This is a genomic window from Acinetobacter sp. 1294596 (assembly GCF_000582925.1).
Taxonomy (GTDB): domain Bacteria; phylum Pseudomonadota; class Gammaproteobacteria; order Pseudomonadales; family Moraxellaceae; genus Acinetobacter; species Acinetobacter radioresistens.
In genome coordinates, this window is sequence record NZ_JFCC01000010.1 from 1 (window position 1) to 57671 (window position 57671).

Annotated in this window: 49 protein-coding genes and 2 pseudogenes (1 of these 51 running past the window's edge); 28 read left to right on the plus strand and 23 right to left on the minus strand. The window is 41.8% G+C overall.

Going from position 1 to position 57671, the window contains the following annotated elements:
• The first annotated feature begins 277 nt into the window (after positions 1–277).
• Together J502_RS05880 and lon are read left to right on the plus strand one after the other, a co-directional pair.
• A complete protein-coding gene (locus tag J502_RS05880; protein WP_005406736.1) occupies positions 278–859 on the plus strand; it encodes a 5-formyltetrahydrofolate cyclo-ligase in 582 nt (193 codons plus the stop codon).
• 152 nt (positions 860–1011) lie between these two features.
• The gene (lon, locus tag J502_RS05885) at positions 1012–3438 is read left to right on the plus strand and encodes an endopeptidase La (protein WP_005406783.1); all 2427 of its coding nucleotides are present in this window, start codon (positions 1012–1014) and stop codon (positions 3436–3438) included.
• 259 nt (positions 3439–3697) lie between these two features.
• Here the strand turns inward: lon and J502_RS05890 are convergent, their stop codons facing one another.
• Entirely contained in the window at positions 3698–4648 is a 951-nt protein-coding gene (locus J502_RS05890) for a M28 family peptidase (protein ID WP_034428966.1), read from the minus strand.
• A gap of 154 nt (positions 4649–4802) precedes the next feature.
• Between J502_RS05890 and rlmH the strand changes: the two genes are divergently transcribed.
• From rlmH to J502_RS05905, 3 genes are all read left to right on the plus strand, one after another.
• Complete coding sequence (gene rlmH / locus J502_RS05895) at positions 4803–5282, plus strand: 23S rRNA (pseudouridine(1915)-N(3))-methyltransferase RlmH (RefSeq protein WP_005406619.1); 480 nt, start codon at positions 4803–4805, stop codon at positions 5280–5282.
• Positions 5283–5399: 117 nt separating this feature from the next.
• Positions 5400–6176, plus strand: coding sequence for a dioxygenase family protein (locus J502_RS05900; protein WP_034428964.1), 777 nt, complete (start codon positions 5400–5402; stop codon positions 6174–6176).
• Positions 6177–6334: 158 nt separating this feature from the next.
• Positions 6335–7438, plus strand: a complete 1104-nt coding sequence (locus tag J502_RS05905) for an META and DUF4377 domain-containing protein (protein WP_005406727.1) — start codon at positions 6335–6337, stop codon at positions 7436–7438.
• Positions 7439–7505: 67 nt separating this feature from the next.
• On the opposite strand, the gene gdhA is transcribed toward J502_RS05905, so the two are convergent.
• Positions 7506–8849, minus strand: a complete 1344-nt coding sequence (gene gdhA / locus J502_RS05910) for an NADP-specific glutamate dehydrogenase (protein ID WP_005019118.1) — start codon at positions 8847–8849, stop codon at positions 7506–7508.
• Positions 8850–9185: 336 nt separating this feature from the next.
• Between gdhA and J502_RS05915 the strand changes: the two genes are divergently transcribed.
• Together J502_RS05915 and nth are read left to right on the plus strand one after the other, a co-directional pair.
• Positions 9186–9986: an RnfABCDGE type electron transport complex subunit B gene (locus tag J502_RS05915; RefSeq protein ID WP_005406811.1), complete on the plus strand. Its 801-nt coding sequence runs from the start codon at positions 9186–9188 to the stop codon at positions 9984–9986.
• Complete coding sequence (gene nth, locus J502_RS05920; RefSeq protein WP_005406549.1) at positions 9983–10699, plus strand: endonuclease III; 717 nt, start codon at positions 9983–9985, stop codon at positions 10697–10699. The genes J502_RS05915 and nth overlap by 4 nt, the downstream gene beginning before the upstream one ends.
• 7 nt (positions 10700–10706) lie before the next feature.
• Here the strand turns inward: nth and J502_RS05925 are convergent, their stop codons facing one another.
• The 4 genes from J502_RS05925 to J502_RS05940 form a co-directional block, all read right to left on the minus strand.
• A complete protein-coding gene (locus tag J502_RS05925) occupies positions 10707–10892 on the minus strand; it encodes a hypothetical protein (RefSeq protein WP_005406828.1) in 186 nt (61 codons plus the stop codon).
• Between the two features lie 91 nt (positions 10893–10983).
• Positions 10984–11643, minus strand: a complete 660-nt coding sequence (gene adk, locus J502_RS05930; protein ID WP_005019114.1) for an adenylate kinase — start codon at positions 11641–11643, stop codon at positions 10984–10986.
• Between the two features lie 106 nt (positions 11644–11749).
• Positions 11750–13063 carry a DUF445 domain-containing protein gene (locus tag J502_RS05935; RefSeq protein ID WP_005019113.1) on the minus strand — a complete coding sequence of 438 codons (1314 nt, stop codon included), beginning with the start codon at positions 13061–13063 and terminating at the stop codon, positions 11750–11752.
• Positions 13064–13123: 60 nt separating this feature from the next.
• Entirely contained in the window at positions 13124–13636 is a 513-nt protein-coding gene (locus J502_RS05940; RefSeq protein WP_005406788.1) for a hypothetical protein, read from the minus strand.
• A gap of 238 nt (positions 13637–13874) precedes the next feature.
• Here J502_RS05940 and mrdA point away from each other — a divergent pair, with 238 nt between their 5' ends.
• Positions 13875–15887 carry a penicillin-binding protein 2 gene (mrdA, locus tag J502_RS05945; protein WP_005406794.1) on the plus strand — a complete coding sequence of 671 codons (2013 nt, stop codon included), beginning with the start codon at positions 13875–13877 and terminating at the stop codon, positions 15885–15887.
• Positions 15888–15889: 2 nt separating this feature from the next.
• Positions 15890–16441 (plus strand): 16S rRNA (guanine(966)-N(2))-methyltransferase RsmD, encoded by a 552-nt coding sequence (gene rsmD / locus J502_RS05950; protein WP_005406658.1) that lies wholly within the window; start codon positions 15890–15892, stop codon positions 16439–16441.
• Positions 16442–16460: 19 nt separating this feature from the next.
• Here the strand turns inward: rsmD and J502_RS05955 are convergent, their stop codons facing one another.
• Positions 16461–16697, minus strand: a complete 237-nt coding sequence (locus tag J502_RS05955) for a hypothetical protein (protein ID WP_005406711.1) — start codon at positions 16695–16697, stop codon at positions 16461–16463.
• A 320-nt stretch (positions 16698–17017) separates the two neighbouring features.
• On the opposite strand from J502_RS05955, the gene J502_RS05960 reads away from it, so the two are divergent.
• Positions 17018–17779: a 3-oxoacyl-ACP reductase gene (locus J502_RS05960; RefSeq protein WP_005019100.1), complete on the plus strand. Its 762-nt coding sequence runs from the start codon at positions 17018–17020 to the stop codon at positions 17777–17779.
• A 143-nt stretch (positions 17780–17922) separates the two neighbouring features.
• Positions 17923–18246, plus strand: a complete 324-nt coding sequence (locus J502_RS05965) for a hypothetical protein (protein ID WP_026055455.1) — start codon at positions 17923–17925, stop codon at positions 18244–18246.
• 242 nt (positions 18247–18488) lie between these two features.
• Here the strand turns inward: J502_RS05965 and J502_RS05970 are convergent, their stop codons facing one another.
• Positions 18489–19070, minus strand: a complete 582-nt coding sequence (locus J502_RS05970) for a 1-acyl-sn-glycerol-3-phosphate acyltransferase (protein ID WP_005404383.1) — start codon at positions 19068–19070, stop codon at positions 18489–18491.
• Positions 19071–19353: 283 nt separating this feature from the next.
• Here J502_RS05970 and J502_RS16930 point away from each other — a divergent pair, with 283 nt between their 5' ends.
• Together J502_RS16930 and J502_RS05975 are read left to right on the plus strand one after the other, a co-directional pair.
• Complete coding sequence (locus J502_RS16930; RefSeq protein ID WP_005406525.1) at positions 19354–19497, plus strand: hypothetical protein; 144 nt, start codon at positions 19354–19356, stop codon at positions 19495–19497.
• Between the two features lie 221 nt (positions 19498–19718).
• A complete protein-coding gene (locus tag J502_RS05975) occupies positions 19719–20216 on the plus strand; it encodes a copper resistance protein NlpE (protein ID WP_005406896.1) in 498 nt (165 codons plus the stop codon).
• A 77-nt stretch (positions 20217–20293) separates the two neighbouring features.
• Here the strand turns inward: J502_RS05975 and J502_RS05980 are convergent, their stop codons facing one another.
• A complete protein-coding gene (locus J502_RS05980; RefSeq protein WP_005027281.1) occupies positions 20294–21898 on the minus strand; it encodes an isocitrate lyase in 1605 nt (534 codons plus the stop codon).
• A 575-nt stretch (positions 21899–22473) separates the two neighbouring features.
• Between J502_RS05980 and J502_RS05985 the strand changes: the two genes are divergently transcribed.
• Both J502_RS05985 and paeA read left to right on the plus strand, forming a co-directional pair.
• Positions 22474–23466: a LysR family transcriptional regulator gene (locus tag J502_RS05985; RefSeq protein WP_005019090.1), complete on the plus strand. Its 993-nt coding sequence runs from the start codon at positions 22474–22476 to the stop codon at positions 23464–23466.
• 124 nt (positions 23467–23590) lie between these two features.
• Positions 23591–24913, plus strand: a complete 1323-nt coding sequence (gene paeA / locus J502_RS05990; protein ID WP_005019087.1) for a polyamine export protein PaeA — start codon at positions 23591–23593, stop codon at positions 24911–24913.
• Positions 24914–25255: 342 nt separating this feature from the next.
• On the opposite strand, the gene J502_RS05995 is transcribed toward paeA, so the two are convergent.
• On the minus strand, positions 25256–25762 hold the full coding sequence (locus J502_RS05995; protein WP_005019085.1) for a hypothetical protein: 507 nt from the start codon (positions 25760–25762) through the stop codon (positions 25256–25258).
• A gap of 167 nt (positions 25763–25929) precedes the next feature.
• Positions 25930–26925 carry an NAD(P)H-quinone oxidoreductase gene (locus J502_RS06000; protein WP_005406718.1) on the minus strand — a complete coding sequence of 332 codons (996 nt, stop codon included), beginning with the start codon at positions 26923–26925 and terminating at the stop codon, positions 25930–25932.
• A 305-nt stretch (positions 26926–27230) separates the two neighbouring features.
• On the opposite strand from J502_RS06000, the gene J502_RS06005 reads away from it, so the two are divergent.
• Positions 27231–29633, plus strand: coding sequence for a glycerophosphodiester phosphodiesterase family protein (locus J502_RS06005; protein WP_034683398.1), 2403 nt, complete (start codon positions 27231–27233; stop codon positions 29631–29633).
• Positions 29634–29823: 190 nt separating this feature from the next.
• Here J502_RS06005 and cysN read toward each other — a convergent pair whose 3' ends face one another.
• The 4 genes and pseudogenes from cysN to lysS all read right to left on the minus strand — a co-directional run bounded on the left by cysN (position 29824) and on the right by lysS (position 35776).
• A complete protein-coding gene (gene cysN / locus J502_RS06010; RefSeq protein ID WP_034683399.1) occupies positions 29824–31437 on the minus strand; it encodes a sulfate adenylyltransferase subunit CysN in 1614 nt (537 codons plus the stop codon).
• A 20-nt stretch (positions 31438–31457) separates the two neighbouring features.
• Complete coding sequence (cysD, locus tag J502_RS06015) at positions 31458–32381, minus strand: sulfate adenylyltransferase subunit CysD (protein ID WP_005406626.1); 924 nt, start codon at positions 32379–32381, stop codon at positions 31458–31460.
• Between the two features lie 258 nt (positions 32382–32639).
• Complete coding sequence (locus J502_RS06020) at positions 32640–34094, minus strand: capsule assembly Wzi family protein (RefSeq protein ID WP_005406603.1); 1455 nt, start codon at positions 34092–34094, stop codon at positions 32640–32642.
• A gap of 153 nt (positions 34095–34247) precedes the next feature.
• Positions 34248–35776 (minus strand): annotated as a pseudogene (gene lysS, locus J502_RS06025) (lysine--tRNA ligase).
• 245 nt (positions 35777–36021) lie between these two features.
• Between lysS and J502_RS06030 the strand changes: the two are divergent.
• Positions 36022–36531 (plus strand): YqiA/YcfP family alpha/beta fold hydrolase, encoded by a 510-nt coding sequence (locus J502_RS06030; RefSeq protein ID WP_005404380.1) that lies wholly within the window; start codon positions 36022–36024, stop codon positions 36529–36531.
• A 26-nt stretch (positions 36532–36557) separates the two neighbouring features.
• Here the strand turns inward: J502_RS06030 and J502_RS06035 are convergent, their stop codons facing one another.
• Entirely contained in the window at positions 36558–37100 is a 543-nt protein-coding gene (locus tag J502_RS06035) for an adenine phosphoribosyltransferase (RefSeq protein WP_005027299.1), read from the minus strand.
• Between the two features lie 584 nt (positions 37101–37684).
• Between J502_RS06035 and rubA the strand changes: the two genes are divergently transcribed.
• From rubA to oxyR, 4 genes are all read left to right on the plus strand, one after another.
• Positions 37685–37849: a rubredoxin RubA gene (rubA, locus tag J502_RS06040; RefSeq protein WP_005019074.1), complete on the plus strand. Its 165-nt coding sequence runs from the start codon at positions 37685–37687 to the stop codon at positions 37847–37849.
• Positions 37850–37919: 70 nt separating this feature from the next.
• Positions 37920–39098: an NAD(P)/FAD-dependent oxidoreductase gene (locus tag J502_RS06045; protein ID WP_005027302.1), complete on the plus strand. Its 1179-nt coding sequence runs from the start codon at positions 37920–37922 to the stop codon at positions 39096–39098.
• Positions 39099–39158: 60 nt separating this feature from the next.
• On the plus strand, positions 39159–40103 hold the full coding sequence (estB, locus tag J502_RS06050; protein WP_005406870.1) for an esterase EstB: 945 nt from the start codon (positions 39159–39161) through the stop codon (positions 40101–40103).
• Positions 40104–40109: 6 nt separating this feature from the next.
• Positions 40110–41018, plus strand: a complete 909-nt coding sequence (gene oxyR / locus J502_RS06055; RefSeq protein ID WP_005019070.1) for a LysR family transcriptional regulator OxyR — start codon at positions 40110–40112, stop codon at positions 41016–41018.
• A 56-nt stretch (positions 41019–41074) separates the two neighbouring features.
• Here the strand turns inward: oxyR and ppk1 are convergent, their stop codons facing one another.
• Positions 41075–43153, minus strand: a complete 2079-nt coding sequence (ppk1, locus tag J502_RS06060) for a polyphosphate kinase 1 (protein ID WP_005019069.1) — start codon at positions 43151–43153, stop codon at positions 41075–41077.
• Between the two features lie 109 nt (positions 43154–43262).
• The gene (gene mtgA / locus J502_RS06065; protein WP_005019068.1) at positions 43263–43937 is read right to left on the minus strand and encodes a monofunctional biosynthetic peptidoglycan transglycosylase; all 675 of its coding nucleotides are present in this window, start codon (positions 43935–43937) and stop codon (positions 43263–43265) included.
• 78 nt (positions 43938–44015) lie between these two features.
• Here mtgA and J502_RS06070 point away from each other — a divergent pair, with 78 nt between their 5' ends.
• Positions 44016–44822: a rhomboid family intramembrane serine protease gene (locus J502_RS06070; RefSeq protein WP_005027306.1), complete on the plus strand. Its 807-nt coding sequence runs from the start codon at positions 44016–44018 to the stop codon at positions 44820–44822.
• 27 nt (positions 44823–44849) lie between these two features.
• Here the strand turns inward: J502_RS06070 and J502_RS06075 are convergent, their stop codons facing one another.
• Positions 44850–47330 carry an ABC transporter permease gene (locus J502_RS06075; RefSeq protein WP_034683401.1) on the minus strand — a complete coding sequence of 827 codons (2481 nt, stop codon included), beginning with the start codon at positions 47328–47330 and terminating at the stop codon, positions 44850–44852.
• The gene (locus tag J502_RS06080) at positions 47311–48057 is read right to left on the minus strand and encodes an ABC transporter ATP-binding protein (protein WP_005406883.1); all 747 of its coding nucleotides are present in this window, start codon (positions 48055–48057) and stop codon (positions 47311–47313) included. Before J502_RS06080 ends, J502_RS06075 begins: the two co-directional genes overlap by 20 nt.
• Positions 48058–48141: 84 nt before the next feature.
• Here J502_RS06080 and J502_RS06085 point away from each other — a divergent pair.
• Positions 48142–48699, plus strand: a pseudogene (locus J502_RS06085) (arylesterase).
• A gap of 54 nt (positions 48700–48753) precedes the next feature.
• Here J502_RS06085 and J502_RS06090 read toward each other — a convergent pair.
• Positions 48754–49368 (minus strand): carbonic anhydrase, encoded by a 615-nt coding sequence (locus J502_RS06090; RefSeq protein WP_005019060.1) that lies wholly within the window; start codon positions 49366–49368, stop codon positions 48754–48756.
• Positions 49369–49689: 321 nt separating this feature from the next.
• Here J502_RS06090 and J502_RS06095 point away from each other — a divergent pair, with 321 nt between their 5' ends.
• Together J502_RS06095 and J502_RS06100 are read left to right on the plus strand one after the other, a co-directional pair.
• Positions 49690–50721 (plus strand): alpha/beta fold hydrolase, encoded by a 1032-nt coding sequence (locus J502_RS06095; RefSeq protein ID WP_005406723.1) that lies wholly within the window; start codon positions 49690–49692, stop codon positions 50719–50721.
• Between the two features lie 17 nt (positions 50722–50738).
• Positions 50739–51740 carry a hypothetical protein gene (locus tag J502_RS06100; protein WP_005406793.1) on the plus strand — a complete coding sequence of 334 codons (1002 nt, stop codon included), beginning with the start codon at positions 50739–50741 and terminating at the stop codon, positions 51738–51740.
• 39 nt (positions 51741–51779) lie between these two features.
• Here J502_RS06100 and J502_RS06105 read toward each other — a convergent pair whose 3' ends face one another.
• Together J502_RS06105 and nfuA are read right to left on the minus strand one after the other, a co-directional pair.
• Positions 51780–53987, minus strand: a complete 2208-nt coding sequence (locus J502_RS06105) for a TonB-dependent siderophore receptor (protein WP_034683403.1) — start codon at positions 53985–53987, stop codon at positions 51780–51782.
• A gap of 179 nt (positions 53988–54166) precedes the next feature.
• Entirely contained in the window at positions 54167–54805 is a 639-nt protein-coding gene (nfuA, locus tag J502_RS06110; protein WP_005019052.1) for a Fe-S biogenesis protein NfuA, read from the minus strand.
• A 158-nt stretch (positions 54806–54963) separates the two neighbouring features.
• Here nfuA and J502_RS06115 point away from each other — a divergent pair, with 158 nt between their 5' ends.
• The 3 genes from J502_RS06115 to J502_RS06125 form a co-directional block, all read left to right on the plus strand.
• Positions 54964–55584, plus strand: a complete 621-nt coding sequence (locus tag J502_RS06115; RefSeq protein WP_005406704.1) for a rhomboid family intramembrane serine protease — start codon at positions 54964–54966, stop codon at positions 55582–55584.
• Between the two features lie 166 nt (positions 55585–55750).
• Positions 55751–57412: an arylsulfatase gene (locus J502_RS06120; protein ID WP_005406762.1), complete on the plus strand. Its 1662-nt coding sequence runs from the start codon at positions 55751–55753 to the stop codon at positions 57410–57412.
• Positions 57409–57671 carry the beginning of an SUMF1/EgtB/PvdO family nonheme iron enzyme gene (locus J502_RS06125; protein ID WP_034679794.1) on the plus strand. Its footprint extends 721 nt past the window's final position, so the window shows 263 of its 984 coding nt (coding positions 1–263); it begins with the start codon at positions 57409–57411; its stop codon lies off the right edge, out of view. Before J502_RS06120 ends, J502_RS06125 begins: the two co-directional genes overlap by 4 nt.

Here is a 57671-nt window from a genome sequence, read left to right on the forward strand (position 1 = left end):
TATAATGAATCAAATTTAATAATAATATTAAATAATCTATTATTACAGTCTATCATTTTTTAATCACTGCCGTAATAGCAGAATTTTTCCGTTGCTCTGTTATAGCTGTGAGCTGATACTAAAATAAGATTGTGATAATATAAAGTCTGGTTAAGGGTACAGAGCCAAATTATCTTATTGGAACAATATAACATGTTAATAATAAGATAGCTGTCTGATCAGTTTATAGATCATCAGTCTTTAAATCGATTTAACTTGGAAAGTAATTGAAATTGTTATGTCCACTTCTCTTCACTCTTTACGGCGATCTCTGCGTTCTCAACGCCGCCAAGTCAGTATTTTTGAGCATCGGCAATCTGAACAAAAAGTGCTGACACATCTTATAAAAATGCCAAGGTTTCAACATGCTGATAAAATCGGTATTTACCTGAATGCTTTTGGTGAAATCCATACACGTAAAATTATTGAGTACTGTTTTAAAAAAGGTAAGAAAGTTTACTTACCTATGATCTGCAACATGAGTCAAAAACTGGTTTGGGTTTCTATAAGTCGTGATCAGTATCGCAATCAGTGCTTTGCCTATCATCCATTAGGCATGAAGGAGCCCATGGCAGGCCGTGGCTGTAATGTTACTGTATTAGATTTAATTTTAATGCCGTTGCTTGCTTGTGACTCTAGCGGGACACGCATTGGTATGGGCGGAGGCTATTATGATCGTACCTTGGCTCAGGCCGCACAGTATCCGTACCGGTTAGGAGTAGCACATGATTTCCAGTTTATTCCCTCAAGATTAAAGCGAGAAAAATGGGATCAACCTTTAAATGCATTAGTTACACCTACGAAAATACATTATTTTTAATCTTAACTATACGTTTAACTTGTTTAAAACTATGAACTTTTCATATCTCATCTAAAAATAAAACAATTTATCTGCATGGGCCCTTGTATTTTTTAAATTACCCATCACTATAAAAGTCATGGCAACACCGTTGTCACTCATTAGGAGTGCCCATGTCCGAATATCTTATGAATGAACAAACCTTAGAGCCTCAGGTTCCAAGTGTATTACCACTATTAGCGCTACGTGATGTGGTGGTGTATCCACACATGCAAATTGCGTTATTTGTGGGTCGTGAAAAATCGATCAATGCAGTTGATGTGGCTCGTAACAGTGACAATTTAGTATTTGTAGTTGCACAAAGAGATTCGCTTACAGAAGAAATTGATCACGACAACCTTTATCAATACGGTACTGTCGCGAAGATTGTGCAAGTTGTGAATCATGAAAATGATGAAAACTGTATTAAAGTCCTGATTGAAGGCCTGCATCGCTCTAAACTTACCCGTATTATTGACTCAGAAGAATATCTGAGCGCTGAGCATACTCTTAGTCCAATGACTGTAGAGTTTAGCGAGGAAGAGCAAGATGCCCGCCTGCAAGATTTGCGTACCTTGTTTGCCCAGTATGCTGAAGCAAAATTGCGTAATGCGCGTGAGCTGATTGCGGCGGCCAATAAAATTGAAGATCTGCTGCAACTGTTATTCTTTGTTGCGACTCGAGTTCCACTTAATATTGAAGTGAAACAGAAGTTCCTTGAACATGATGAGTTCGAAATTCATCTGCAAGAACTGATGACTTATCTGCTTCAGCAATCTGAAGAACAACAGCTAGAACAGACCTTGCATGATTCAGTTAAACGCCAGATGGAAAAGAATCAGCGTGAATATTTCCTGAATGAAAAAATGAAGGTTATTCAGCGCGAACTCTCTGACATGAATGGTGGCGCTGAAGATGATGTGGCCGAGATTGAAAAACGTTTCGCAGAAGCTGATCTGCCAGAACATGTACGCAAAAAAGCTGAAGCTGAATTCCGTAAGCTAAAAGCGATGCAACCGGCTTCAAGTGAAGCGGCTGTGGTACGTAACTATCTGGAAGTTATTTTAGATACACCGTGGAACAAGGCTAGCAAAGTTAGTATTAACCTGAATAAAGCTCAGGAAATCCTGGATGCTGACCACTATGGCCTAGATGAAGTAAAACAGCGTATCGTTGAGTATCTTGCAGTACAGTCGCGTGTGAAAAAGCTGCGTGGACCAATCCTCTGTCTGGTTGGCCCCCCAGGTGTAGGTAAAACCTCTCTTGGTGAATCTATTGCTAAAGCTACAGGTCGTGAATTTGTGCGTATGGCTTTAGGTGGCGTGCGTGATGAAGCTGAAATACGTGGACACCGTCGTACTTATATTGGTGCGATGCCAGGTAAAATTGTGCAGTCCCTGACAAAAGTCGGCGTTAAGAATCCGCTGTTTTTGCTTGATGAAATTGACAAGATGGCACAGGATTATCGAGGTGACCCTGCTTCTGCATTACTTGAAGTGCTTGACCCGTCGCAGAACCACAAGTTCAATGACCATTACCTTGATTTGGATCTTGACCTGTCTGAAGTCATGTTTATCTGTACTGCAAACAGTATGGATATTCCGGGTCCATTACTTGACCGTATGGAAGTCATCCGTTTACCGGGCTATACCGAAGACGAAAAAGTAAATATTGCTGATCGTTATTTGGTACCTAAAGCGATTAAAGATAACGGGTTACGTGCTAAAGAGTTAACAGTACATGAAGAAGCGATTCGTGACATCGTACGTCGTTATACTCGTGAAGCAGGTGTACGTAGTCTTGAGCGTGAAGTTTCCAAAATTGCGCGAAAAGTCGTGAAAGAAGCCGTGAGCAAGAAAGCCAAAAATCTGCATATTGATGTTACTGCAGAAAACTTGCCAGATTATCTGGGTGTACACAAGTTTGACTTTGGCATGGCGGAAGAAGAAGCCCAAGTTGGCCGTGTAAATGGTCTGGCATGGACTTCGGTCGGTGGTGAATTACTGACTATTGAAGTTGCAGCAGTTAAAGGTAAAGGTAAATTCATTACTACCGGTTCTTTGGGTGATGTTATGAAAGAATCGATTACTGCGGCTATGACAGTAGTGCGTACCCGTGCAGATGAACTTGGAATTGAGGCATCGCGTTTTGAAGAAACAGATGTACACGTTCACTTGCCTGAAGGTGCAACACCAAAAGATGGCCCATCTGCCGGTCTTGCTTTAACTACTGCACTTGTTTCAGCATTTACTGGTATTGCAATTCGAGCAGATATTGCAATGACAGGTGAAACCAGTCTGGGTGGTCGTGCAATGCGTATTGGTGGGTTGAAAGAAAAATTGCTTGCTGCCCACCGTGGAGGTATCAAGCTGGTTTTCATTCCACAAGAAAATATACGTGATCTTGCAGAAATTCCAGAAAATGTGAAGGAAGGGCTAGAAATTAAGGCAGTGAAAAGTATCGATGAGATCTTGCCACTTGCTTTAACCTCTATGCCAAAACCTCTTCCAAAGCAACCTCTGGTAAAACCAGTTGAAGAGTCAAATACAGCCCGCCACTAAGGGTAAATAAGAAAAAGAGAGCTTCGGCTCTCTTTTTTGTGTTAAAAAATGTATATATAGTATGTGTGGTCTTTATTTTGGCTTGAAAAAGCTGAGCAGTTTCCCCATCTTATTCAGTATAGACATACGGTTCTGTGGGCTTTACTTTTTCTCACAACGTACACTAGATGGCCATCTGTATCTCCAGACGGATGGCCTATTTCGCAGTCCTTTTAGCCCCTTTTAAGGACTGCGTTTTTTTGTCTTAAATACTTTAATTTTAGAAGTTAGATTCCAGAATGGTAGAGGCTAAGCCGTTAATTACCTGAGCCATCTTTACAGTATCAAGCTTATCAATACGGTCCTCTTGTGTATGGTAAAACTTGTTGCGGTATTTTCCGGTATCTGTAATCAGAATTGCCGGAATATCAAATTGCCAATAGTTAAAATGGTCAGAAAAGTCAGCCCCTGCCAGAAATGAAGGTGTTACCATACGTTGGCAATCCAGCTGGTTTAACTGCTGCATTGATTCGCAGTAAGCATTCCCGATATCGCTTGACTGTATATTACTTAAGGTTGCAATAAAATTGGCATGACTTGGATATATCCATTTCATGCCTGCCGGATACTGCTGTACATTTTTAATATCATAGTAGCCTATCATATCAAGTATGAAAGCTGCCTTAATCTGCTCTTTTTGCTGCTGTACCGATTTGGCATGAATATAACTTCCCATTTGTGCAGTTTTAAAAAATGGCTGCTCTTTTAAGGTATAAAAGACAAATTCGATATTATGCTTTAAGGAAGAGCGCTCTGCTGCCAGAATGCGTGCTATTTCAAGTACACCGGCGACTCCGGAGGCGTTGGCATCTGCTCCAGAAGTTTTTTCAAAAGCATCATAATGCGCACCGATAATCATTTTATCTGAGCGGCCAACATTGATATAGCACAAGACATTTCGATAATTTTTTCCGTATACTTCATAAGTCTGATAGTTACAAGGTATACCGAACAGACGCATCTGCTCTTTTAATCCTGCTGAGATCCGATTAAGTTCCTCTACATTTTTATAATTTCGTGCAACTCCCGGCCGAATAATCTGGTTCATGTAAACTGTTAGATTAGAAGGATCTGCCTGCTTAAAAGATGTGCTTAGATCAGCTGCTGCTACACATGAAAAAAAACCGCTTATAATTAAAATTAAGTATCTGTATATCAACCGATTCCACATTCGCTTATTTTTCCATTTGTTATCATGACAGGCTTGTTGTTCGTATGGGCAACCTGTCCTTCTGGTTATTTTCCAGCTTCATTATGTCTTTTTGTATCAGTACAGATAGCATTTCAACGTTATAATAATGTTACTTTGATACCAAACAGCAGTTATGAAAATCCGTATTTTAACCATAGGTCAAAAAATGCCAGCTTGGGTTTTGACTGGCTTTGAAGATTACTTCAAACGTATTCAACCGTTTGTACAAACTCAGGTCATTGAGTTACCCATGGCTAAACGCGGCAAGAATGACTCAGACGCAGATATATTAAAATATTGCCAGATTGAGGGTGAAAGTATTCTCGCTACGCTTAAACCCAGCGAAATTCTGATTGCACTAGAAGTGGGTGGAAAAGAACTCAGCACGGAGAAGCTGGCTGAGACAATGAAAGGCTGGATGCTTGAAGGACACGATGTAGCTCTGGCAATCGGTGGACCGGATGGGCTTTCAGATCAAGTCCGTAAAACAGCAGCTTGGCACTGGTCACTCTCCAAGCTGACCTTACCTCACCCTTTAGTCCGAGTGATGTTGATCGAACAGCTTTATCGGGCAATGAGTATTAATCATAATCATCCTTATCATCGCGCTTGAATGCTCTTAATCCCATAATTGCATTTTTGAAACATACCGTTGAAATAAAGCTTCTTTAATAAGCGGCTTTTTTTCTGCATCATGAAGTTTAATTTAAATTGCTCAGGTCAGGCGCTCATGAATTTACAGACTCTCCCCGGTTTATTTATTTCGCATGGTTCTCCCATGCTCGCTCTTGATCCGGAACAGGTGGGACCTGCCTTAGAACGTTTGAGCATTAACCTGCCTAAACCGGAAGCTATTATTGTAATGTCGGCTCACTGGGAAAGTCAGGCCCTGGAAGTGAGTATAGCAACGCGTCCCGAAACCTGGCATGATTTTCGTGGCTTTCCAGCCGAACTTTATGAAATTCACTATCGTGCTCCGGGTAACCCGGAACTGGCCGAAGAAATTTTGCATCTATTTGCTGAAGCACAGATACAGGCACATGCAAACAATATCCGCCCGCGTGACCATGGTGTCTGGATGCCTTTATTGCACATGTATCCCGAAGCAGAAATTCCGGTAATCGAGATTTCGCTGCCTATGGGCATGAGTGCTGATGAGATTTATCAAATTGGGCAAGTGCTGGCGCCTCTACGTGAACGACAAATTTTATTGATTGGTTCAGGTAGCATTACTCATAATCTGGCCGAGTTAAACTGGCACGGTAATACGTCTGAAGTACCTGAATGGGCTTCGACTTTTCGCAACCATGTGGTGAGTAAACTCAGCCATAGCAGTTATGATGAAGTACTTGAATGGCAACATCTGCCTTATATTGCACGGAATCATCCCACTCTTGAGCATTTAGCTCCCCTTTTCTTTGCTATGGGAACTGGCTCAAGATTCAGTCTGGTTCATAGCAGTTTTTCTATGGGGGCTTTAGGAATGGATATTTACAGGTTTGATTAGTACAAATATTCACTATGCTTAGGAAAACTTCATTTAAAAACCTTATTTAAAGTTACAAAACAATACGTTTTAAAACTAAAAATCTAACCAGTCCGGTTTTTATGAGCTGAACGATGCCTTAAGCTATGCTTTAATTTAGTTGTAACAAAAGATTTAAAATGAAATTGAAATATTTGTTTCTTGCCCTGCTTCCTTTTTCTTTAATGGCTTGCCAATCTATTCAGCCGTATCAAAAGCAGCCACATGTCTCACAACAAGCCGATACTGAGCAGCAGCTCTCTGCCTATAGCTGGACTTACCAGAATTCTCAAGCTTCTAAACCTCTAGTCATCAATTTTATAGATAATCATCAATTATCTATACAGACTGGCTGTAACGGACAAGGCGGCAGCTGGAAAATTGAAGAAGGTAAATTGGTAACTTCTCATCTGATTTCAACCATGATGGCCTGCCAGTCAGACTTAATGAAACAGGAACAGCTCTCTAGCAGTATCTTCAATGAAGCACGTTCAAATTTTGATATTAGCTTAGCGAATGGTCAGGCCATTTTAACCATTACAGATACAAAGGGACAAAAGCACGTGTTTAAAGGTAGTAAAATGCTTGAACATAGTGCTTTAACTTCTTATAACTGGACCTATCAACCGGAAGGTTCCAAAGAACCTATCCTGTTGAATTTTTCCAATAACCGGATTGGAATTGATAGCGGATGTAACCGTCAGGGTACAAGCTGGAAAATTGAAAATGGTCAGCTATTGACTGGTGACTTAGTTTCAACGCAGATGGCATGTGATCCGGTATTAATGAAACAGGAGCAGTTCTCCAGTTCCCTATTTCAAAAACGCAGTATTCCTTTTGAACTCAATCTGGCGAACCCTGCACAGCCAACCCTGATCTTGAAAGATACCCAAGGTCAAAGTTATACATTCAAGGGTAACATGACCCCTGAAGCCCAATATCAGTCGCAAGGTGAAACTATTTTTCTAGAAATAGCACCTGAAACCAAGTCATGTACAGGAGTTGCACCACAAACCTGCCTGCAGGTCCGTGAAATCAAATATGATGATAAAGGTATAAAAACGCAGGTCGATAAAGATTGGACACTATTTTACGATCATATTGAAGGTTTTAAGCATGACCCTAACCAGCGAGTCATTGTACGGGTAAAGCGCTATGAACGCAAAAATATTGCTGCAGATCAATCAAAATATGCGTATGTGCATGATATGACTGTAGAACAGGAAACTATTAAAAAGCCTTAAGTTTATATCTAAATAATAAAAAACCGATGCCAATGCATCGGTTTTTTATAAGTAATTTTAGAAAAACTTAGTATACGCCCTGTGCCAGCATGGCATCAGCAACTTTTACGAAACCAGCAATGTTAGCACCATCTACATAATTGACAGTACCATCTTCCTGAGTACCATATTTTACACAGTTGCGGTGAATCTCTTTCATGATCGCATGCAGACGCTCATCTACCTCTTCAAAGCTCCAGCCTAAACGCAGTGCATTCTGAGACATCTCTAAACCTGAGGTAGCCACGCCACCTGCATTTGATGCCTTGCCTGGTGCATAAAGAATTTTTGCTTTAACAAACTCTTCTACTGCTTCAAGGGTAGAAGGCATGTTGGCACCTTCGGCCACACACATCACTCCATTGGCTAACAGTTGACGTGCATCATCACCATCGAGTTCATTTTGTGTAGCACATGGTAGTGCGATGTCGCATTTAATTCCCCAAGGACGTTTACCTTCAAGATATTCAAATCCATGCTTGGAAGCGAATTCTGACATACGGCCACGCTTCACGTTTTTAAGTTCCATGACCTCTGCAAGTAATTCATCAGTAAAGCCATCTTTTACGTAGACAGTACCGTTTGAATCAGACAGGGATACTACTTTAGCACCCAAGAACATGGCCTTGTCTGCAGCATACTGGGCAACATTACCAGAACCCGAGATTGCAACCACTTTACCCTGAAAAACCTCGTTACGGGTTTTAAGCATTTCTTCTGCAAAATATACAGTACCGTAACCGGTAGCCTCGGGACGGGCCAGACTGCCACCAAATGACAGACCTTTACCCGTGAATACAGATGAAGTGTCATTGCTGAGTTTTTTCATCATGCCGGCCATGTAGCCAACTTCGCGACCGCCTACTCCAATATCCCCCGCAGGAATATCGGTATTTGAGCCTAAATGACGATAAAGCTCGATCATTAATGCTTGGCAAAAACGCATGATTTCACCTTCTGACTTACCTTTAGGGTCAAAATCAGAACCGCCCTTACCACCACCCATTGGTAATGTGGTCAATGCATTTTTAAAAGTTTGCTCGAAACCAAGAAACTTAAGAATAGAAAGGTTTACAGAAGGATGGAAGCGCATTCCACCTTTGAATGGCCCAATTGCCGAATTATATTGTACTCGAAATGCACGGTTAACCTGAGTTTGACCTTGGTCATCTACCCAGGAAACACGAAACTGGATAGCACGTTCTGGTTCGACTAAACGCTCAAGCAGGCCATGTTCTGCATAACTTGGGTTCTTTTCAATAAAAGGCCATAAACTGGTCATCACCTCTTCTACAGCTTGTAAAAACTCTGGTTGATGTGGATCACGTGCTTTGACGTAGTCTAAGAAGTCGTTAAGGCTGTTATATTTCAACGCTTAGTCCTCTGCAGAAAGGTGATTCAAAATTGTGCAAAAATTTACTCAAAGTGATATATTTTGGCGCAAATTATTAAATATCGTTTACACTGCTAGCACAAGACTTTTTTAAAAAAAGTTTAATTAAAATGATAATTAAATTACTTTTTTTTATGAATTACATCACTTTTAATCATAATTCCGATCAGTTAATCACTTGTCAATATTATCTATCTACTGAAACATTACAGTGAAACTCGGCAAATTATAGCGCTGAGATATGTTAAAATACTATTTCCGATCAGGCATTTTTCTGCTTTTCCTGTTTTTTTGCTGTGCACTTATGATTTGACCATGAATTCAACCATTTCCATGATTCGCCAAATTGATGCCCTTTTACCACAAACCCAATGCGGACTATGTGGGCATCGTGATGGATGCCTGCCTTACGCGCAGTCTATTGCTGAAGGTGAAGCCGCCAATAAATGCATTCCTGGGGGGCAGCCGGTAGCAGATGCTTTGGCAAAACTGCTCGATCGCGGAGCACTAAAAGCTGAAGAAAGTGTCTGGCCAATTCAGGCGGATGGACGTCCGCAACGCATGAAAGCAGTAATTCGTGAAGATGAATGTATTGGTTGTACCAAATGTATTAGCGCTTGCCCAGTGGATGCCATTATAGGCAGTGGTAAACTCATGCATACTGTATTGACTGACCTGTGTACAGGCTGTGAATTGTGTATTCCCCCCTGCCCAGTTGACTGTATTGACCTGATTGAAGATGTTCAGCCCTTGCCTACAGAAGATTTACGGATTCAGGAGCAGAACGATTTACGCCGTCGTTATTATGCGCATATCCAACGTGAGGAAACTCGACGGATGTATCGGAAAGGTCCTGTTGTACGTGCGGAGATTGACAGTGAACTGTTTGCACGCTTTTCCCAGCAGACTGATGCAGTTCCAGCGATTGAAGTAAAACAGAAAGATATATCTATTCAGAACACGGTAAGTGCACAGACAACAATTGAACTCGCCAAAATACGTACCCAGATTAAAAAACTGGAAAAACAGCTCTCTGTACGTGAAGATGCACACAAACAGACACAGCTGACAGAATTAAACCGGCAGTTACAGGCTCTACAGGAATCATCAAAATGAGTACAGTAACTAGCAAACCTGTAAAAAAAATGAATAAAAAACAGGTTTATACTTTTTTTGAGCGTTTACGCCAGCAGCGTCCTCACCCTACCACCGAACTCAAGTTTTCTAGCCCTTTTGAGCTACTGGTTGCAGTTACACTTTCGGCTCAGGCTACGGATGTAAGTGTAAATAAAGCAACCGACAAACTTTTTCCTGTGGCTAATACGCCGGAGGCAATCTATGCCTTAGGTGTCGAGGGTTTAAAAGCCTATATCAAGACGATTGGCCTTTATAATGCCAAGGCAGAAAATGTGATTAAAGCCTGTAAAATTCTGATTGAACAACATAATGGCCAAGTTCCAGAAACTCGTGCAGAGCTTGAAGCTTTGCCTGGTGTAGGCCGTAAGACAGCCAATGTAGTACTCAATACCGCGTTTGGGCAACCGACCATGGCTGTAGATACTCATATTTTTCGAGTAGGTAACCGGACTGGCCTCGCACCAGGTAAGAACGTACTAGAAGTCGAGCAGCAGCTATTAAAAGTAATGCCGAAAGAATTTATAGTTGATGCACATCACTGGCTGATTTTACACGGTCGTTACACCTGCATAGCACGTAAGCCAAAATGTTTTGAATGTGTGGTGGCCGATGTATGTAACTGGCCGGACCGTTATGCCTTAGGCGCAGAACAAGCCATCACCACATTAATCCCACAACTTTCAGATAAGTAAGATATTTTTATTTCTTATGCTTTTGCTGTGCCTGAAGTTTAGGATGCAGTCGACGTTTAGGCGCTGGTCTGTTGGCTTTTTCCTGAGCTTCCTGCTTTTCTACAGCACGTAACATTTTTTGACTTTGATAAAGCAAGGCCAGCAAGATAATAAAAAAAACAATAACTAAGATAATCAAGCCAATTTTCAGCATTGATCCATCCTCTGCTCTGCATAAAATAAAAGAGCCCTAATATGGCTTAGGACCCTTTTAAAGTCAAAAGAATCTCGAGCTTACCCGAGTTTTATTTGGTCTGGTCTAAAATAGCAAACAGTTCAGTCTGAACTTCATCAATAGCACGCAAACCATTTAATTTATTATAAGTTGGCGCATTTTCACCAGAGGCGGCACGGCCCTGATAAAAACCTACCAGCTGCTCAGTTTCAGTATGATATGAACCTAAACGCTTACGAATAGTTTCTTCAAGATCATCCGGACGCTGTACCAGATCTTCACCAGTTTCATCATCCTTACCTTCTACTTTAGGCGGGTTATAGACGATGTGGTATACACGGCCAGAGGCAGGATGCTGACGGCGACCAGAGAGACGTTTTACAATTTCTTCGTCCGGTACATCGATTTCAATGACATGATCGATGGCTATGCCTTCTTTTTCCAGCGCTTCAGCTTGCGGAATGGTACGAGGAAAGCCGTCAAAGATACAACCATTTTCACAATCTGGCTGAGCAATGCGTTCTTTAACCAGTCCGATGATCAGCTCATCAGACACCAGACCACCAGCATCCATCACACTTTTAGCTTTAAGACCTAATTCAGTACCTTCACGAATTGCAGCACGGAGCATATCACCGGTTGAAATTTGTGGGATATTGTAGCGCTTACAGATCAACTGAGCCTGAGTGCCTTTGCCTGCTCCAGGTGGTCCGAGTAAGATAATGCGCATAAAAAAACATCCTCATTTTAACAATGTATTCGACATTTACATAATAACTAGCGTTGTAATTGTCATTTCTTGTGGCGACTCTTTATAAGAAGGAAGCCATCAACAATTATAAAAAGGCGACAAACAAATGTATTAAACCAGCGAAAAATCCGGTTACACCGCCCAATACAATCAGAATCCACTCATCTTCCTGAAACGCAGGGCGTAACAGGTTCTGGAATTCTTTAGGCGTCAATTCGCGAATACGGTCTCTAAACATTTGATAGATCTTCTGTGCACGGCTCGCATTGAATGCCGGGTCACACACAGGCACCATCGTAATTTCAATTGAGCGATCGATCAAGTCTGTCTTGAGTCTTGCGTATTCTTTTGGCCCTAAAGACAGCTGTAACGATGTCCGAACCAGCGGAGTTTCCATAATTTCATTAATATGACGTTTTACAATACGACGGGTTTTCTCTCTACGGGTACCGTACATCATTTCGGTCATAATCGATTTTAAAGTAATGAGGTCTTCAGTCACTACTCTTGCAAATACATCAGAGACCTCATCCTGACGCTTCATAAAAGCGCCTTGCATATTATAACGGCCTATACGCAAGACAGGTACAATCCACGGGAATTTACGGTCTTTAGTTAAACGGAATAACTGTGGATAGCGAATGTAATGTGGCTCTACTGGGTTAAACACCATCCAGATTGCAATCCAGTTGGTCAGGAACCCCCAGATGGATGCCCAGAAAGGAACTGTCCAGTGCCAAGGTACTACAAACCAGACAATCATCTGGAAGATACCAAAAAACATACCAATCAGGGCACTAATATGCCAGATAAAGTTAATCTCTTTCTGGCCAACTTTCAGAAACATGCGAACCATGAGCAAACGGTCACCTTCCATCTGGCGAACCACCATCTCACGCATATTGACTAGAGATTCTACATTGAGGGTAAGCTCAGTGACCAGGTCATGCAGAACAACCGGAAGCTGCTTATGGGCCTGTGCGTAAATACGGCGTTTAATTGAATAAGGCAGATTTTCCCAGAGCACAGCATTACGGTCCAGCATAACCTCATCAATCAGGTGTTCCAGTTCAAATCCAACCTGCTCACCAATAATACGTGCCATATCGGCTGGGTCCATTGCCTCGAGAAACTCTTGAAGCGACCCAAGTTTAGATAAGGTATTGTCAGTGATAATGCCCGAAATACGGCCAGCTTTACGCGGCACAATTCCCTGCCAGCCAATTGGAATAGGACCTAAATAAAAGCCCCAGAAATTGATTGGATAAAACACCATTTTCAGTGCCATCCAAACATGGGCCCAAGTAACAAAAGCTGTCACAGGAATAATGCTGAGCACGGCCCAAAAATCAGGTCGATTTGAAAAGGTTTGCCACAGTTCACTGACGTACTCTAACATGCATGACTCTCGTATTTATTTCTATTCGCTAAATTATTCACGTTATCAAGTTCGCTATTTTTACTTCAGGCCAAAACTCAGGGTGTAAGAAAATTGTAGTTGAGGTTCAGTATTGGCAGTTACTTCACCCTCCTGATTCTTAAATTTTTCTGCCGCTCCCAGTCCGACACTTAAAGTACTGATCCGTTCAGGACTGAGCCAGACATATGCCAAATCTATACCAGCACCTAAACGAGACTTGTACTCGTTATTCTTAAATTGACTGTCGAGATGTCCCAGATAGGCACCGATATAGTAACCGTTTTTAGCTTCTCCGGTGAAATAATATGGATAACGGAAGCCAACTTGGGCACCAAACGGATTATCATCGTCCAGAAAAACACCAGCTTTAGTGTAAGCAATGCCATATTGATTAACCCATTCAGCATTTAGATGAAGAAGCTCCTGGGTTATCCCTGCGCCTACATTCCAGCTAGCAGCGTCCCCTGCTCCCAGCTTGGCCTGAAGTAAATTTTGGGCATGGGCAGTATTTACCAGCACAAAGAGTGCCAGTAAGGGATAGATTTTTCTCATTATTTTCTCCATTTTCCCTGTAAAAACAACAGCAGTCCAGCTGGCCTAATTCCTGACTTTAACAGAATTAATATGCTTGTTATATACAGCACTTTAGAATTTTGCTGTCTATAAAGTCAAAGAATGGGCAGCTTATTTATTTTTTACTTTATTTAAAAATAACTGATCATTCCAAATGATGATAGGCTAAAATAGCCGGTCATTTGTTCTCCCTGTACGTTTGGTCAAAGTACGCCGTATGAAGCAGCATTTCCCCCTTAAAAATGAACAGCAGGAAAAGCGGATTTATCGTAGCCGCATTTTCATCACAATGGGTATTGTGGCGTTCTTTTTACTTTTACTCGCAGGGCATTACGCATATTTGCAGATTGCGCATTATGACGAATTCAGTACAGCTTCAGATAAAAACCGTATTCGCCTGCAACCGATTGCACCTGCCCGCGGCTATATATATGACCGAAACGGTATTCTTCTGGCTGATAATTATCCGGTATTTTCAGCGACCATGAGCCGTGCAGATATCGAAGATATTGAGGCTACGCTGGCGCGTCTTACTCCAGTTTTAAGTCTGACTCCTGAAGATATTGCCCGTTTTGAAAGCCGAATCAAAGCTTCCAGAAAAACTGAACGTGTGGTAATCAAAATGAATCTGACCGAGACAGATATTGCCAAGTTTAGCGAATTAAAATATCAGTTTCCGGGAGTCAATATTGAAACCCAGATGACTCGTTATTATCCACATGGTGACCTATTTGCCCATGTTATTGGTTATGTGGGCCGGATTAATGATAAAGAACTTAAGAAAATTGATAAAGATCTGTATGCCGGCACCAACTTGATTGGAAAAATTGGCGTTGAAAAGTCCTATGAAGAACTGCTGCATGGTATTCCCGGGAACGAGTCAGTTGAGGCAGATGCACATGGTAATGTGTTACGCAATTTGGGACGTAAAGACCCGGTTCGTGGTAATGACCTTTATCTCTCTATTGATTATGGCCTGCAAATGGTTGCCACAGAACAGCTGGCTGGCCGTCGTGGCGCCATTGTTGCCCTTGATCCTCGTACTGGTGAAATTCTGGCGCTGGTTTCCAGTCCCAGCTTTAATCCGAATTTATTTGTAACTGGTATCAGCCATACAGACTATAGCGGTCTCCGTGATAATCTGGACCAGCCTTTATATAATCGTGCCGTACAGGGAGCTTATCCTCCAGGTTCAACCATCAAACCCATGTTTGGATTAGGTGGTATTCATTATGGTTATGTCGACTGGAATACCGCTATTTCTGATCCGGGTTACTTTACTTTGCCCGGTGACAGCCACCGTTTCCGTGACCATAAAAAAACTGGTCATGGCATGGTAAATTTGCATAAAGCTCAAAATGTATCATGCGACACTTACTTCTATGTGCTCTCTTACCGTATGGGTATTGAGAAAATGAATGCCTGGATGCGTCAGTTTGGTTTTGGTGAAAAAACTGGCGTAGATCTGCCTAGCGAAAGCGAAGGTCTGTATCCTAATCCTGAATGGAAAATGCGTACCCGTAAAGCAAAATGGCTTAAAGGTGAAACAATTTCAGTCAGTATTGGTCAGGGTGCATTTACTGCCTCTCCCCTACAACTGGCTCTTGCCACAGCTATTACGGCCAATCAGGGCTCCCGGGTAACGCCTCATGTTTTACGTGAGACCCGCGGGACCAAAACTTACCATGTGCATAACGGCACCAATGGAAAAATCCAGTTTAATGGAACACCTGAAGACTGGATCAAGATGCGTGAGGCCATGGTGGATGTAATTCAAACCGGTACAGGTAAAGGAATCCGTAGTGGTCTGTCTTATCACATTGCCGGAAAAACAGGGACAGCACAGGTTAAAAGTATTGCTCAAGGCAAGCGTTATAATGAGTCCTTGCTTACTGAACGCCAGCTTGATCATGGCTTATTTGTAGGATTTGCACCGGCTGAAAATCCTGAAATTGCCATTGCGGTAGTTTGGGAAAATGGTCGTCATGGTGGTTCCGCTGCACAGCTCGCCCGCCCTATTTTCGATTACTGGCTGGTCAAAAAAGAGAAAAATCCGATCCGCCCAAGTGCACACCAGATCAGCGGTGGCTTGATGACTGCTGGTATTAAACCGGCAGAGCTACCTAGTGGTACTACAGGTATCCCTGCACCTGAAACAGCATCCGGTACAAACCAGCCTGTTGCTCAATCCAATACGGCCAGCCGCGTACAAAATGTAGAGAGTGATTAAAGATGAAAAACCAGCTCCGCATTATTGGTGGTGAATGGAAACGGCGTCAGCTGCCATTTGCCAGTATTCAAGGCTTACGACCTACCCCAGACCGGGTACGTGAAACGCTGTTTAACTGGCTCATGTGGGAAATCCAGAATGCCCATGTTCTAGATATCTGTGCAGGATCTGGCGCACTTGCTTTTGAGGCTTTGTCACGTGGCGCCGCTTCAGTTGTTATGATTGAACCCAACACTATACAAGCCAGCTTCCTTCAGCAAAACCGTCAGCTGTTAAAAGCTGAAAACAGCCAGCTCAAGATTGCGACTGCACAGCAGGTTTTACCTATACTTCAACAAAGCTTTGATGTAGTGTTTTTAGACCCTCCCTATAGCTTGGACTTGTGGCAGGAACTTGCTGGGCTAGCTGATCCACTCATTAAAGATCAGGCTTATATTTATGTAGAAGCAGATCGGGAGTTACAGCGGCTCCAGCTGCCTGCGAACTGGCAACTGCTTAAGCAAACCAAGGCTGGTACAGTAAGAGCCGGTCTTTACCAGAAAAAGAGTAAATAACGCAGACCTAGTTCTATTGTTATGGCCGTAGATTACGGTTTCCCTGTAAACGGCTCCCCCGACCAGACTGGATAAGATTAGGTCGTGGCCGGCCATTTTTAACATCTTCAGTCATCTGACTGTTTCCAGCCTGTAAATTAAAATGGTATACCGGTGAAGAAGATTTTACAGACTGTTCCGGGTAATCATTCATATGCGCCGCAACAGCTCCACTGAATACCGCCATGGTTAACCATAGTAAGAACAGCTGCTTCATCTTACCTCCTGAATTACTTATTAATAAAAAATGAGTATGAAAGGGCTTTATGAAGAATCAGCCAATACAATGTTGCCGAATCTTTCAGTCTCTTTAAGCTCTGCAAATTTTCTTCATTTTTTGTTCATTATTTATTTTTATATTAAATTACATATATTTAAAATATTATTTCCAACTTCTAATTTAAAAGAAGAATTACAATGGCGTATATCAGCCCATTACAGGCCGAATGCGATTTCAACAGGGTTTAAAATAGCTTTCATTTTTATCTTTTACCCATAAATTGCTATTTTAACTAAAAAGTTACAGGACAAAGTTATATGAATATTCAAGAACAGGTAGTACTGGTGACGGGAGGTGCCCGTGGTTTAGGCTTAGCGATCACTCAAGCATTAGTGAGTCAGGGAGCCCGTGTAGTAGTTAACTATATGAGCAGTCATGAAACAGCACGACAGTTACAACAAAATTTTCCAGAACAGATTTTTATTTATCAGGCTGATGTGACCAATTCTTCTCAGGTACAGGCCATGTTTAAAGCTGCTAAACAGCATTTCGGGCAGGCAGTTAACTCGGTCATCAATAATGCCTTGGTTCAATTTCAGTTTAATGGCGATGCGCGTCCCAAAATAGAAGAGCTAAGCTGGCAGACAATGCAAAGCCAGTTTGAAGGTGCAGTGAAGGCCGCACTAAATACTACGCAAGCTGCATTTACTGATATGAAAGCCGAACATTTTGGCCGTATTATCAATATTGGTACTAATCTGGTTCAGAATCCGGTAGTCCCCTATCATGACTATACTACTGCAAAAGCTGCATTATTAGCCTTTACCCGCACTGCTTCACATGATTTAGGGCCATATGGTATTAATGTAAATATGCTTTCTGGCGGCCTGTTACAAGCTACAGACGCCAGCCGAGCCACACCAGATGAAGTCTTTCAACTTATCGCAGCCTCTACACCACTACGAAGGGTGGTTACACCTCAAGAATTTGCAGATGCCATTTTAATGTTTTTGTCCCCATTTGCACGTGCAGTGACGGGCCAGAATCTGATTGTGGATGGTGGATTAGTTAAAGGATAAGACGACTCTGTTTAATAAATTTAGGAATACTGCTGATTTATTCAACAAGCAAACACAAAATCCAGAAAATTTTACCGCTCTCAACAGCAGTATAAACAGGAAGTCGTTACAATACCGCCCTTTTTATGCTGCATGAAAAAGTAATGAAAATTTTAGCATTATTTTCCAGCCTAATCCTTTTGACTGGCTGTTCATTTGGCTCATCCGCTGAGCTTAAACGAGCAGAGAAGCTGTTCAGCCAGTTTGAATGTAATAATATTGAAAGTACTCAGATTACTCACAGCGATATTAATACTTATCACCAGCAGTCTCTTGGAGCCACTAAAGCCAAAGTAAGAAGCTATATAGAAAATTATAAGGATGGAGAAGCAGAGCTCGATATGCCTCTTGATGAAGTTGTAGCACAACAATATCAACTTTATAAGGCGGCTTGCGAATCGTTAGGGGGAATTAGTCCAGATGAATAAAGTGGGAGAATTTATAATTAAGGTTTTAAGACTTAATATCACGCGCCTATTAAAAAATAACGGATTCCATTATTGTTAAGTTTTCTGCTGCTTATACTTGGTGCTGAAATAACGTAATCACTCTTCAACCAACTAAACTGGTTTTATTATGCTAGAACAGGCCATTAGGACTACCATTAAGATATATTTTATAGAAAACAGACTTGAGTCTGTTTTCTATATTCAGGAAAAAGTAAGCAAAATCAATTTAGATAACGTACATCAACACTGAAATTTTCTGGAAATTTAGGCTCGATATTGGCATAAAACTGCATAATTTCCTGCATGTCCTGCTCATAATTTCCAGTCGGGTAAATGATTTTACCGACTCCTGCCCGTTTCTTTTTATAGTCCATATAAGCAAGAGCAATTGGAACACCGGCAGTCATTGCAATATGATAAAAACCAGTTTTCCAGTTTTCTTGCTTGGCTCGTGTGCCTTCTGGTGTTACCAGCATTACCAGATGAGGATGCTCTTTAAACAGGTCAGCCATCAGCTGCACCATACTTGCACGGGCTTGTCCTTCTTTTTTTGGACTGCGGTCAATACCAATACCGCCCATAGCACGAACAAACGGCCCTAGAGGAAACTTCATATAACTGTCTTTAATAGTAATACGTACATTAACCCCTAAAACTTTTAAGGCCAGCCGGGCATAAACAGCATCCCAATTACTGGTATGCGGCGCAGCAATCATTACACACTGTTCAAGACCTTGTGGCCATTGGTTATCTGTTTCCCACCCCATCAGGCCCAAGCTATATTCTGCAATTTTTCTTAACACTCAAGCTTACCCACTTTCTAAAAGGAGGCAGATTCTAACAATTTATTCTGTATAAAAGAGGGAGATTCAATCTAAATTTGATCAAAATACATGCAATTAATATATATATGTATAAATTTAATTTTCATCTGATCCAAGACTAATATAAGAATAATTTGCGAAATAAAATAGCGTTATTTTAGACCTAACATTGCTTAACACTTAAATACAGATCTCTACTCGTGACACAGACTTAATACTTCTATATTGAACCTATAAAATAGCCATGTTAGAGGTAATTCTTATGACTACACCAAACGCTGCGAATGATAATCCGCATGTTCAGCATACGGACAATACTCATGAAAAATTCTCTGAAAAAGAAGAACAACAGAATGAACAACAGCAGAAAGAAATTGATAAAGGAATTCCTCAGAAGCAGAAATAACTTTGTACCAAGCTTCTATCTAGTTGACCAGATCATTCCAACATAACAAAATTAGTTAAAGACAGGCCAGTTTTGGCCTGTAACTATTTTAGTAGCATTTTATTTACAGTGTTGTAGTAATTTCTAATGATGACCTATAAGTCGAAATACTTACTCTATTAAAATATTTATATCAATTTATCTATATAAATTATTTATTCACGAACTGCCAAGAGGGAATAATGAAAAAGACTATCTGTATTTTTACGATCTCATCTATTTTCTTTACGGCCTGTAGTACAAATGAGCAGGCTACTCAACATTCTGAAAAGAATAATGATCGACATGCTACTACTGTAATGACGCCTACTCCATCGACTTCTCGTAAAGCTCAAATGGCGGATAGCGCCCATAATGTTGAAAACTCACTCGACTGGGAGGGGGAATATGAAGGTATATTACCTTGTGCTGACTGCGAAGGCATTAAAACAGAGCTGGAACTGCATGCCGATAAAACTTATGAATTGACAGAAGAATATTTAGGTAAAGGGCCAAATAACAAATTTAAGGTGCGTGGGCTGTTCCATTTTGATGCTGCCAACCCTTCTTTAGTTGTACTGGACCAAGCTGGTGATCAGCGTAAATATTTTATTGGTGAAAGCTTTGCTGAATTGCGCGATCGCATTACTGGTGAAAAAATAGATAGCAAGCTGAATTACACCTTGAAGAAAGAGTTTTAAAAAATTTATTTTAGTTTTTTAACGTCGATCAAATAAAAACCCCGCAGAAGCGGGGTTTTTTTGAATCAGCTTAAACCTTAGTGGTTAGCAAACTGGTTCATTGTGTTTTTCGCATCGTCGCCCGCTTTAAGCGCATTATCACCAGCGAAAATTTCTTTATGATCATCACCGATATCAGAACCCGCCATTGCTTGGTGTTTCACACAAGCGATGCCACCACGGATTTCTTTGCGCTGTACACCAGCAACATAAGCCAACATGCCTTCAGAACCGAAGTAACCTTGAGCCAGCTCATGAGTAGAGAGCGCAGCTGTATGATAAGTCGGCAATGTGATCAAGTGATGGAATACACCTGCTTCACGAGAAGCATCTGCCTGGAAGGTACGGATTTTCGCATCAGCTTCGGCAGCCAGTTCAGAATCGTCATACTCAGCGCTCATCAATTTAGCACGGTCATATGCAGAAACGTCCTTACCTTCAGCAACCCAACGGTCGTAAGCTTGTTGACGGAAGTTTAAAGTCCAGTTGAACGATGGAGAGTTGTTATAAACAAGCTTCGCATTTGGAACAACTTCTTTCACACGGTTAACCATGTGTGCAATTTCTTCAACGTTTGGCGTTGCAGTCTCGATCCACAGCAAGTCAGCACCGTTTTGCAGACTGGTTACACAGTCAAGTACAACGCGGTCGATTTGAGTACCTTCACGGAACTGGTACAGACCAGATGCTAAACGTTTAGGACGGTGTAATTTACCATCACGTTTAATCAGGATTTCATCTTCTTGAGCTTCAGAGATATCAATTTCAGTTGTATCTAGGTAGCTGATGTATTGAGAAGCGATGTCGCCTGGCTCTTTAACCACTGGGATTTTTTGAGTCAGGTCAGCGCCTTCAGAGTCAGTACGTGCAACGATGATACCGTCTTCAAGACCCATTTCCAGGAATGCATAACGAAGCGCGTGAATTTTCGCAATAAAGTCTTCATGTGGAACTGTTACTTTACCAGCCTGGTGACCACATTGTTTCGCGTCAGAAACCTGGTTTTCGATTTGAAGTGCACAAGCACCCGCTTCGATCATTTTCTTGGCAAGCAGGTAAGTTGCTTCTTCATTACCAAAACCAGCATCGATGTCAGCAATAATTGGTACAACATGAGTTTCGAAGTTATCAATCTGGCTAGTAATTTCAGCAACTTTTGCAGAATCACCCGCTTCTTTAGCTTTATTTAAAGCACGGAACAGATCATTCAGTTCTTTCGCATCGGCTTGACGCAAGAACGTATAGATTTCTTCGATCAATGCAGGAACAGAAGTTTTTTCGTGCATAGACTGGTCAGGAAGTGGACCGAACTCTGAACGAAGTGCAGCAACCATCCAACCAGAAAGGTAGATATAGCGACGTTCAGTTGTACCGAAGTATTTTTTGTTCGCAATCATTTTTTGTTGTGCGATGAAACCGTGCCAGCAACCCAAAGATTGAGTATATTTGCTAGAGTCAGCATCATAAGCAGCCATATCACGACGCATAATAGCAGCTGTATATTTAGCAATATCTAAACCGGTTTTGAAACGGTTTTGTAGTTGCATACGAGCAGCATCTTCTGGGCTGATATCACGCCAAGTGTCGCCAAATTTAGCTTTTAATTCACGTACTGCATCTATCGCTGTTTGATATGTAGTCATGATATTTTCCTGTATTCATTTTAGGAGTTCATCAATCGAGGTACTAAATCATACTCGGTATAATTTGTTTAGATTTAGAACACTTCGTTACGATGAACACAGCTTAGTGGTGATAAAAAAATTAATCCAATATTCTCCATTGATTTTCAATATTTTTTTAGAAAATACCTAGATCAAAGTCGTATTATAATTATGTTTCAATATATTATATCATTGTTTTTATTAAATTATTTAAAATAAGATTTGACTTTTAATGTTTAGTATTTAGCCATTTTTTTTATTAGACTTAAGTGGAGTGCTTTTATAGTTCCAAGCAGGGCTTACAAATTAAGAGAAAAAATTATCATTTAAGGTTTTTTATAAAAATACATTTGTATATAGATTAAACTTTTAAATTTTTACTCCATTTAAAGTTAAATAATTATTCTAATCAATAAAATTGGATTTTTACTGATTAATACCTTTTAAACTTATTCAGATTATTTATCTGAATTTTTCAGTGCTTTTAGCACAAATATATTTAACTGTGGCATAATTCAATATGATTTAACATTTTTATTTTCGGTATTTATTTTATGAATCTTGAGCGGGTAGACCTGAATCTACTAATTTATCTTGATGTCCTTCTTCGCGAAAAAAATGTAACTCGTGCAGCAGAACAACTCGGGGTAACCCAGCCCGCCATGAGTAATATTTTACGTCGTTTACGTAACCTGTTCAATGATCCACTGCTGATCCGTTCATCTGAGGGTATGACCCCGACTGAACGTGCTTTAGAGTTACAGCCGCGTATTCGTGATGCGCTGGCTGATCTTTCCATGATTCTGGAGCCACGTACCGAATTTCGTCCTTATACGTCTAATCGCGTATTTCGCATTATGACTTCAGATTATGCTGAAGCAACCTTGGTACCACGTCTGGTCAAGGCCTTGCGCTCAGAAGCACCTAATGTTGTGCTGGACTTCTTAACACCAAGCGATGTGTCTTACCGTGATATGGAGCAAGGTAAAGTTGACTTGGCCATTAACCGTTTTAATGAGATTCCACAGAGTTTTCATCAGGTACTGGTGTGGCGTGACAGTTATTCTTGTCTGCTGAATAACAAGCATCCCGCCATGAACAATCTGAACCTGAAAAGTTATCTGGATGCCCAGCATATCTGGGTGTCTAAAACAGGTATGGGCGTTGGTTTTGGGGTGAATCCTGAGAAACAGGCCGGACTGGGCTGGATTGATCAAGCTTTAGAACGTATTGGCCAGAAACGCAAGATTTCAGTTTTTACCCGGCATTACCAGATGCCGGCGCTCTTGGCTGCAAATGTTGATCTGATTGCGACATTACCAACACGTATCGCACGTCTACAGGCGAAAAGCCAAAATCTGATTATTAAAGATCCGCCATTTTATATTCCTGAGTTTGAGCTGAAGATGGCATGGTGCCCGCTTTTGCATCATCACCCTGCCCATCGCTGGTTACGTCAGTTAATTTTATATGTAGCCCGTCAGATGATTGAAGATGAAAACCGAGAATTTCTGATGAATAATTCACAATTATCACCTCATTACTAGAGAGTAAATTTCTTTATTTTCTATTTTTCGGTTTATACTCTAAGGCTTAAGGAGAATTCTTATTCCTTAAGCCTTTTTTGTGTTAAAACAATTTCATAATAACGATGAATCACACAGGTGTCTTGTGAGCCTTTTTCAAAATATTGTCATCATTATTCTCCTGATCATTGGTGCAGGTTTTCTCTCATTAACTGAAATTGCACTGGCTGGCGCTCGTCGGGTCAAGCTCAAGATTCTGGCAGAATCCGGAGACGAGCGGGCAACTAAAGTTTTAATGTTACAAGAGCAGTCGGCAGACTTCTTCGCAGCTTCCCAAATTGGTCTAAATGCGGTAGCAATTTTAGGTGGTATTTTAGGTGAGGCTGCTTTCCGCCCTTATTTTGTAAATCTGATTGACCGTTTTTATGAAGGGCCCTGGACAGAAACGATAGGTTTTGCTCTTTCCTTTACGCTGGTAACTTCACTTTTTATTCTGTTCGCAGATCTTATGCCAAAACGTTTGGCCATGATTGCGCCTGAGAAAATTGCTGTTTCGGTGATTAATCCTATACAGATTTTTATCAAGGTCTGTAAACCTTTGGCTTGGTTCATTAATGCAATTGCCAATACTTTGTTTCGGCTATTTAAAGTAAATACCACCAGGGAAGACAATATTACTTTTGATGATATTTCTGCCGTAATGGATGCAGGTGCACAGGCGGGGGTCTTGCAAAAACAGGAACATCATTTTATTGAAAATGTTTTTGAGCTAGAAGAACGTAACGTACCCTCAAGTATGACCACCCGCGAAAATGTGGTGTACTTTACTTTAAAAGAGTCCGAAGCCAGCATTCGTCAGAAACTGGCAGAATATCCCTATTCAAAATTTCTGGTTTGTAATGAACATATCGATGAAGTAATTGGCTATGTAGACGCCAAAGATATATTGGTAAGAATTTTAAATAACCAGTCCCTGCTTCAACTCAATGAAAATACCATACGTACTGTATTGACCATACCAGATTCGCTAACGCTTTCTGAACTGCTTGACCGTTTTCGTTCAACCAAAGAAAAGTTTGCAGTTGTTATTAATGAATATGCCTTGGTGGTTGGGGTAATCACTTTAAGTGACATTATGATTACTGTTATGGGGGATTGGGTGACGCCACTTGAAGAAGAACAGCAAATCATTAAACGGGATAATAATTCCTGGTTAATTGATGGCAGTACCCCCATCGAAGATTTGAAACATGCCCTCGAAATTGATGAAATGCCGGATGAAGACAACTATGAAACCTTAGCTGGTTTTATGATGTACCAGCTCCGCAAGATTCCACGCCCTGCCGATGTAGTAATTTATACCAACTACAAGTTCGAAGTCGTGGATGTTGACCATTTCAAAATAGACCAGCTTCTAGTGACCCGTATGCTGGAACCAAATGCTACGCCTTCTACAGAGCAGGAATAAGAGAATTTTATAGGAATAAAAATAACAGGAGACTTATCCCCTATATTTCTCTAATTTTTTCTGCCATCTAACGTGTGGCACAAATGATTAGATAAAGAGAAATTATTTAAGCTTTACGGCTTTCTAGCTCATTTTTCTTGAGCTTAGTTGACATCATATAGCTATAAACTTAAGCAGTTGGCAAATTGGCTTAACCGCCTTAAAGCAATTAACTGGAAGTATATGATTTTCAGTTAACTGGCCGATTTAATTATGCAGTTTTTATAAATTATAAATAATTATAAAATCATATTCATAAGGACATTAAAAAAGAGCCAGCTGGCTCTTTTTACATGAAATGATTTATTGCAGATTCAGCAAAGTATCGAGTACTGCCTCATAATGAATCTGGATATCTTCTGATAAGATTTTATAGGCATTGTCAAACTGTACCATTGGCCAGCCTTCTTTCCAGAATGGAAAGATATTATGCAGGTCATGAGTCACCACTGCTTCTTCACGGGTAATTGCCTGAGCTACTTGCGCCAATACCTGAGCAGTTTGTGCCCCATCAATTGCCATGTAATCGATTCCGTGTGCTTTAAGAATACGAATACGGTCTTTCTTATAGCGAATTTTTTTGGCCTGGGCCTCATTTAGGTTTAGTGCAAGGGTTACCGCTTCAACAAAATTATTTTCAAAAGCCTGATTCAGTGCAATCAGAGCATCCCGATGACTTTCCTGACGCCCAGCCTTGCCACCGGAACGAATGATTTCTTTTGCCTGTGTATCTAAGGCATCATTTTTCATGGCATTTAGAATATCTAGTTTTTCAATATCGCTAAGCTGTTCGGAAGAGTGTTCAGTCATGGAAAGTCCTTGGACAATATACTAAACGCCTATTTTGACATAAAATGACTTCTGAAAATGTGATTTTAGATATGGGACCATATTTAAATTCATGTTTCTCTCTATTTTAAATCCGATGGTGAGAAAAAACCGCCTAACGGGCGGCTTTTTAATAACAAAAATACAGATTAGAGTACTTCTACTACAACTTTGCCTACATGTTCGCCCGTATCCATTGCTGCATGAGCATCTTGTATCTGATCGAACTTAAAGGTCTGATAAATCATTGGCAAACACTCACCTTTTGCCAATAAAGGCCAGACATGCTGTTTTAGACCTTCAGTAATGGTCTGTTTTTCTGCAGTATTGCGTGCACGCATGGTCGAACCAGTAATAGTCAGACGTTTCATCATAATATGGCCAAGGTTTATTTCTTTGGCTTTACGTCCACCTAAAAAGGCCAGATAAACCAAACGACCATCTTTACGCAGCAGGTTCAAGTTACGTTCAAGATAGGGTGCCCCAACAATATCCAGTATCACGTCTATACCGCTCTTGTCAGTCTTCTCAGTAATGTAGCTTTCAAAGTCTTGGGTTTTATAATTAATCGCATCTGTCAGATGCGCAATTGCTGCAACTTTTTCATCACTGCCGACTGTGGCGAAAGTTTTAATGCCTAGTGCCTTACATAACATTAAGGCTGTAGTACCAATACCACTGGTGCCACCATGAATCAGTACAGTTTCTCCTGCTTTGGCTTTACCCATCTGAAACAGGTTAGCCCAAACCGTAAAAAATGTTTCTGGAATAGCAGCAGCCTGAACTAGGCTGACTCCTTCTGGAACCATCAGGGTCTGGGTTTCAGGTACTACACAATATTCGGCATAGCCGCCACCATTGGTGAGTCCACAGACCTGATCACCTACTTTAAACTGAGTTACGTCTGTACCTACTGCTTCGACCACCCCAGCCACTTCCAGACCAGGAACCGGAGTGACCCCTGCAGGCATCGGATAAAGTCCCTGACGTTGCAGGATATCTGGTCGGTTAATTCCGAAAGCATGAACCTTGACTAAAACTTCATCAGCTTTTGGTACTGGAATAGCAACACTTTCATAGGCCAGCTTTTCTGGGCCGCCCGGTTCAGTAATAATGACCTGTTGCATGGTGGTTTGCTGTGACATGATCTTTCCCTATCTGTTACTGTTCAAGTTTCTAGCTGCTATTTGAACATATAAATTTGCCACAATGAAGCTTAGCCGGATTTATGTATACATTTAAACAGCAACCGGCAGATTACCGGTTCTCACTCCACTTATTTATATTCCCCGCATAAAACATTAGCTATCAGCATACTTGTGTCTCATCCATATGAAATTAATAAAACTTTAATATGTAAGAATTTTTTAAATAACTGCTGAATCCATCTACTTGTCATTTTAGTGCTCTAGCCTTCTGGCCCGAACTATAACTAAAACTGAGGTTACTCATGAAATTTGCCAAATTGAGCTTTACTATCTTGCTGGTTCTGGGCCTTGTCGCCTGTAATGATGATCACGACTCAAGTAGAAATAACGGCTCGAATGATACGCCAGTAGTGACTCCTCCAGCTCCAACCCCCCCTGACCCGAGTGAAGAAGTACCACAACCCAAAATTTACATTGATGAAAATTTTGACCAGCTGTCTGCACTTCCGGCAGGCTGGATTGCCCCTAAAGCAAATGCAGGAAAAGTTTATATAGAAAATAGCAGTCTATTTATTGATGGCCGGGCTAATGATACCCAGATGACTTCGCTTATCTTGCCTGAAGAATTTCAGAAATTACGTGACTATCGGATCGATATTGAGTTTAGCTACCCTGAAAAAAATAATGCTACCCGCTGGGGCAGTATTATGTATCGTGCAGCTGATGCTTTAAGTGAACCGGCATTTACACCTTATTACCAGTTTGCAATCCGTGCCGAGGCAACTGGAGCAAGTGGTGTAGAACTGGCATTACGACAGCCTACCAATGCATGGAATGTTTTACAAAAAGGGGCCTATAAAGAAAATATTGAAGGTAATAAAACCTATAAAGCCACGGTAGTCGTATCCGGCAACCGGGTACGCCATTATCTGGATAATAATCTGATCCACGATACCACTTTACCTTACAACCTGAACCAGGGCGGAATAGGACTCTCAACTGCGGGTCTCTTGATGCGGGTAGATAGTATCAGGGTTACCCAACAGTTGGATACCTTGCCTGAATCAAATAAAGTTACGCCTATAGCCGAGCAGAGCTTGCCGGTTTCTATGGCACCCACTTTGATTCAACCCGCCTCAACTCAAGGAGTGATTTCAAATGCTGTAAGCCAAGTCTATTATCAGCTGGACGATCAGTTAAATATTCTTGATACATCCAATAAAAAAATCACTTCTCTAAAAGATTATTTAGGTGATCCTAAACGTAACACCATGCCCCTGTTCAGCATTAAAAACGAGTCAACAATTGAACATTTAAAGGTATTTTCAGATTCAGTTGATATTGCAGACATTACGTTAAGTTCAGACAACGTTGAGCTACTACGTAAAGCCCGTATCAGCCTACCCACAGTACGGACTGCACTGGATTATTCAAAACAGCTAAACCTGACCAATAGCGTAAAAGATATTGTCACTATTACTCATAACACCAATACGGCTTTGGCAAAAATTATAATTTTACCTGAGCAGCTTGTGAATGATATCACTGTTAGCCATTTACAACGGTTATTGCTTACACCGTGGGCTTATAGCACCACTACTGATCCGGTAAAGGCTGCCAGGATTCTTACAAGTGGGGTTAATGGAATTATTGCTACCTCTCCTGATGTATTTCAGAACATCATGAAAAGTATGAAACCAAATACTCTGCTTCGCAAACCGCTTATTACCGGTCACCGTGGTATACCGGCACTTGATGATGAAAATACTCTAGAAGGTGCATTAAAGGCCGTTGAAGTAGGAGCAGATGCAGTTGAAAACGATATCTATCTGACTACTGACGGTCATATCGTCATTATGCATGATGGTTCAGCGAAACGGACAACTGGTGTAGGCCGTAATATTGAAGATATGACATTAGCTGAAGTACGTCAGCTTCGTACACTAGGCTATAACCGTACTGTACCTACTTTAGAGGAATTTCTGGACGCTTTAAAAACTCATAAGAATGTGATGCATTTTATTGAAATCAAAAGTTCCAAACCAGAAATTGTACCTGCATTAAAAGCTTTGTTAGATAAACATGATGTTTATGATCAAGTCGTGGTGATCAGTTTTAATGGGCCTCAACTTTTAAAGATGAAAAATATTTTACCGGGTGTGTCTACCGGTTTTCTAACCAACACTCCTACCGCAGAAAGCGATATAGTCAATACACGTCGTATCCTAGATGCAACGCAGCAGTATTCCTCTACCTTCAATCCATCCTATAATGGGTTGTCTACCAATTTAATGAACATGGCCAAAGACCGGGGTGTAACATTCTGGCCATGGACTTTCCGTACAAATAAGGCCGATTTCAACCGGATGTATATTGCAGGAACTCATGGTTTAACCACTGACTACGCTCATGATGCATCAGACTTTGTGGTAAAACTCAAAGTCCCTGCTCAGGTTAATGCCAGCATTGGCAAGCCTATCAGTATTAATGGTGAAAAGATTACGCAGAAAGGCCAAGTTAGCAATATTACTTTTAGTCAGATGCTGCTATTACCTACTTCCGGAAAATACAGCCAGAATGCGCAAGGGCAACTGAGTTTCTCTGAGAAAGGGACAGCTTACGTTATGCCGAGCTATACCTATAATATTGACACAACCAGTCAATATACAATTTATGCGCCACCTGTACAGGTAAATGTTCAATAATCTTTTTTTTAAATTAAAAACCAGACTGATTCGCCGGTTTGGTTTTTCTGATGTATAAGTAGAAGTAATCAAATTAAAAATCTATCGATTAAAATAAAAGTTTTCAACACGGAAATTTAATATTTTTATAAGTATGGTTTTAAAAAAAAACCCCGCCATTAAGACGGGTTTTGTTTAGAATAATCCAGTCCTATAGACGAACTAATTCGACAATTTTATCAGCCAGCTCTTCAACCGTATCTAAATTAAGCTCAACATCAGCACCTTCTGTAACATCTGTAATCACTACAATACCTGTTTCACGTAACAGGGTTACCTGCTCTGCCGTTAAGCCAGCCTTAGCAAGTGCAACTATGCCTTGCTGCATGAGTAAACTTTCCAGCCCTTGCGCGTGTTCAAGTACTTGTGTATTTACACTCACAACCGCAGGTTTTTGACCTAAACGTGCAGCACGGTCTTCTGGAGTAACTGGCTTGGCATTAGCCTTCCACTCAACGGCAGATTCAACCATACCTGCGCCAACTGTCACATTGCTCAGACGGTCAATAAAAATAAATGCGCCGGTATAGCGGCTGTCCTGGTAACGGTCAAAGACTACAGGTGCATCAAATTCCACTGTTACATTGGCAATTGCATTAAGTTCAAGCTGTTCCACCTGAGTTTGCTCAAGCGTATTCACATTGACGCGGTAATTAATCTCGGTGACTTTGGCTGGAACAGTTTGTGTGCCTAGCTTGATATTATAAAGTTTGCCTTTTACAAGAGGCTGGTCAGTCATCCATACGACAGTAGCACGTACAGAACGTGAGATTTCTGGCCGGTCACCTGCTTTAACAATCAGGTTACCGCGAGAAATATCAATCTCATCATTCAAGGTTAAAGTGACTGCCTGCCCTGCAACTGCCTGCTCAAGATTACCATCATAGGTCACGATTTCTTTAACCGTTGATCGTTTACCTGATGGTAAGGCAATGATTTCATCACCCACATTTACCGTGCCTAATGCAATCGTACCAGCAAATCCACGAAAATCCAGATTTGGACGGTTTACGTACTGCACTGGAAAACGGAATTCCTGCTTAGCAGAATTACGGTTGATCTCTACATTTTCCAGCGTCGCCATCAGGGTCTGGCCCTTATACCATGGGGTATTGGCTGATGGATTGACTACATTGTCACCATTTAATGCTGAAATCGGCGTAAAGATAATATTAGCCGGTTTACGGTCGCCCAGCTGATTAACAAAATCATTGTACTCAGCCTGGATCTCGTTAAAACGGGCTTCAGAAAAGTCCACCAGGTCCATCTTGTTAATGGCAACAATAATATTTTTAATACCTAACAGGCTGGCGATATAGCTGTGACGACGGGTTTGGGTCTGTACCCCATAACGCGCATCAATCAGAATAATAGCAAGGTCACAGGTCGAGGCTCCGGTTGCCATATTCCGAGTATACTGCTCATGTCCCGGTGTATCGGCAATAATGAATTTGCGCTTTTCTGTTGAGAAATAACGGTAAGCGACATCAATCGTAATGCCCTGCTCGCGTTCTGCTTGTAAACCGTCAACCAGAAGAGCCAGATCCGGTGCATCCCCTGTAGTGCCGACTTTTTTACTGTCGCGGGTTACTGCCTGTAACTGATCTTCATAGATCAGCTTTGAATCAAATAATAAGCGGCCAATTAAGGTACTTTTACCATCGTCAACATTACCACACGTCAAAAAGCGTAGAAGGTCTTTTTGCTCGTGCTGTTTAAGGTAAGCCAGAATATCCTGGCTAATCAGTTCAGACTGATGAGACATACATCACGCTCCACAAATTTTTAGAAATAACCTTCTTGCTTTTTCTTTTCCATCGAACCTGCTTCATCATGGTCAATCATGCGACCCTGACGTTCGGAGCTGGTGGTTAAAAGCATTTCCTGAATGATATCCGGCAAGGTTGCTGCTGTAGATTCCACAGCCCCTGTAAGCGGATAACAGCCTAATGTACGGAAACGTACAGATTTCATTTGTGGAACTTCGCCCTCTTTCAGGCGCATACGCTCATCATCTACCATAATCAGTGTACCATCACGTTCTACCACTGGACGTACAGCAGAGAAATACAAAGGTACAAGTTCTATATTTTCAAGGAAAATATATTGCCAGATATCAAGCTCGGTCCAGTTTGATAAAGGAAAGACACGAATACTTTCACCTTTATTTACTTTACCATTATAAATATTCCAGAGTTCTGGTCGCTGGTTTTTTGGGTCCCAGCGGTGTTTAGAATCACGGAATGAATAGACGCGTTCTTTAGCACGTGATTTTTCTTCATCACGACGTGCACCGCCAAAAGCTGCATCAAACTGGTATTTGTCCAAAGCTTGCTTTAAACCTTGGGTCTTCATGATATCAGTATATTTTGAGCTGCCTTGGTCAAACGGATTGATTCCAGCATCGAGGCCTTCTTTATTCTGATGAACAATCAGATCCAGACCCAGTTTCTTCGCCATCTCATCACGGAACTTGATCATGGCACGGAATTTCCAGCCGGTATCTACATGCAGTAACGGAAAAGGAAGCTTAGCTGGATAAAATGCTTTCATAGCCAGATGAAGCATTACCGCAGAATCTTTACCAATAGAATACAACATCACCGGATTTTCAAATTCGGCAGCAACTTCACGAATGATGTGAATGCTTTCAGCTTCAAGCTGTTTTAGATGTGTAAGTCTTTCCTCAGTTGGAGGAACGATTGCCATAACAACTCCGGATGTCTATCTTGATTAAAACTTGGATCGATGCTTATTACGCATCTGACGAACTATATTCATTATAGTGATTTGCCAGGCTGGGCTATTGCTTCTTTTGTGATATGTATATTCTTGGTTTTCATATAAGAAGTTATAAATTGATGCGTCAAATAAAACCTATACAATGAACTAACTGGATTCATCAGTTATTTAGAATAGCGAGCAATAAAAAAGCCTGCATTCAGCAGGCTTTTCTTTTAGATACAACTAGCGAAATGCTGCCCAAGCACGATCCAACGGAAACTCAATTCCGACTGATACACCAGCATCATTACCATTCGCATCTGAATCACTTAGCCAGCCATTCAGTTTTAAAGGAATATCAGGCTGCATATAATGGGTCCAGGTTAAATCGACTGCCTTAATTTCGTCATCCTGTGCAAAAGCTAAATTATTTTTCGCACCTCGTTCAGATTGATTAACTTTTGCAACCAGGGCGCGTCCACTTAAACGGTTCATAATATCAAAGCGAATATCTCCACCAATAGAGACCATTTGAGCATCGCCTCCCAATGCGTGTCCTAAAGGATAGCCATGCTGATAGTAACCGTCAGTATAAGTACTATGAGTATAAGAAACACCTCGAACCTCGCCGTTGGTTCGAGTATCTGCCCACTCGGCATAAAGTTGAAATGGCAGGTTTTTATAGACGGATGAGTAGTCTACACCAGCTAAATACATTTTCTTTGATGGCAAGCCTCCAGCTTCATCCTCACCCACATACTGACCGTAAATACCTACCGGTGTATTTAAAAGTGGTATAAGATTCAGACGTGCATCAAATCCTGCAAGCTGGTTAGAAGGATCAGGCTCACCTGTTCCCCCATTATCTTTATTACCAACGAAAGCATCCCAAAGCGAACTTAAACTTTCTGGACGGCCCTCTCCTCCCCACTGGATCATTCGGGATGCCCCCAATTCGAGATAAGGTAAAGGCTGAGCTGTCAGACGCAGTCCAATCAGTTTCGCATCTGGTACTGCAGAGTAATCATCAAGTTGACCTGCGAAAGCCTGATACTGCCAAGGCCCAATCCATGAAAGTAATGGTGTTTCAAAAGAATCTTGTACTGCACGCTGAGCAGTAACACCAATAACAGGACGACTAGCATCACCACGAATCAGACTGCCATCATGTCCTGGTCCCCACCAGCTTGGGATCTGACCGGCAATTACCCACTGATTCCAGAGTTTACCAGCAATATAGGAACCTTCGACATTAACATCCTGTCCATTGTCAATTTGCGGATCTTTCTCTGCATTCACCCGGACTTTCGCATCCCAGTTTTCTCCTCCTGCATTGAATTCAAGCGCGGCCTGATACTGGGCTTTCTGTTTGTCGCCGAAAGCTTGTGGTAGAACCTTCTGGTCAGTTTCAGCAAATAGCCCGGCTTTTAGCATATTATTGTCAGCTTTTAGAGTATTGAGTACAGAATCAATTACTTTTTGCTGAGTAGTATTTTTGATATTAGCTTGTGCAAGAGCGCGTTGAATTTCATCTCCACTCAGCGGCCAAGTTGAAGTACTGATCTGAATTACACCTTGTTGGTTTAACCAGTTCAGATCAGTACGCAAATCTTGGTTATTGAGGACCAGACCTTGTGCCCAGACAGGAGAAGACAGGACCGATAAAAGGGAAAGGCCCAAAACTTTTTTTAAAAACATTGTAGTGTCATGCTCAGGTGTAATTATTGTTACCAACCTTAAAGATTTCGTTTAGGTTTTTCAACATTGTAAATTCGGCTATTTACATATCTATAACTAAATCTTGGAATATAAAAAAGCCTGCATTCAGCAGGCTTCTCTTTATTTTAGTAATCAGACATCTTTACGACGCATGTGTGGGAATAAAATTACATCACGAATACTTGGCGCATCTGCAAAAATCATTACCAGACGGTCAATACCAATTCCCTCTCCGGCGGTTGGTGGCAGGCCATATTCTAAAGCTTCAATGAACTCTGCATCATAGTGCATTGCTTCATCATCACCTGCATCTTTTTCTTCAACCTGAGCCTGGAAACGCTCTGCTTGATCAATCGGGTCATTCAGCTCTGAAAAGCCATTGGCCAGTTCACGACCACCGATAAAAAATTCAAAACGGTCTGTAATATGAGGATTATCATTATTACGGCGTGCCAATGGAGAGGTTTCTGCCGGGTACTCAGTAATAAAAGTCGGCTGGCGCAGTTTGGTTTCTACTGTTTCTTCAAACACGATTGTTTGCAGCTTACCTAAACCAAAACCAGCTTTCACCTGTTCTTTAAGTTCTTCACGAACAAATTTTGCCAAGAATTCCCGGTCATTAACATTCTCTGGTGTAAATTCCGGATTATGCTCAAGAATGGCATCAAACATCGAGATTTTCTTGTATGGCCCTTTGAAGTTAAAAACTTCTCCCTGATAAGGCACATCGGTTGTTCCCAGAATATCGAGCGCCAGTTTTTCCAGCATATTCTCGGTCAGTTGCATCAGGTCTTTATAATCTGCATAAGCCTGATAAAACTCGATCATGGTAAATTCCGGATTATGTCGGGTCGATACCCCTTCATTACGAAAGTTACGGTTAATCTCAAATACTCGTTCAAAGCCGCCCACAACCAAACGTTTTAGGTAAAGCTCAGGCGCAATACGTAGAAAGAGTGGCATATCCAGCGCATTATGGTGAGTTTCAAATGGACGTGCTGAAGCACCACCAGGAATGACATGCATCATCGGCGTCTCAACTTCCATGAAACGCTCACTGTTCAGGTAACTACGGATGCCTGCAACAACTTTGGCACGAATTTCAAATGTTTTACGGGTTTCTTCGTTAACAATTAAATCCAGATAACGTTTACGATACTTAACTTCAGTATCGTTTAAACCATGAAACTTATCAGGCAATGGACGGAGCGATTTGGTGAGTAATTCAAAATGTTCGATATGAACATAAAGATCTCCTTTACCTGAACGCCCAATGTAACCTTGTACAGCAATAATATCACCAAGGTCCAAGCCCTTAATGCTTGCAAGAGTCTGTTCATCTAATTCTTTACGTGCAACATAAAGCTGAATACGGCCAGTCATATCCTGAATGACAATGAAGGAGCCACATTCAGCATCACGCGCCCTGCTACAGACACATAAACTTTTTCACCAGCTTCAATTTCTTCTTTGGTTTTGCCAGCAAAAAGATCCTGTAGATCCTGCGCATAATGTTCACGTTTAAAGGTATTTGGCCAAGGACTCTTACCAGTCTCTTCGGCCTGCTCTTTGATCTGTTTTAGTTTGGCATGACGCTGTGCAATTAAATCGTTTTCGGAAATAGTGTGTTCAGAAGTCGATTGAGCGTTATGTTGCGTCATCTCTGCCTCGATTCAAGTATAAAAAGAAGTCACATAGCATAGCAGATTGGTTACATTTTTCGTATGCCTTGCATCACGCTAAAGCAAAATAATTTTATCAATGCATTTTACTTAGACTTTGATCTAATCTAGACCAATAGCTAACAGCCAAGCGACAGGCGCAAAATTAAACTACCTACCGGAAGGGACAAGAAAAGATAACGGATATCTTGGATATTTCTGGATAGCGATTTGAAGTAAATTAAATGAATAAGTGCACATTAAAGATATTATTTATGCATGGGCTGGATTCCTCACGGGAATCCACCAAGTTCCATGCACTTCAGTCAGAAAATAAATGCTGTATTACAGTGGATTATCGTAATCTGAACTATCAGACAGTTGCTCACTTTTACCAGGAAATAATCCAGAAAATTCAGCCAGATGTGCTGGTAGGACATAGCCTGGGTGCGTACTGGGCATTAAAGATGTCGGCCTTATTCAAGCTACCGGCACTGGTTGCCAATCCCAGTTTAAAACCACAATTCCGGACAGATTATCCATCTATTAATGAGACAGATCTGGATTCTGATGCACCCAAAATTGCATATCTTGAACTGGGTGATGAAGAGCTGAATATGCTGGAAGCACAAGAATATCTGGAACAGTTTATGCTGGTTGAAGCAGTAGAAGGTGGTTGTCACCGCCTGTCTAATCCGGATAATTTAAATCAGCTGTTGCATCATCTGGAGAACCATTTTTTACAACCTATTTGAATTATCCGGCTTTATAAGAATAAATTTTAGGCGACTTGTGCTTCAGGCTGGGTACGTTCATCCAGAACAGACCAGATATTAACTCCTAAATCACTATGTAAATCTGGCAGGTCAAGTAAAATACTTGCTCCAAGAATATGATGCTGACATTTTTCAGCAAGCTGTTTTACAGCTTTTAAAGTACCGCCTGTAGCCAGCACGTCATCAACAATAATAACTTTCTGTGGTGCAATACCATCAGCCATTTCCAGACGGTCTACGCCATACTCAAGACTATAACCAACACCCACTACTGGAGGCGGCAATTTGCCAGCTTTACGCACCAGTAATAAACCTTTATTTAAACGCTGGGCTAAAAGACTGGCCAAAACAAAACCACGTGCTTCTACCGCCAGGAAACTGTCGACTTCATTTAGTGCTTCAGCCGGAATGCTAGCAATTAAAGCATCTGTTAAAGCGGCAATATTCTGCATGAATAAAGGTGTCAGGTCGTAAAAACATATACCGGGCTTAGGGAAATCTTGTACCGTGCGGATATGAGTCCACAATGTTGTATGCAAACTGGTCATGGGAGAGAATCTGGAAAAACGAAAAAGAATGCATGAATTTTATGCTTTTATTCAGGTTATAGCCAGTTATCTAATGCAGAATATTTAATAATCAAAAAAATAAAAAATATAAGTGTCTGAATTTAATTAATTTTAATTAAAGGTATTTTTAAATAAAATTTAACCTATCTTTAAAATAAATGAATCATCGCTGCCTAGCTAGTAGACTATGGTCTTATTATCTACGCTTCTGCTTTTTTAGTCTCATGTCTGTTATTAGATATTTTATTAAAAATAATGAATGATCCTATATTTGATATTTGATAATTTTTAAAACAATTAATATTTTTATATCCTTACAGATTCAGTCATTTAGGAATAGATAGTACAAAATATTGCCTGTTTGCCCCTCCTTTTGACCTACTCTGCCATTACCTCAGTTTTCAAACTGGTTAAACTCCAGTATTTGCTTTACTTTGACTGCTGAACAGCGTAAAAATTTATGGCAAGATGAACATTCCTGAATGTTTATAATTTTAAAGATTTAACAATAGCTGCTTGTTTTTCCTGCCAGGTCTTTTGGCCCAGCAGTTTTGGAGATACAGATGAAGAAGTACCAATGCATCGTTTGTGGTTGGATTTATGACGAAGCTCAAGGTTGGCCACAAGATGGCATCGCACCGGGAACAAAATGGGAAGATATTCCGGATGACTGGACCTGCCCGGATTGTGGGGTATCTAAAGCAGATTTCGAGATGATCGAAGTTTAAATAATACCAAGACCATGCCCGACATGGTCTTTTTTACATCGAGCATAATTTATTGAACATGGAGAAAAATATGGACCCTATCGTCATTATCGGCTCAGGGATGGCAGGCTATACCCTTGCACGGGAGTTCCGTAAATTAAATACTGAACAGGAACTTGTGATGATTTGTGCCGATGATGCAGTAAATTATGCTAAACCGACTCTTTCAAACGCCTTGGCAGGTAATAAATCACCTGAACAGATTCCATTGGGTGATGCACAGAAAATGGCGGCCCAGCTCAATATGCAGATTGAGACCTTTACTTGGGTAAAAGAAATTCATCCTGAGCAGCATGAACTGCTCATTGAAAAAGATCAGCAGTCCCGAAAGCAGAAATATTCCAAGCTGATTCTGGCCGTTGGGGCTAATCCGGTTCGCCTGAATATTGCCGGGAACGCCAGTGAAGATATTCATGTCGTAAATTCATTAATCGACTACCGTACATTCCGTGAAAATCTGTCATCGCGTAAAGATAAGCGTGTTGTGATTTTAGGTGCGGGTCTAATTGGCTGTGAATTTGCCAATGACTTGCAGCATACCGGACACGGCGTTACTGTGATTGATCTGTCCTCACAACCGCTTGGCCGTTTATTACCTCAGCATGTGGCCAGTTCATTCCAGCATAAACTGGAACAGGCCGGTATCAAGTTTGTGTTTAATACTACTGTAGAGCAGGTTAATAAAATTGAAAATGATGACTATGTTGTGAGTCTTGCAAATGGAAAAGTATTGGAGGCTGATATCGTGCTTTCTGCAATTGGCTTGCAGCCAAACCTTGAACTGGCGAAAGCAGCCCAAATTCAGACCAGTCGCGGTATAGTTACAAATGGCCTGCTGGAAACCAGTCAGCCTGATATTTATGCCGTAGGTGACTGTGCCGAGGTAAATGGAACCCTGCTCCCTTATGTCATGCCGATTATGCAACAGGCACGGGCTCTGGCTAAAACCTTAAATGGCGAGCATACTCACGTCCATTATCCGGCTATGCCCGTTGCAGTAAAAACTCCGGCTGCCCCTCTTACTGTTCTTCCTGCCCCTTTAGATATTGAAGTCTCCTGGGAAAATGAAGAGCTTGAAGATGGTCTGATTGCCAAAGCTGTAGATGCTTCAGGAACATTACGCGGTTTTGTTTTACTTGGTCCAACAGCAGGCAAGCAGCGCCTGAACCTGGCAAAACAGGTACCTGACTTGATTCCGCCTCAAGTTTAGCGCATAAATAAGCAGAGTGATTTTCAGTCAATACCGCTGTTTCGGGAGATAAGTGGTTTTATGAATAGTAATTTTCAACTTAAAGCTTCACCTTATTCTTCTTTTATGCATGAAACTCGGGTCGATTTAGGCAACGGAATCGAACTTCATGTAGAAATTGGCGGTAAACCTGAACATCCAACTATTCTGTTAATTATGGGACTAGGTGCGCAGCTTTTATATTGGCCGGATTTCTTTTGTAAATCATTAATTGACCAAGGTTATCGGGTAATTCGTTTTGACAATCGCGATATTGGACTTTCATCAAAGATACGTCATAAAGGACCACGTTTAAATACTTTTAAGCTGATGGGACGTTTTGCGCTTGGTTTACAGAATCAGGGAGCACCTTATACCCTCTATGACATGGCTGATGATGTAGCTTTACTGCTTGAAAGAATAGGGCTGGAAAAAACCTATGTTATCGGTGCTTCAATGGGTGGTATGATTGCGCAGATTCTTGCAGCACGCTATCCGGATAAGGTCGAAAAATTAGGCTTGATGTTTACCAGCAATAATCAGCCTTTGCTTCCCCCTCCTTTTCCAAAACAGCTGTTTAGCCTGATTGGCAAGCCTGAAAGCAATGATGAAGAAGGAATTATTAGTCATAGTTTGAAGTTATTTGAGATTATAGGATCTCCCGGCTATATTAATCAGGTTGAAGCCATACAGAGTGCACGTAAACTATATCAACGGAGTTATTATCCAGCGGGTGTACTTCAACAGTTTTTAGCAATATTATGTACAGGTTCATTGCTAAAGCTGGATAAACAGATCCATCAGCCCACATTAGTGATCCATGGATCACGTGATCGTTTACTTCCACCGAGCCACGGCAAAGCTGTTGCGAAAGCAATCCCAGGCGCTAAGTTTGAATTGATTCATGGAATGGGGCATGATATTCCGCCGCATTTTATTCCTAAACTTAGCAGTTTATTTGCTCATCATTTTAATCATACACATTAGGACACTATGGCTGCATTACCCTCTTTAAGACAGCTGTCATATCTTGTAACACTGTCTGAAACGTTGCATTTCACTGAAGCAGCGCGCCGTTCATTCGTAACTCAGTCCACTTTATCGGGCGGAATTATGGAGCTGGAACGTTTGCTTGGTGGGGTTCTGGTAGAACGTGACCGCCAGAATGTACGTTTAACTCCCCTGGGTGAACAGGTGGTCGCACGAGCGCGTGTATTGCTGGCCGATGCTCAGGATTTAATGCGTTTAAGCCGTGAAATGAGCGAGCCGTTGACTGGTGACCTGCATCTGGGCATTATCCCAACCATGGCACCTTTTCTATTGTCACAGCTACTTGAAGAAGTGCATAAACAGTTACCCAAGATTCAGCTACATCTGCATGAAGCTCAAAGCGAGAAAATTGTAGAAAAGCTTGAACATGGTAATCTGGATATGGTTGCTCTGGCTCTACCGTTTGATACCCGTAATTTGAAAGTGGCTGAAATCGCAAAAGAAGATTTGTATCTGGTTTATCATAAGGCTGACCAGAAAGCAGCCAATGCAAACAGTCTGCAAGATCTGGATCTGTCGCGACTGATGCTGCTTGAAGAAGGCCACTGCTTACGTGACCATGCTTTGAGCGCCTGCCCGATTGGTGAGCGTAAAAATGATAGTCGCCTCAAAGCCAGCTCATTACCTACATTGGTAGAAATGGTATCTTCTAACTTGGGCTTTACTCTGCTTCCTGAAATTGCCATTCATAATAATATGATTAAGTGCAATGAAGAGTTGATGGTGAAATCGATTGAGGCGGCGCCAAACCGTACGCTTGCACTGGTTACCCGTAAAAGTACGCCATTACAGAGCGAGTTCGACGTCCTGTTACAGATTTTTCAGAAAATCAGCAGTGAGTTACAAGCTTAGGCTCATGTCTGATCATTTTATTTAGTGTAAAAAGGAGCCTTAAGGCTCCTTTTTTATCATGATTGAAAAATCTCCAGTAGCGTCTGCTGGGCATTGTAAGGTACCTCACCTTCAGCCAGCTGGGCACGATGCCACTGCCCGTTGCCCTGTAATATCCATGCCTGCTGGTTATCTTTAAGATAGGTTGCCAGCCCCTGTTCATAGATACGTTTTTTCAATGCTGGATCTTCGATAGGGAAACAGGCTTCTACCCGATTAAACAAATTGCGGTCCATCCAGTCGGCACTGGAACAGTAAATACGCGGATTGCCATTGTTTGAGAAATAATAAACCCGTGTATGCTCCAGAAAACGCCCTACAATAGAACGAACCTGAATATTCTCCGAAAGGCCTGGCAGTCCCGGACGCAAGCAGCAGATAGAGCGAATAATCAGGTCGATCTTGACCCCAGCCTGTGAAGCCTCATACAGTTTATTAATAAGCTGCATTTCAGTTAAGGCATTGACCTTTACGATAATACGGGCTTTTTTCCCAGCTTTGGCATTGGCAATTTCTTCTTCAATATAGTGAATCAACTGCTGATGAAGTGTAAATGGGGCATGCAGCAGCTTTTTCAGCTTGGCCATTTTACCCATTCCAGTTAATTCCTGGAAAATACGGTGTACATCTTCACAAAGCTCTTTGTCAGTGGTCATCAGGCCATAGTCAGTATAAATCCGTGCATTGGCTGCATGGTAGTTACCTGTACCCAGATGTACATAACGCACCAGCTTGTTGTTTTCACGGCGAATAACCAGAATCATTTTGGCATGAGTTTTATAGCCTACAATGCCGTATACCACTACCGCACCTGCCTCCTGCAGGACATTGGCTACCTCAATATTGGATTCTTCATCAAAACGGGCACGCAGCTCGATCACTGCGGTTACTTCTTTGCCATTACGTGCAGCTTCTGCCAGAACCTGTACAATTTCAGAATCCGGTCCAGAACGGTATAGAGTCTGCTTGATGGCCAATACCTGCGGATCTCGCGCTGCTTCACGCAGCAGATTAATTACCGGTGCAAAAGATTCAAATGGATGGTGCAGTAAAATGTCCTGTTTCTGCATGGCAGAGAAAATATTTTCCGATTTTTTTAGGACTTTAGGAATTATCGGGGTATGCGAATTATAGCGTAGATGAGGACGTTTAAAGTTTGACAGCAGCCGGGCTAGATTGACCGGACCATCCACTTTATATAACTGCTCCTCATCCAGATCAAACTCATTTAGCAGGTACTCATAAATATGTTGTGGACAGTTTTCAGTTACCTCCAGACGTACTGCACGGCCAAACCGTCGCGAGCTCAATTCGCCTTTAAGAGCTTTAGCCAGATCTTCCACATCCTCATTGAGTGCCAGATCGGCATTTCGGGTCACACGGAACTGGTAACAGCCGGTAGCTGTCATACCGGGGAACAGGTCTGAAACATGTTCGTGAATAATCGCAGACAGCATGACATGATGCTCTTTACCACCAGTCAGTTCATCGGGTAAACGAACTACACGCGGTAATGACCGGGGGGCAGGAACAACAGCCAGATCAATCTGCCGGCCAAATGCATCTTTACCTTCCAAGGTGACAATAAAATTTAAGCTTTTATTTACCAGTCTTGGGAATGGATGCGCTGGATCTAAACTGATAGGTGTAAGTACTGGAGCAACCTGCTCCTGAAAATACTTTTTGACCCAAGCGGATTGGGCAGGTGTTAAATCACCACGGCGCAGAAAACAGATATCTTCTTCACGCAGCTTGGGTAAAATTTCCTGATTTAATATCCGGTACTGGCGGGCAATGGCCTCATGTGCAGTTTTGGAAATGCTTTCCAGGACCTGTTTGGGAGTTAAACCGTCAGGACTGCGGCTTTCATTTCCCAAGTACAGCTGCTCCATAACTCCAGCAACACGGATTTCAAAAAACTCATCCATATTACGGGAAAAAATCAGCAGAAAATTCATACGCTCCAGCAAGGGATGTATCGGGTCAACAGCCTGCTCCAGTACCCGCAGGTGAAAGTCCAGAATGGACAGTTCACGGTTAATGTAGCGGTCATTATATGTATATTCTGAAGGACTGGCTGGAACTATACTATTCATGCTGCAACCTATACGAATGAGAACTGATATATTTCATTCAAGTATGCGTTAAAATTTTGACAATTTCATAAAAAAAAGCCCAAAAAATGGGCTTATCTTTAAAAAATTATTAAGGAATATGGCTATAGCGCATATATTTACTGATCATGCGCTTGCGATACTGTAATTTCCGGTCATTCCGGTTTTCATCATAGTATTTCGGATTTGGTAAAAGTGCAGCCAGAAAAGCGGCCTGTTCACGGCTTAGACTATGCGAGCTTTTACCAAAGTAATGCTGGGTCGCAGCTTCTACCCCATAGATATTTTCCCCGAACTCAACCGAATTCATATAAACTTCTAAAATACGCTGTTTGGTCCACATACGCTCCATCATCCAGGTCGCGATAGCCTCCTGACCTTTACGTAAAAAAGAGCGTTTATTGTATAAAAACAGATTTTTAGCAAGCTGCTGGGAGATAGTCGAACCACCGGCCACCACTTGCCCCTTTTCTCCGTTACGTTCAATAGCGTGTTGGATGCCATCCCAGTCAAATCCATGATGCTGAAGAAATTTGCCATCTTCTGCAGCGACAATTGCATGTTTAAAGTAATCGCTGATCTGGTCATAGTCACGCCACTCATGCTGGATAGGCTGACTTCGATCTGCCCAGTAATCTAGTCGCATAAACATGGTGGTTTCAACCGGATGGGTACGCCACCACACCAGACTGCTAAAAATCCAGAGTTGTACTAAAAGAAACAGACTGACAAGAATTAACAAAGTGCGAACAATAATAGCTTTCATGTCAGAGAGTTACTCCTGTATTCATTTTTTTTCGTGTTAAGCTGTCTTCGACCATATCGTATCTGTTTTTAAAAAAGCATGTCGAACTATTCACCTTTTCCGGTTCAATCCAATACGCAGCTTTGGTGGTGTACAGCGCTTCTGATTGCAATCAATGTCGGGTTGTTCGCCTGGCAGATTTTCGCTGGTGTTGATATTACCCAGCCTGAGATCATTGATGCAATCCGCTGGGGTGCTGATTATGCACCTTTAACCTATTTAGAGGAACCTCAACGGCTATTCACCAGCATGTTTTTTCATTTTGGTCTGATCCATCTTATGTTAAACATGTGGGCCCTCTATATCTTTGGCAGTGTGGCTGAACAGCTGTTTGGACGGTCCTATTTTATAGGTTTATATGTACTGGCCGGTCTTATGGGAAGTCTGCTCAGCGGCTATATTGATGTTCAAAATACATATAGCCTGCTGAATCAGTTTGAACCCGAGCTATTGCCACGTGTAGGTGCAGGCGCATCGGGCGCAGTCATGGGTCTGGGGGCAGCCTTGGCTATACTATCTTTATTACCAGTACTGCCCCGACAGCAGTTTATTCTGGACCGAAAATCATTATTGCTGGTTATGGGGCTTAATCTGGGCATGGGTTTTATGATTAGTGGCATTAATAACGCAGCCCATATCGGCGGCATGTTGATGGGTATACTGTTAGCACTGCTCTGGTATCTCAGCCAGCGTTTACGTGTCAGCGTTATAGGGGGAATGGCTGGCCTATTGATAGGTGCAGCATGCTGTCTGGCCTTGTATCAGTATAATCTGGAGCAGATACAGCAGATTCAGCCCCTCTGGCAGGAAATTTTAAGCCAGATGAAAAACCAGCTTGGCTTTTAAACCAGGCTGGCATTTATCTAAAAACTTTTACTGATTAATCGAGCGCAGACTCTCTAATGGTGGAATATCACAGAGATAGCTCAAGCGATATCGGCCAATTATGGCACATACGACTGTCATGACAAGTGGTAGACACAGCCAGATTTCAGCATGTAACTGTATCGGCAACTCCATACGGTAACTGGCAATTGCACTGATCACCTCTGCAAACAGACAAGCGACCGCTCCGGAAATAAAACCGATTAATCCAATTTCCAGACTCAGCATCTGTTTTAATTTATGTTTTGAACTGCCAAAAGAACGTAATAGTGCAACTTCCTGCTTACGTTCGTCCATCAGCAGGTTTAGACATGCCAGCAGTACCAGAAAACCAGAGATACTTACCAGTACTGCCAGTACAGTAATAATCTGTACCAGAACATTTACCAGCTGTTTAACCTGTTCCAGAATCATACTGACATCAATAAAAACCGTATTCGGGAATTGTTGAATCAGATTAACCAATTTAGGCCTGTCTTCTTCAGGTACATAAAAACTGCCCAGATAACTGCCTGCATTTTCATCTATTGTGTCTGGTGAAAAAATAAAGAAGAAATTAGGACTTAAACTTTCCCACTCAACGGTTCTCAGATTAATGACCCGGGCTTTTAACAGGCCTTCTGGCAAACTAAAACCCAGCTCGTCCCCGACCCTGATTCCTAACTCTTCTGCTGTTTTTGCTTCAACTGAAACCTGTCCAATCCGGCTAAATGAAGCAGCTCCCTGAATAATCCGGTTATCTGCCGGATATTGCTTTGTCTGGGTAAGATTAAGCTCACGTTGCAAGGAGTTACTTTTCTGAATAAGTTCACTTGAGAAAGGCTGACCATTTTTCTCAGTCAAACGTCCCCGGATATTTGGATAAAGTGCTGTTCCAGCCCAGCCATTTTGTCGAACCTGTTGCTGAAATGGTTCAAGGTAAAAAGGAGGCAAGCCATAAACGAACTGGTTCGGTGCATCTACAGGGAGTTGCTGCTGCCAGCGCTCTAGCATATCGGTACGCAATACGGCCAGCACCGTGATCAGGCTTAAACCCAAGGCCAGCGCTGTTATTTGCAAAGCAGTCTGATAGGGTGTACGCACATAAGCTGAAATCCGGCCTTTTGCTGCTTTTAATATTTTTAGAATAAGCCAGACTAAGCCGTAAAGTACTGTACATAACAGGATAATTGCCAGCATTACCCATGCCGTCAGTCGCAGATTTTCTGTGAGTACCACACTGAAGATCACCAGACTTAATAGCCCAGTGGAAAGCATGACCAGAATGGAGATAACCGATTTTTCCTGCTGACGAATCACCCGAATAGGGGGCGTATTCAAAAGTTGCCATAAGCTTGGTCCGATAAAACCCAACAACACAATGGCACTGGTAAACATGGCTACAGGCAACGGGCCCTGTAGCATGGCCAGTGCCGAAAACTGGATGTTCAAATTAGGGATGAGCTGCAGCATCAACTGAAGCAAGCCATAACCAAGTCCAATTCCCAGTATTGCACCAAAACTGATGGCAATTAGCATGATAATCACCAGCAGTATAAGATAAGCCCATAAAATACTATGTTTGGAAGCACCCAGGCAGCGCAGCAGCGCCAGATGGTCCTGGTTTTGCATGACGTAGCGTTGGCTAGTGAGCGCGATAGCAATACCGCAGAGTAAAATGGTAAGAATATTTGCCAGTTGCAAAAAGGTATCCAGATTCTCAAGCGGTTTCATCAGACGTGTATTGGCTTCACCCGCATTACGCAACTGCAGGCTGGTAGTTTCCCCTGCCTGTTCTGTATCAATTTTATTTTTCTGCTTTTGTCCGGTGAGCTGTTCAAAACCTTTTTCAAAAGCTTGTACCTGTTGCGGTGATCCGGCCATCAATAAACGGTACTGTACCCGGCTACCCACCTGAATAGCTTCTGTACGTGCGATATCTTGCTGGTGAATAATGACAGTGGGTGAAAATCCCGAAAATCCTAATTCCTGATTGCTGTCTTTAACAATTTTTGCTGCAACGTTAAAACTGCCATCTGCAACCTGAATCTGGTCACCTACTTTTACCTTTAATAGTTCCAAGGCACGTGGGCTAAGCCAGACTTCTCCCGGATTGGGAGTTTGAGCAGCAGAGGTACTCTGCAGTTCTCCTCTCAAAGGAAAGGCCTGATCTATGGCCTTAACATTAACCATAACAAACTGGTCATCCGTATGAGCCATTGAGCTAAATACAGTAATCTTTGACTGTGCCAAACCCAGCTGCCGGGCCTGCTGGAACCATTTTTGCTCGAGCGGCGCGGTATCACTTAGCACCAGATCAGCGGCAAGCATTTCCGCTGCCTGTAAGGCAACTGCCTGCTGTACCTGCTGATTACTGAATTTAACTGCGGTTGTGGCACTGATGGCCAGAACCAGTGCAATGATCAACAGATAGATACCACTACTACGAAAGCTCTGTGTTAATAGCGGTTTAAGCACCGGACTTAACATGGGTATCTCCTGAAGTCTTTTCAATCAGATCGCCATTCATCAGTTCGAAGTGACGCTGGCACTGTCGGGCAAGTTCAGGGTCGTGAGTAACCAGTACCAGTGTAGTGCCCAGTTCATGGTTCAGTTCAAACAGTAACTGCTCAATTTCTTCAGCTGTCTGTCCGTCGAGGTTGCCTGTTGGCTCATCGGCAAAAATGATCGCAGGCTCACTGATGAGTGCCCGTGCAATGGCAACACGCTGCTGCTCGCCGCCCGAAAGTACTTTTGGAGTCTGACCGGCCTGTCGCTCAAGCCCTACCCTTTTCAGAAGTTTTAAAGCCTTTTGCTCAGCTGTCTGGTAATGGAAGTCTGGCTGTAACCTGAGTGGTAACATCACATTCTCGACAGCAGTTAAGGCTGGCAATAACTGAAAAGACTGAAAAATAAAGCCAATGTATTTCAGGCGCACCTGAGCACGCTGCTCTTCATTTAACCGATGAACTTCTTCTTCGCAGATAATCAGTTCACCAGAACTGGCCTGATCCAGTGTTGCCAGAATACCCAGCAATGTCGATTTACCCGAACCAGAGCGACCTGTAATAGCCACCTGCTCTCCCGGCATAATCTGTAAATTAACCTCTTTTAGAATTGTTAAATTTTGATGCGGCAGTTGGATGCTTTGTGTGATCTGCTGGGCAGAAATAATCGGTTGTGGCATGATGGAAGATCGCAAATTGGCCTGAGTCATAAAATTCCTGATATGCAAAATCGAAAATTGTGGTCTTTAATTCTTAAACGTCTGGCTATTGCAGGCTTGGCTGCAGTTCCGCTAATGGCGTCAGCTAAAACTATTATGGTTTTAGGCGATAGTATCAGTGCCGGTTATGGTATGAAACCGGAACAGGGATGGGTTCAATTATTGCAAAAGCGCCTTGACCAACAGTACCCGAAACAGCACAAAGTGGTCAATGCAAGCGTCAGCGGTGAAACCACTAGTGGTGCCCTAGCCCGTTTTCCAAAGCTTTTACAAACCTATAAACCCCATGTAGTCGTGATTGAGCTGGGCGGGAACGATGGTCTGCGTGGACAGCCACCACAGATGATTGAGAAAAATCTTGGACAACTTGTACAGCAGGCAAAAGCTTCAAAAGCCAAAGTGCTGCTATTTGGCATGAAGATACCCCCAAACTATGGCGCGGCTTATAGTCAGAGTTTTGAAAATACTTATAAAAGAGTCAGCCAGCAGTATCAGGTAAAATAGATGCCATTTTTTATGGAAGGAATTGCTGGCAATAAAACCTTGATGCAGGCAGATCTGGTACACCCCAATAGCAAGGCCCAAATGAGACTACTCAACAATGCTTACCCTTATATTAAGGGCGCACTATAAATTAAAGGCCTGGTATGTCATGACATAGCAGGCCTGATTAAATATTTTTCTGTGTTAGAAATCCAAAAACTCTACTTCACCTGTCTCGAGTGAATATTCTGCCCCTACAACAATCATCTTACCTTTAGCAATCAGGCTTTCCAGTACGGCTGAACCATGACGCAACTGGTTAACTGATGCGAACACGTTAGAACGTACTGCATGCTTGGACAGTTTCTTAACATCATTTTTAAGTTCGGTCTGCATCAGGATTTCAACTGAAGGCCGTACACGGTTCACAATTGACATCAGGTTCATGGAAGGTTCCTGATCCGGATTATTCAGAGCATTAATAGTGGCCTGAATTGCACCACAATGACTGTGGCCTAGTACCACAACTACAGCACAGTCATAACGCTCTGCAGCAAATTCGACACTTCCTACCTGCGAAGGTGCAACAATATTACCAGCTACACGAATAACAAACAGGTCACCGAGGCCCTGATCGAATACCATTTCTGCCGGAACACGTGAGTCAGAACAGCCCAGAATAATGGCGAACGGATTCTGATCTTCTGCCATCTCTGCACGTTCCTGATGTGACAGAAGCTTGGGGTGAGTCGTCTCTCCCTTCACAAAACGTTGATTTCCCTGTTTGAGGCGTTCTAAAGCTTCTTGGGCAGTTAGCATTCTATTTCCCATCTGTTTTAAATGTTAAAAAATATTTTAATCCTGCAATTTTTGAATGTCACTGACAAAAAATAGAGTATCGCGTACTTTTTTAACGAACTTCATGAATGAGACGTTTTTATAATGATTGATTCATATAGTTACGTATCAATACTTTGTCAAAATAAAAGACACTGTATGATCAGACCCGCTATTTTCCTGCTGACGGAATTGACTGCATTTTATCTGATTAGTTGTCAGTCAGGTATGCTATCTGTGCCAGAGTCGATAACAATAGCGATTTTTTTATATAATGAGTAACTTTTCAGGGAAGTCCGATAAATGACAGGCTCAAGCATGCAGCGTACTTTTAAATTTTCCTCTACAGTTGCCATGATTTTGCTCGGAAGCTGTTTAAGTATATTAAGTCCAACTGCAATTGCCCAAAATGAAGAATTACAGAAAGAATTTCAGCAGGCCTTACAGGAAGAACGGAGCTGGGCCGGGCTACGCAGCAAAACTCTGAAAGTCGGTGAAGTGACCTGGTCCTACAGTGAAGGCGGACCGGTTGACAAGCCCACACTACTCCTCCTGCACGGTCTTTCCGGAAGCCGTGATAACTGGAACCGGCTGGCTCATTATTTAACGCCGCATTATCATGTGGTCATTCCAGATTTGCCTACAGGAGGTGAAACCCGGACCCCAGCAGATTTTGATATGTCTGTTCCGCACATTACCGAGCAGTTACGCCGTTTTGTCGAGGCAGCTAATATTCCAAACCAGGTGCATCTTGCTGGGCATTCATTGGGTGGTGCAATTGCCATGCTATATGCAGCCCAATACCCTTTTGAAACCCAGAGCCTATTTCTGGTCAGTAGTGGTGGCGTATTTCGAAATGCCAGAACGCCTTATCTGCATAATCCGGCTTACCTTAAACAGCTGGTGGTTTCTAAACCTGGAGATTTTAACTATCTGCTCAAAACTGTAATGCAGAACCCTCCCTTCTTGCCACGCCGTTACAAGCAGGCGCAAGAACAGATCATGATTGCTCAGGCACCACAAACAGCAAAAATGGTAGACCAGCTGGTGGCTTTAAATCGTACCTATACACCGCAGTCTTTTGCACTCTTAGCCCGAACTATTGATGCACCGAGTTTAATTATTTGGGGCAAGCAGGACAGAATCATTAATGTTGAGGTTGCCGAAGAGTTAAAAACACTATTAAAACACGCGGAACCGCCCGTAATTCTGGACCAGGTCGGCCATATGCCCATCATGGAGGCAGAACAGCTAGTCATCCAGCACTACCTGCCTTTTCTGGCGAAGACCCGGAACCTGAAAAAACCGTTAAATACTCAGCCCACTCAACCTTAGGCCATATAAAAACGATTATGACAATAGCCACAAAAACCGAACAGCTGATCGAAGCTCATCTTGATTTTTTACAACATGAATTTAGTTTACCTGAAACTATTGCGCTGGAATTTAGCAGTTTTTATCAATGGTTCAGAAAGCAGCGTTTACAGGATCTCTGGTCTTTTGAAGAGATTAATCATTTATTACAAAAGCAGATTTTGGCCACACCCGCCAGCAGTTTTTTGATTGAACAGATTGCTGAACATATCCGTTTTGCACTGATTCATCCGTGTAATGATTCGACTAGAATAGAAGATGTTATTCCAGTACTGACAGTTGATCGTATTGCCCAATATGTAGCCAGCAAAAGTAAGCATCGTGAACGCCTCATTAAAAGCATCGTAAATAGTCCGGCTTTTTCTGCCATGATTACTCAGCTCATTCAGCATGCCATTCAGGATTATCTGGATAACTCTATAGTCTCAAAAAAGGTGCCGGGTGTAAGCCGTTTTATGAAAATGGGAAAATCGGTCCTGGAAACTGTTACTGATAGCAGTCTAGATGATACAATCCACCATTATTTGCAAAAAAATATATTGAAACTCAGTCAGATGAGTGAACATGTGCTGAACCAGCATTTCGATAATGACAAGCTCTATCATTTTCAAGCCAATCTCTGGCATAAAATTAGAAAACAGCCTTTAAATGTTTTACGACAATATATTGAAGTTGAGGACTTACCCAATACTGTGAAGCTGGGGCATGAAATCTGGGACTTTATGCGCCAGAGTGAGTATTTGAAACAGCAGATTCATGATGGTGTACATGCCTGGTACGTCCGCAATCAGGAACGTAATTTTGATCTTTTACTCCGTGATCTGAACATTGATGAGTCACTGATCCAGCATGAGTTACAACAACTGTTACAGCCAGTAATTCAGACAATGTGCAGTTCCGAATATCTGCGTAAGCGGGCTAGAGTATATCTGGAACGGTTTTATGCTTCCGAATCTGCTCAAAATATTTTAAACGGATAAATTGAAAAAGCCGCTTTGAAAGCGGCTTTTTTAGAGATTTTAGAATTCGTACTTCAAGCTTGCATAATATGCACGGCCAGGTTCGTTATAAGTCTGATTTACTGTATTGTCACGCAGTTTTTGCTCATCAAACAGGTTGCTAATACCAATCCGGCCACTGAAATTGTCATTAAATTTATAGCTTGTATTGATACCGGCCAGACCATAACTTTTAACACTCTCAGTAATTATACCCTGCTTATCTTCAAGCGAAGTTTCTTTATATTGGCGCGGTTTTTGACGGCCATACTGGGTATAAACAAAATTTACATCCCATGCATCAGTAATGTCATAATTGAAAATAGAGTTAATTGTATAATTTGGCACCACCGAGAGAGGATTTCCTGTCTTTTTGTTTACCGAGTCAATCATGTAAGTAAAGTTGTTAGTCCAGGTTACATCCCCCCAATCCAGACTGATACTTCCTTCAAGACCTTGAATAAGTGCTTTAGGAATATTGGTCCATTGCAATACATTATAGGTTGTATCCCCAATAACTACCTGCTGCGTTACTTCATCTCCAGAAGTAATTTTGTCTTCATAATCATTACGGAACCATGCCAGGCTGGCATTTACAATATCTTTCTGAAATTCGAAACCAATCTCTTTATTGATTGAAGTTTCAGGTTTTAGATTGGCATTTCCTTGCAGTACACACTGACTCAGACCAATCGGACAGCCATTTCCTCTTGTACCCAGCAAATATCCTTCCGCATTTTGATAAAGGTTCGGTGCCTTATAGGCTTTGGCAATACCACCTTTTAAAGTGAAGTAATCACCCAGTTTGTGGCTGAGGTTTAAACTTGGGCTCCAATTGGAACCTGACCGGTTATGGTCATCGAAACGTATACCGACCACCATATCTGTAGCATCAGTAATTTTCATATTGTTTTCAAGATATCCAGAAGCTATGCGCGACTTCATCTTGCTACGGTCTCCCGTAGTTAAATTTTCACCGTACGAGCCATCACCCTGTTTGGTATTTTCCTCATCGCTAAAATCATCTTCAACCCATTCAGCACCTATCGTCAGGTTTTGCGGGACATATAGTTCAAGAGGGACGGTGACTTCTCCATTAAAACGCAATGTATCGAGGGTAGAAGTCACCCGGTCTTCCAGACTGTTAATACGGCCTTCACTTGCTCCTGCTGTTCCTTCGGGTAGTCGCTTGTTTTTGGTACGGTCAAATTGAGCAATAAGCTTGCTATCACCCCAACTCCATTCTCCTTCATGAGTCAGAGCATAGTTATCGCGATACAACGTATTAGTTTCTTTACCAAATAATTGAGACAAGATGTCATTAGTAGTCGGGTCAAGATTACTGTTCTGTGAATCACCTGCATACAGGTTACCCTGCCGGCCCGAACCTATATCAAAAAGCAAATGCTGATGATCAGTCATTTTCCAGGCCAAGCGGGCATTAATATCTTTATTTTCTACCCCTTCACGGCCTGCGGCACGATAACCATTTGGCCCCACCACAGGATTGATGTCTGGCGCATCATTATCAGTTTTATTATAATTTCCATAAATTCGATAAGACAGAACATCTTGAATAATCGGTCCACTCAAATTGACACTTACACGATTAGTATCACCTTCTTTACTATTTTCTGGCTGGTTGGTATAAGTTTCAATAGAACCATGTAATTCATTGGACACTTTTTTAGTTTTAATATTGACCACGCCTCCCATAGCGCCAGAACCGTAACGGGCAGCAGCAGGACCTCGCAACACTTCAATTGACTCGATTGCATTGACTGATACCCAGTTAGAATCCCCTCGCGTATCACGTTCCCCTCGCCAGCCATAACGTACAGAATTACGTGAATTTACCGGCTTGCCATCGATCAGAATTAAGGTATTTTCAGGCCCCATTCCACGAATATCGATCTGACGGTTATTGCCACGTTGGCCGGTAGCACTGTTACCGGTTAAGTTTACACCTGGCATACGACGTACATATTCCGAAATATCATTGGTCACGGGTAATTTATCTAAATCTTCTTCTGTAATGATAGAAACGCCCAAAGACTGTTTTACCTGCTCTTCTGCGGTAAGAACCATAGTTTCTAATTTGACAGCATCCTGTGGCTGGCTCTCATTTTCCTGCTGCTGAACCTTGTCTGTTTCAGCTGCATTGGCTACAGATAACATAGCTGAGAGAATCGAAACGGTAAGTACAGACTTCATCATACGGTTAGACATTACTGCCCCCAAATTACGGATTTATGGAGAAAAATGAAATTTAATGTTGCGCAGTGTAACAAAAAACTTTTAAATTAGGAATGATATTGATAACAATTCTCATTATTTATATTTTCTTGTGGTTATAAAAAAACCTCCCGAAGGAGGTTTCTAGATACATATCTGACCTAAAGTAAAACTTACTTAAAGTAAGCACCTTCCGCCTGACTATGGTCAGTCTGGTCGACTACGCGTGACAACTCGGGAATATGCTGTTTCAACGTAGTTTCTACACCCTGTTTTAGGGTTACATCAATTGCTGAACAGCCCTGGCAGCCTCCACCAAATTTAAGTACAGCTGTTAGACCATGTTCTTCATCTTCTACCACTTCCACCAAGGCACAGTTACCCCCATGTCCTGCCAGTCCCGGATTAATCTCTGACTGGAGTACATAGGTAATACGCTCTTCGATTGACGCATCTGGACCGACACGTGGTACTTTAGAGTTTGGAGCACGGAATGTCAGCTGCCCGCCGAAACGGTCTTTATTGTAGTCAATAACCGCATCACGTAGATATGGAATAGACGGGGCATCGATAAATGCAGGAAAATCTGGATAATCCTGTTTGTAGTCAGTAGGAATAATCTCTTCCGGAGCACTATACGCCATACAGCATTCAGCACGTGGTGTTCCCGGATTTTCTACAAAAATACGAACACCAATTCCCGGAGTATTCTGCTTTTCTAGCAAATCATGCAAATACTCTTGTGCATTTGGAGTAATTAACAGGTTCGGGATCTCTTCTGCTACTGCAGTGCTGTTGGTCTCAGTCGACATAACAATTATTCCTCAAGCTATTGCAAGTATTTTAACTGAAGATGCGGGGGATTTCGAAAAAATCAACTAAAATTGTCGGAATTATTATGAAACTCCCATCCACGATCTGTTTTAATGGCATGATGACTTTAAACAGATCCAAATGAATACGAGATTTTATGCTAGGTCTACCTTTTAATCATACCGTTACCCTGATTATTATCACAGTGATCATTTCACTGCTGGCATTTTCCAATCAGGCCCTGATGAATCGCCTGATTTTCTGGCCACCAGCCATGCAGAAAGGTCAGTATGACCGTTTTATTACTCATGGTTTTGTGCATGCAGATGGCGCTCATTTGCTGTTCAATATGATTACCCTGTTTTTCTTTGGCAGTATTATTGAAAGCTTTTATCGACAGTACTTTTATGATCTGGGCTTCGTTCTGTTTTATCTGGGTGGATTAATCATTGCAATTCTGCCAAGTTACCTTAAACATAAAAATGATAGCCGTTGGGCCAGCTTAGGCGCATCCGGCGCAGTTTCTGCTGTTTTGTTTGCATACATCCTGTTTGAGCCCTGGAAACTGATTTTTGTATTTTTTATTCCGGTCCCCGCTATTATTTTTGCAGTTTTATATATAGCGTACAGTATCTGGTCCGGTAAGCGAGGCAACAGTAATATTAATCATAGTGCTCACTTATGGGGTGCTGCTTACGGGGTAATAATGACTGTTATTCTTGAGCCACGTCTGATCCCCCACTTTTTGAACAAACTATCACAACTGCCTTCTTTTTGATAATCTGAATGTAGCAATTGATTAAATTTCTTCTTAAAAAAATTGCTTAGTATAGTGACAATTGTTCTAAGCAATTTTCTTACTTACCAAAGCAAAATTTATTCATTTTTCAACGAGTGGCTTTCTTTTAGGCTTGGCAGCAAGCTTATTGCCACTTGATTAGATTATGAAAAAAATTAAACTATTTTTTACCATTACCAGTTTGACACTCAGTTTTTCTCTGTCTGGCTGTAATGATGATAAAAACGAAGACAATAAACAGAATAAAATACAGCAGCCTAATATATTGTTTATTATGGCAGATGACTTAGGCTATTCAGATCTGGGAGCATTTGGCAGTGAAATACATACGCCTAATCTGGATGCATTGGCGCAAGCGGGTAAAATTCTTACCGATTATCATACAGCCGCAACCTGCTCTCCTACCCGTTCCCAATTGATTTCAGGTACAGATCATCATCTGGCCGGAATTGGTGCAATGGCAGAACTCACTCCTGCCCATTTAAAAGGTCAACCAGGTTATGAGGGCTATCTGAACGAGCGATCTTTATCAATTGCAGAAGTCTTGCGTGATCATGGTTACCGTACTTATATCAGTGGAAAATGGCATTTAGGCTTGACGCCTGAGAGTAATGCTCATGTCAAAGGATTTGACCGCTCTTTCACCTTGCTTCAGGGCTTGGATTTACATTTTAAAGACGCACCTGCTGCATTTAAACGCACAGCGACTTATACAGAAGACGGGAAAATTATTTCTATCGCAGATTTACCTGATGACTTTTTTTCAACAAATTATTTTACTGATAAATTACTGGAATATCTGGAAAGTGGCAAAAATAGTGGCAAACCTTTCTTTGCTTATGCAGCTTACACCGCACCCCACTGGCCCATACAGGCGCCTGAAGCTTATAGCAATAAATATAAAGGGGTTTATGATGCAGGATATGAGGTCATCCGCGAAAACCGGATTAAACGCCAGAAACAGCTCGGTATTATTCCTCCTGACTTTCAGTCAGCCACACCGTTGGCAACTGATAAATTAGGTTATGGCCAATGGACTGAACTGAGTCCAGAACAAAGAGCTATAGAAGCCCGTAAAATGGAAGTTTATGCGGGTATGGTAGAAAACCTGGATACTAATATTGGCAAAATTATCCAGTACTTAAAAGCTAACCGTCTTTATGATAACACCCTTATCTTTTTTGTTTCTGATAATGGTGCAGAAGGTACTATTCGCGGAGCAAGCGATCCGAGTTTCGATGCTTCTCTGAATGCTGTCGGTACAGCACAGTCATATCATTATATTGGTCCACGTTGGGCAGAGGTCAGTGCTGCTCCTTTTCATCTATGGAAAGAAACCGCTGGTGAAGGCGCAACTATTGCACCTGCAATAATAAAAGTCCCTAATGTATTATCAGATTCACAAAAATATCATGGGTTTACTTCAGTACTTGATGTACTGCCTACTGTACTGGATTTCGCCAGCATTCCTGTACCGCAAAGTGAATATAAGGGAAGAAAAATTAACACACCAAATGGCTATTCATGGAAAGCACTCCTACAAAATAAAGCTGCCTCGGTTCGCCCTGCCGATTTCATATTCGGGGATGAATTACATGGCAACAAATATCTACGTTCAGGTGAATGGAAAATAGCCTTGCAGGCGAAACCTGAACTTGGTACAGGCCAGTGGGAACTTTATAATCTGAAAAATGACCGCGGCGAAAATCAGAATCTTGCCGAGCAGTATCCCGATCAGGTTCAAAAGCTGAGTCAAATTTATCAGCAGTATGCACAGCAGCATGGTGTACTGGAATACCGCAAATGAAATTAGCTTTAAGATTAGGGCTGTGCAGTCTGCTTTTTGCAGGCTGCCATAACACCGAACAAAATAGCCTCCCCACAAATAAAAAAAATTTAAATCTGGGGAATATAGAATACTGTCAGTCATATTCTGGACTGCCTTCAGGCTGGTTAGAACAAGCACATGCCGGGATGTTATATATTCCTGAAGGCGAGGTGAAATTAGGATCAGAACTGGCTTATCCAGATGAGATCAATTTTGGGGCTCAAAAAAGGAAAGTGAA

Bases quoted from the DNA above. Each gene is read 5' to 3' on its own strand.
- J502_RS05955 (WP_005406711.1), bottom strand. From the start codon at position 16,697: ATGAAGCAGCTGTTCTTACTATGGTTAACCATGGCGGTATTCAGTGGA.
- J502_RS05965 (WP_026055455.1), top strand. From the start codon at position 17,923: ATGAAAATTTTAGCATTATTTTCCAGCCTAATCCTTTTGACTGGCTGT.
- rsmD (WP_005406658.1), top strand. From the start codon at position 15,890: ATGAAAAACCAGCTCCGCATTATTGGTGGTGAATGGAAACGGCGTCAG.
- J502_RS05925 (WP_005406828.1), bottom strand. From the start codon at position 10,892: ATGCTGAAAATTGGCTTGATTATCTTAGTTATTGTTTTTTTTATTATC.
- mtgA (WP_005019068.1), bottom strand. From the start codon at position 43,937: ATGAAAGCTATTATTGTTCGCACTTTGTTAATTCTTGTCAGTCTGTTT.
- J502_RS05975 (WP_005406896.1), top strand. From the start codon at position 19,719: ATGAAAAAGACTATCTGTATTTTTACGATCTCATCTATTTTCTTTACG.
- J502_RS06115 (WP_005406704.1), top strand. From the start codon at position 54,964: ATGCTAGGTCTACCTTTTAATCATACCGTTACCCTGATTATTATCACA.
- J502_RS06080 (WP_005406883.1), bottom strand. From the start codon at position 48,057: ATGACTCAGGCCAATTTGCGATCTTCCATCATGCCACAACCGATTATT.
- J502_RS05940 (WP_005406788.1), bottom strand. From the start codon at position 13,636: ATGAGAAAAATCTATCCCTTACTGGCACTCTTTGTGCTGGTAAATACT.
- mrdA (WP_005406794.1), top strand. From the start codon at position 13,875: ATGAAGCAGCATTTCCCCCTTAAAAATGAACAGCAGGAAAAGCGGATT.
- nth (WP_005406549.1), top strand. From the start codon at position 9,983: ATGAGTACAGTAACTAGCAAACCTGTAAAAAAAATGAATAAAAAACAG.
- J502_RS06005 (WP_034683398.1), top strand. From the start codon at position 27,231: ATGAAATTTGCCAAATTGAGCTTTACTATCTTGCTGGTTCTGGGCCTT.
- J502_RS05915 (WP_005406811.1), top strand. From the start codon at position 9,186: ATGAATTCAACCATTTCCATGATTCGCCAAATTGATGCCCTTTTACCA.
- J502_RS05900 (WP_034428964.1), top strand. From the start codon at position 5,400: ATGAATTTACAGACTCTCCCCGGTTTATTTATTTCGCATGGTTCTCCC.
- J502_RS06095 (WP_005406723.1), top strand. From the start codon at position 49,690: ATGACAGGCTCAAGCATGCAGCGTACTTTTAAATTTTCCTCTACAGTT.
- nfuA (WP_005019052.1), bottom strand. From the start codon at position 54,805: ATGTCGACTGAGACCAACAGCACTGCAGTAGCAGAAGAGATCCCGAAC.
- J502_RS05935 (WP_005019113.1), bottom strand. From the start codon at position 13,063: ATGTTAGAGTACGTCAGTGAACTGTGGCAAACCTTTTCAAATCGACCT.
- rubA (WP_005019074.1), top strand. From the start codon at position 37,685: ATGAAGAAGTACCAATGCATCGTTTGTGGTTGGATTTATGACGAAGCT.
- J502_RS05995 (WP_005019085.1), bottom strand. From the start codon at position 25,762: ATGACTGAACACTCTTCCGAACAGCTTAGCGATATTGAAAAACTAGAT.
- J502_RS05880 (WP_005406736.1), top strand. From the start codon at position 278: ATGTCCACTTCTCTTCACTCTTTACGGCGATCTCTGCGTTCTCAACGC.
- rlmH (WP_005406619.1), top strand. From the start codon at position 4,803: ATGAAAATCCGTATTTTAACCATAGGTCAAAAAATGCCAGCTTGGGTT.
- J502_RS06105 (WP_034683403.1), bottom strand. From the start codon at position 53,987: ATGTCTAACCGTATGATGAAGTCTGTACTTACCGTTTCGATTCTCTCA.
- J502_RS05960 (WP_005019100.1), top strand. From the start codon at position 17,018: ATGAATATTCAAGAACAGGTAGTACTGGTGACGGGAGGTGCCCGTGGT.
- J502_RS06045 (WP_005027302.1), top strand. From the start codon at position 37,920: ATGGACCCTATCGTCATTATCGGCTCAGGGATGGCAGGCTATACCCTT.
- J502_RS05905 (WP_005406727.1), top strand. From the start codon at position 6,335: ATGAAATTGAAATATTTGTTTCTTGCCCTGCTTCCTTTTTCTTTAATG.
- cysN (WP_034683399.1), bottom strand. From the start codon at position 31,437: ATGTCTCATCAGTCTGAACTGATTAGCCAGGATATTCTGGCTTACCTT.
- J502_RS06090 (WP_005019060.1), bottom strand. From the start codon at position 49,368: ATGCTAACTGCCCAAGAAGCTTTAGAACGCCTCAAACAGGGAAATCAA.
- J502_RS16930 (WP_005406525.1), top strand. From the start codon at position 19,354: ATGACTACACCAAACGCTGCGAATGATAATCCGCATGTTCAGCATACG.
- J502_RS05985 (WP_005019090.1), top strand. From the start codon at position 22,474: ATGAATCTTGAGCGGGTAGACCTGAATCTACTAATTTATCTTGATGTC.
- J502_RS06020 (WP_005406603.1), bottom strand. From the start codon at position 34,094: ATGTTTTTAAAAAAAGTTTTGGGCCTTTCCCTTTTATCGGTCCTGTCT.
- J502_RS06120 (WP_005406762.1), top strand. From the start codon at position 55,751: ATGAAAAAAATTAAACTATTTTTTACCATTACCAGTTTGACACTCAGT.
- cysD (WP_005406626.1), bottom strand. From the start codon at position 32,381: ATGGCAATCGTTCCTCCAACTGAGGAAAGACTTACACATCTAAAACAG.
- J502_RS06000 (WP_005406718.1), bottom strand. From the start codon at position 26,925: ATGTCACAGCAAACCACCATGCAACAGGTCATTATTACTGAACCGGGC.
- J502_RS06075 (WP_034683401.1), bottom strand. From the start codon at position 47,330: ATGTTAAGTCCGGTGCTTAAACCGCTATTAACACAGAGCTTTCGTAGT.
- lon (WP_005406783.1), top strand. From the start codon at position 1,012: ATGTCCGAATATCTTATGAATGAACAAACCTTAGAGCCTCAGGTTCCA.
- estB (WP_005406870.1), top strand. From the start codon at position 39,159: ATGAATAGTAATTTTCAACTTAAAGCTTCACCTTATTCTTCTTTTATG.
- ppk1 (WP_005019069.1), bottom strand. From the start codon at position 43,153: ATGAATAGTATAGTTCCAGCCAGTCCTTCAGAATATACATATAATGAC.
- J502_RS05980 (WP_005027281.1), bottom strand. From the start codon at position 21,898: ATGACTACATATCAAACAGCGATAGATGCAGTACGTGAATTAAAAGCT.
- adk (WP_005019114.1), bottom strand. From the start codon at position 11,643: ATGCGCATTATCTTACTCGGACCACCTGGAGCAGGCAAAGGCACTCAG.
- J502_RS06030 (WP_005404380.1), top strand. From the start codon at position 36,022: ATGAATAAGTGCACATTAAAGATATTATTTATGCATGGGCTGGATTCC.
- J502_RS06100 (WP_005406793.1), top strand. From the start codon at position 50,739: ATGACAATAGCCACAAAAACCGAACAGCTGATCGAAGCTCATCTTGAT.
- J502_RS05890 (WP_034428966.1), bottom strand. From the start codon at position 4,648: ATGTGGAATCGGTTGATATACAGATACTTAATTTTAATTATAAGCGGT.
- J502_RS06070 (WP_005027306.1), top strand. From the start codon at position 44,016: ATGTCGAACTATTCACCTTTTCCGGTTCAATCCAATACGCAGCTTTGG.
- J502_RS06035 (WP_005027299.1), bottom strand. From the start codon at position 37,100: ATGACCAGTTTGCATACAACATTGTGGACTCATATCCGCACGGTACAA.
- oxyR (WP_005019070.1), top strand. From the start codon at position 40,110: ATGGCTGCATTACCCTCTTTAAGACAGCTGTCATATCTTGTAACACTG.